Origin of the sequence: Thalassotalea litorea, assembly GCF_043642205.1 — a bacterium.
In the GTDB taxonomy this organism is placed as follows: Bacteria; Pseudomonadota; Gammaproteobacteria; order Enterobacterales; family Alteromonadaceae; genus Thalassotalea_A; species Thalassotalea_A litorea.
On record NZ_JBHZSG010000019.1, the window covers coordinates 1 to 56834 of the forward strand.

General features: G+C 43.0%; 49 protein-coding genes, 1 tRNA gene and 1 pseudogene. 19 read left to right on the forward strand and 32 right to left on the reverse strand.

Annotated elements, in window-relative coordinates; genetic code table 11:
• Window positions 1-110: 110 nt before the first annotated feature.
• A complete protein-coding gene (locus ACHUFQ_RS10030; protein ID WP_394175194.1) occupies window positions 111-584 on the forward strand; it encodes an LEA type 2 family protein in 474 nt (157 codons plus the stop codon).
• 5 nt (window positions 585-589) lie between these two features.
• On the opposite strand, the gene ACHUFQ_RS10035 is transcribed toward ACHUFQ_RS10030, so the two are convergent.
• The gene (locus ACHUFQ_RS10035; protein ID WP_394175195.1) at window positions 590-1474 is read right to left on the reverse strand and encodes an EamA family transporter; all 885 of its coding nucleotides are present in this window, start codon (window positions 1472-1474) and stop codon (window positions 590-592) included.
• A 269-nt stretch (window positions 1475-1743) separates the two neighbouring features.
• On the opposite strand from ACHUFQ_RS10035, the gene ACHUFQ_RS10040 reads away from it, so the two are divergent.
• Window positions 1744-3909 (forward strand): coiled-coil domain-containing protein, encoded by a 2166-nt coding sequence (locus ACHUFQ_RS10040; protein WP_394175197.1) that lies wholly within the window; start codon window positions 1744-1746, stop codon window positions 3907-3909.
• A gap of 88 nt (window positions 3910-3997) precedes the next feature.
• Here ACHUFQ_RS10040 and ACHUFQ_RS10045 read toward each other — a convergent pair whose 3' ends face one another.
• Entirely contained in the window at window positions 3998-4969 is a 972-nt protein-coding gene (locus tag ACHUFQ_RS10045) for a helix-turn-helix transcriptional regulator (RefSeq protein ID WP_394175199.1), read from the reverse strand.
• A 193-nt stretch (window positions 4970-5162) separates the two neighbouring features.
• Between ACHUFQ_RS10045 and ACHUFQ_RS10050 the strand changes: the two genes are divergently transcribed.
• The 6 genes and pseudogenes from ACHUFQ_RS10050 (at window position 5163) to ACHUFQ_RS10075 (ending at window position 10676) form a co-directional block, all read left to right on the forward strand.
• Window positions 5163-5492 (forward strand): hypothetical protein, encoded by a 330-nt coding sequence (locus tag ACHUFQ_RS10050; protein ID WP_394175201.1) that lies wholly within the window; start codon window positions 5163-5165, stop codon window positions 5490-5492.
• A 270-nt stretch (window positions 5493-5762) separates the two neighbouring features.
• Window positions 5763-6347, forward strand: coding sequence for a DUF1269 domain-containing protein (locus ACHUFQ_RS10055; protein ID WP_394175203.1), 585 nt, complete (start codon window positions 5763-5765; stop codon window positions 6345-6347).
• 106 nt (window positions 6348-6453) lie between these two features.
• Window positions 6454-7146: a pirin family protein gene (locus ACHUFQ_RS10060; protein ID WP_394175205.1), complete on the forward strand. Its 693-nt coding sequence runs from the start codon at window positions 6454-6456 to the stop codon at window positions 7144-7146.
• A gap of 3 nt (window positions 7147-7149) precedes the next feature.
• On the forward strand, window positions 7150-7356 hold the full coding sequence (locus ACHUFQ_RS10065) for a hypothetical protein (protein WP_394175207.1): 207 nt from the start codon (window positions 7150-7152) through the stop codon (window positions 7354-7356).
• A 508-nt stretch (window positions 7357-7864) separates the two neighbouring features.
• Window positions 7865-9628: pseudogene (locus tag ACHUFQ_RS10070) on the forward strand (DUF2339 domain-containing protein); the annotation flags it as partial.
• A gap of 685 nt (window positions 9629-10313) precedes the next feature.
• Entirely contained in the window at window positions 10314-10676 is a 363-nt protein-coding gene (locus ACHUFQ_RS10075; protein ID WP_394175209.1) for a hypothetical protein, read from the forward strand.
• A gap of 64 nt (window positions 10677-10740) precedes the next feature.
• Here the strand turns inward: ACHUFQ_RS10075 and ACHUFQ_RS10080 are convergent, their stop codons facing one another.
• On the reverse strand, window positions 10741-11112 hold the full coding sequence (locus tag ACHUFQ_RS10080) for a winged helix-turn-helix transcriptional regulator (RefSeq protein ID WP_394175211.1): 372 nt from the start codon (window positions 11110-11112) through the stop codon (window positions 10741-10743).
• A gap of 129 nt (window positions 11113-11241) precedes the next feature.
• Between ACHUFQ_RS10080 and ACHUFQ_RS10085 the strand changes: the two genes are divergently transcribed.
• Genes ACHUFQ_RS10085 through ACHUFQ_RS10095 form a run of 3 tightly spaced genes read left to right on the forward strand, consistent with a single transcriptional unit; the run spans window position 11242 to window position 13010 of the window.
• Complete coding sequence (locus ACHUFQ_RS10085; RefSeq protein ID WP_394175213.1) at window positions 11242-11823, forward strand: NAD(P)H-dependent oxidoreductase; 582 nt, start codon at window positions 11242-11244, stop codon at window positions 11821-11823.
• A gap of 10 nt (window positions 11824-11833) precedes the next feature.
• A complete protein-coding gene (locus ACHUFQ_RS10090) occupies window positions 11834-12376 on the forward strand; it encodes a redoxin domain-containing protein (protein ID WP_394175214.1) in 543 nt (180 codons plus the stop codon).
• 1 nt (window position 12377) lies between these two features.
• Entirely contained in the window at window positions 12378-13010 is a 633-nt protein-coding gene (locus tag ACHUFQ_RS10095) for a DsbA family oxidoreductase (protein WP_394175216.1), read from the forward strand.
• Between the two features lie 19 nt (window positions 13011-13029).
• Here ACHUFQ_RS10095 and ACHUFQ_RS10100 read toward each other — a convergent pair whose 3' ends face one another.
• The 3 genes from ACHUFQ_RS10100 to ACHUFQ_RS10110 all read right to left on the reverse strand — a co-directional run bounded on the left by ACHUFQ_RS10100 (window position 13030) and on the right by ACHUFQ_RS10110 (window position 15549).
• Window positions 13030-14226 carry a BaiN/RdsA family NAD(P)/FAD-dependent oxidoreductase gene (locus tag ACHUFQ_RS10100; protein WP_394175218.1) on the reverse strand — a complete coding sequence of 399 codons (1197 nt, stop codon included), beginning with the start codon at window positions 14224-14226 and terminating at the stop codon, window positions 13030-13032.
• Between the two features lie 109 nt (window positions 14227-14335).
• On the reverse strand, window positions 14336-14863 hold the full coding sequence (gene ftnA / locus ACHUFQ_RS10105) for a non-heme ferritin (RefSeq protein ID WP_394175220.1): 528 nt from the start codon (window positions 14861-14863) through the stop codon (window positions 14336-14338).
• Window positions 14864-15075: 212 nt separating this feature from the next.
• The gene (locus ACHUFQ_RS10110) at window positions 15076-15549 is read right to left on the reverse strand and encodes a peroxiredoxin (RefSeq protein WP_394175222.1); all 474 of its coding nucleotides are present in this window, start codon (window positions 15547-15549) and stop codon (window positions 15076-15078) included.
• A 353-nt stretch (window positions 15550-15902) separates the two neighbouring features.
• Here ACHUFQ_RS10110 and ACHUFQ_RS10115 point away from each other — a divergent pair, with 353 nt between their 5' ends.
• The gene (locus ACHUFQ_RS10115) at window positions 15903-16400 is read left to right on the forward strand and encodes an NYN domain-containing protein (RefSeq protein WP_394175224.1); all 498 of its coding nucleotides are present in this window, start codon (window positions 15903-15905) and stop codon (window positions 16398-16400) included.
• Window positions 16401-16426: 26 nt separating this feature from the next.
• Here ACHUFQ_RS10115 and ACHUFQ_RS10120 read toward each other — a convergent pair whose 3' ends face one another.
• A complete protein-coding gene (locus ACHUFQ_RS10120; RefSeq protein ID WP_394175226.1) occupies window positions 16427-17620 on the reverse strand; it encodes a carbohydrate porin in 1194 nt (397 codons plus the stop codon).
• Window positions 17607-19073 carry a metal-dependent hydrolase family protein gene (locus tag ACHUFQ_RS10125; protein WP_394175228.1) on the reverse strand — a complete coding sequence of 489 codons (1467 nt, stop codon included), beginning with the start codon at window positions 19071-19073 and terminating at the stop codon, window positions 17607-17609. Before ACHUFQ_RS10125 ends, ACHUFQ_RS10120 begins: the two co-directional genes overlap by 14 nt.
• Window positions 19074-19233: 160 nt before the next feature.
• Between ACHUFQ_RS10125 and ACHUFQ_RS10130 the strand changes: the two genes are divergently transcribed.
• A complete protein-coding gene (locus ACHUFQ_RS10130; RefSeq protein ID WP_394175230.1) occupies window positions 19234-20448 on the forward strand; it encodes a helix-turn-helix transcriptional regulator in 1215 nt (404 codons plus the stop codon).
• A gap of 7 nt (window positions 20449-20455) precedes the next feature.
• Here ACHUFQ_RS10130 and ACHUFQ_RS10135 read toward each other — a convergent pair whose 3' ends face one another.
• The 5 genes from ACHUFQ_RS10135 to prlC form a co-directional block, all read right to left on the reverse strand.
• Complete coding sequence (locus ACHUFQ_RS10135) at window positions 20456-21217, reverse strand: class I SAM-dependent methyltransferase (protein WP_394175283.1); 762 nt, start codon at window positions 21215-21217, stop codon at window positions 20456-20458.
• A 115-nt stretch (window positions 21218-21332) separates the two neighbouring features.
• Window positions 21333-21701: a hypothetical protein gene (locus ACHUFQ_RS10140; RefSeq protein ID WP_394175232.1), complete on the reverse strand. Its 369-nt coding sequence runs from the start codon at window positions 21699-21701 to the stop codon at window positions 21333-21335.
• Between the two features lie 80 nt (window positions 21702-21781).
• Entirely contained in the window at window positions 21782-21979 is a 198-nt protein-coding gene (locus ACHUFQ_RS10145; protein WP_394175234.1) for a hypothetical protein, read from the reverse strand.
• Window positions 21980-22191: 212 nt separating this feature from the next.
• Window positions 22192-22899 (reverse strand): DNA-3-methyladenine glycosylase I, encoded by a 708-nt coding sequence (locus tag ACHUFQ_RS10150; RefSeq protein WP_394175236.1) that lies wholly within the window; start codon window positions 22897-22899, stop codon window positions 22192-22194.
• A gap of 33 nt (window positions 22900-22932) precedes the next feature.
• Entirely contained in the window at window positions 22933-24981 is a 2049-nt protein-coding gene (gene prlC / locus ACHUFQ_RS10155; RefSeq protein WP_394175238.1) for an oligopeptidase A, read from the reverse strand.
• Window positions 24982-25240: 259 nt separating this feature from the next.
• On the opposite strand from prlC, the gene gorA reads away from it, so the two are divergent.
• Together gorA and polA are read left to right on the forward strand one after the other, a co-directional pair.
• Window positions 25241-26590, forward strand: a complete 1350-nt coding sequence (gene gorA / locus ACHUFQ_RS10160; protein ID WP_394175240.1) for a glutathione-disulfide reductase — start codon at window positions 25241-25243, stop codon at window positions 26588-26590.
• A gap of 863 nt (window positions 26591-27453) precedes the next feature.
• Window positions 27454-30210 carry a DNA polymerase I gene (gene polA, locus ACHUFQ_RS10165; RefSeq protein ID WP_394175285.1) on the forward strand — a complete coding sequence of 919 codons (2757 nt, stop codon included), beginning with the start codon at window positions 27454-27456 and terminating at the stop codon, window positions 30208-30210.
• A 687-nt stretch (window positions 30211-30897) separates the two neighbouring features.
• On the opposite strand, the gene ACHUFQ_RS10170 is transcribed toward polA, so the two are convergent.
• The 3 genes from ACHUFQ_RS10170 to yihA form a co-directional block, all read right to left on the reverse strand.
• Window positions 30898-31974 (reverse strand): acyltransferase family protein, encoded by a 1077-nt coding sequence (locus ACHUFQ_RS10170; protein WP_394175242.1) that lies wholly within the window; start codon window positions 31972-31974, stop codon window positions 30898-30900.
• Window positions 31975-32406: 432 nt separating this feature from the next.
• Window positions 32407-32958, reverse strand: coding sequence for a dihydrofolate reductase family protein (locus ACHUFQ_RS10175; protein ID WP_394175244.1), 552 nt, complete (start codon window positions 32956-32958; stop codon window positions 32407-32409).
• A gap of 71 nt (window positions 32959-33029) precedes the next feature.
• Window positions 33030-33680 (reverse strand): ribosome biogenesis GTP-binding protein YihA/YsxC, encoded by a 651-nt coding sequence (gene yihA / locus ACHUFQ_RS10180; RefSeq protein ID WP_394175246.1) that lies wholly within the window; start codon window positions 33678-33680, stop codon window positions 33030-33032.
• 288 nt (window positions 33681-33968) lie between these two features.
• Here yihA and ACHUFQ_RS10185 point away from each other — a divergent pair, with 288 nt between their 5' ends.
• Both ACHUFQ_RS10185 and ACHUFQ_RS10190 read left to right on the forward strand, forming a co-directional pair.
• Window positions 33969-35234 carry a c-type cytochrome gene (locus ACHUFQ_RS10185; RefSeq protein ID WP_394175248.1) on the forward strand — a complete coding sequence of 422 codons (1266 nt, stop codon included), beginning with the start codon at window positions 33969-33971 and terminating at the stop codon, window positions 35232-35234.
• A 210-nt stretch (window positions 35235-35444) separates the two neighbouring features.
• Window positions 35445-36344 carry a phospholipase A gene (locus ACHUFQ_RS10190; protein WP_394175250.1) on the forward strand — a complete coding sequence of 300 codons (900 nt, stop codon included), beginning with the start codon at window positions 35445-35447 and terminating at the stop codon, window positions 36342-36344.
• A gap of 217 nt (window positions 36345-36561) precedes the next feature.
• On the opposite strand, the gene ACHUFQ_RS10195 is transcribed toward ACHUFQ_RS10190, so the two are convergent.
• Window positions 36562-36637, reverse strand: a tRNA-His gene (locus ACHUFQ_RS10195).
• Window positions 36638-37099: 462 nt separating this feature from the next.
• On the opposite strand from ACHUFQ_RS10195, the gene ACHUFQ_RS10200 reads away from it, so the two are divergent.
• Window positions 37100-37654 carry a DUF1285 domain-containing protein gene (locus ACHUFQ_RS10200; RefSeq protein ID WP_394175252.1) on the forward strand — a complete coding sequence of 185 codons (555 nt, stop codon included), beginning with the start codon at window positions 37100-37102 and terminating at the stop codon, window positions 37652-37654.
• Between the two features lie 5 nt (window positions 37655-37659).
• Here the strand turns inward: ACHUFQ_RS10200 and hemN are convergent, their stop codons facing one another.
• From hemN to ACHUFQ_RS10255, 11 genes are all read right to left on the reverse strand, one after another.
• On the reverse strand, window positions 37660-39030 hold the full coding sequence (gene hemN / locus ACHUFQ_RS10205; protein WP_394175254.1) for an oxygen-independent coproporphyrinogen III oxidase: 1371 nt from the start codon (window positions 39028-39030) through the stop codon (window positions 37660-37662).
• Between the two features lie 90 nt (window positions 39031-39120).
• The gene (locus tag ACHUFQ_RS10210) at window positions 39121-39432 is read right to left on the reverse strand and encodes a TraR/DksA family transcriptional regulator (RefSeq protein WP_394175256.1); all 312 of its coding nucleotides are present in this window, start codon (window positions 39430-39432) and stop codon (window positions 39121-39123) included.
• A gap of 16 nt (window positions 39433-39448) precedes the next feature.
• Window positions 39449-39955, reverse strand: coding sequence for a DUF2489 domain-containing protein (locus ACHUFQ_RS10215; protein ID WP_394175258.1), 507 nt, complete (start codon window positions 39953-39955; stop codon window positions 39449-39451).
• 12 nt (window positions 39956-39967) lie between these two features.
• Window positions 39968-40546 (reverse strand): Der GTPase-activating protein YihI, encoded by a 579-nt coding sequence (yihI, locus tag ACHUFQ_RS10220; protein ID WP_394175260.1) that lies wholly within the window; start codon window positions 40544-40546, stop codon window positions 39968-39970.
• A 1011-nt stretch (window positions 40547-41557) separates the two neighbouring features.
• On the reverse strand, window positions 41558-42037 hold the full coding sequence (locus ACHUFQ_RS10225) for a L,D-transpeptidase family protein (RefSeq protein ID WP_394175262.1): 480 nt from the start codon (window positions 42035-42037) through the stop codon (window positions 41558-41560).
• Between the two features lie 114 nt (window positions 42038-42151).
• Entirely contained in the window at window positions 42152-42817 is a 666-nt protein-coding gene (locus tag ACHUFQ_RS10230; protein ID WP_394175264.1) for a helicase HerA-like domain-containing protein, read from the reverse strand.
• A gap of 170 nt (window positions 42818-42987) precedes the next feature.
• Window positions 42988-43119 (reverse strand): hypothetical protein, encoded by a 132-nt coding sequence (locus ACHUFQ_RS10235; RefSeq protein ID WP_394175266.1) that lies wholly within the window; start codon window positions 43117-43119, stop codon window positions 42988-42990.
• A gap of 131 nt (window positions 43120-43250) precedes the next feature.
• Complete coding sequence (locus ACHUFQ_RS10240; RefSeq protein ID WP_394175268.1) at window positions 43251-44189, reverse strand: sugar kinase; 939 nt, start codon at window positions 44187-44189, stop codon at window positions 43251-43253.
• A 97-nt stretch (window positions 44190-44286) separates the two neighbouring features.
• Window positions 44287-46566, reverse strand: a complete 2280-nt coding sequence (locus ACHUFQ_RS10245) for a heparinase II/III domain-containing protein (RefSeq protein ID WP_455342388.1) — start codon at window positions 46564-46566, stop codon at window positions 44287-44289.
• Between the two features lie 12 nt (window positions 46567-46578).
• Entirely contained in the window at window positions 46579-48855 is a 2277-nt protein-coding gene (locus ACHUFQ_RS10250) for a polysaccharide lyase 6 family protein (protein WP_394175270.1), read from the reverse strand.
• 408 nt (window positions 48856-49263) lie between these two features.
• Window positions 49264-52401 (reverse strand): TonB-dependent receptor, encoded by a 3138-nt coding sequence (locus ACHUFQ_RS10255; RefSeq protein WP_394175272.1) that lies wholly within the window; start codon window positions 52399-52401, stop codon window positions 49264-49266.
• Between the two features lie 292 nt (window positions 52402-52693).
• Here ACHUFQ_RS10255 and ACHUFQ_RS10260 point away from each other — a divergent pair, with 292 nt between their 5' ends.
• Window positions 52694-53428: a FadR/GntR family transcriptional regulator gene (locus tag ACHUFQ_RS10260; RefSeq protein WP_394175274.1), complete on the forward strand. Its 735-nt coding sequence runs from the start codon at window positions 52694-52696 to the stop codon at window positions 53426-53428.
• A 36-nt stretch (window positions 53429-53464) separates the two neighbouring features.
• On the opposite strand, the gene fbaA is transcribed toward ACHUFQ_RS10260, so the two are convergent.
• From fbaA to ACHUFQ_RS10280, 4 genes are all read right to left on the reverse strand, one after another.
• Window positions 53465-54544 carry a class II fructose-bisphosphate aldolase gene (gene fbaA / locus ACHUFQ_RS10265; protein ID WP_394175275.1) on the reverse strand — a complete coding sequence of 360 codons (1080 nt, stop codon included), beginning with the start codon at window positions 54542-54544 and terminating at the stop codon, window positions 53465-53467.
• Window positions 54545-54568: 24 nt separating this feature from the next.
• Window positions 54569-55186, reverse strand: coding sequence for a bifunctional 4-hydroxy-2-oxoglutarate aldolase/2-dehydro-3-deoxy-phosphogluconate aldolase (gene eda, locus ACHUFQ_RS10270; RefSeq protein ID WP_394175277.1), 618 nt, complete (start codon window positions 55184-55186; stop codon window positions 54569-54571).
• A 201-nt stretch (window positions 55187-55387) separates the two neighbouring features.
• On the reverse strand, window positions 55388-56134 hold the full coding sequence (locus ACHUFQ_RS10275) for an SDR family NAD(P)-dependent oxidoreductase (RefSeq protein ID WP_394175279.1): 747 nt from the start codon (window positions 56132-56134) through the stop codon (window positions 55388-55390).
• A 362-nt stretch (window positions 56135-56496) separates the two neighbouring features.
• On the reverse strand, window positions 56497-56834 hold a 338-nt coding region (locus ACHUFQ_RS10280), incomplete at its 5' end, for a hypothetical protein (protein WP_394175281.1).

The window sequence follows — 56834 nt, forward strand, 5'->3', positions numbered from 1 at the left end:
TATCAATGAAACCTATGTTGTAACTGAACCTCTGCCCTAACTCTGAGTTGTGCACAAACTTAATGTGATTGGTATAATAGAGCCCAAATATATCCAAGGAGTTGTTTTTGATGTTAAAAAATCCTCTGGCTCGAAAAATTTTGTGGTTACTCTTATGTTGTTCAATGCTGTCCGGATGCGCCAGCTTGGGATTAAACGTTGAGGAACCGGAAATTGAGGTGGTTGGCGTGCGCATGTTGCCCGTAAAAGGGTTCAGCCCCAAGGTTGAAATCACTCTGGAAATATTTAATCCCAATGATTTTGAATTGAATTTTTCGAAAGTCAGCTATGAATTGGTGGTAAATGGCGCTCCGCTGTTTAGAGGAAACCAATACCAAGTTCCACCATTAGAGCCTTTTGCCACTCAGACCATCACCTTGCAAGGGAAAGCTTCGCTGCTCAACGGTTTAAAAGTCATTAAACAACTGGCGGAAAAAACCAGTCCGTCCCTCGATTATGAGTTTAATGCCAGACTCGAATTTGCCAATTTACTACCAGATATCCCAATCAATAAATCTGGCACGTTCGATCCAGCTTCATGGTAATTAACTTAGTCGGTTGAATAAGGGTTCTGACGTTTCGTTAAATACACAGAAAGTATAATACTTGCCACAATACAGCCACCACCTATCAACAACCTCTGCACATTTACCTCTTCGCCAAACAGGGTAAACGCAAAGATTACCGCAAACGGCATGTAAGCATTATTCATGACGGCCAGTGTGGTATTGGATACTTTAGTGGCACCTTTGTTCCAACAATAAAACCCAAGCCCTGAAGAAATCACCCCAAGGTAAAGAATCACCCATAGCTGATCGGTTGCTAACGACATGCGCTGGACGTTGCCAAATAAGATGGTGTATAGAGCGGCGAGCATCGCCGCTCCCAGATACATCCACATTAAGTTAACGCCATCACTTTTTGTCGCAGTATTGTTCGTGCCCGGCACCGGCATGCAATATCGGACATATAACACCTGACCGCAGCCAAACGCAAGATTTGCAACCTGCAACAATAAAAAGCCAATCAAAAAATCATCGCCTTCGACCGATTGCGCCACCATGATAGCGGCACCGATGATCGACAGCAGAACAACCAGCGCATGGGGATAGTGAAAACGCTTTTCTAAAATTGCATTTAAGGTAAATACATAGATAGGGGTGAAAATGGTGAATACGGCAACCAAATACCCTGGTAGGTATTGGTAAGATTGTATGTATGCGATATACATAACCCCAAATTGTAAAGCGCCCAGCGCCATCAGTTTTACCGGAGAACGATCTCCTTTAAACCAAAACAATAAAGGCAAAAACGTGACAAAGCACAGACTCAAACGAAGCGTTGCAACATAACCAGGATCGATGCCGGCAAGCTGCCCTTTAATTAGCCCAAATGAAAATGCCCAAAGCAGAGAAACAAAAACCAAATAGCCCATATCGATTAAGATTTAATTTAGTGATAACAAATAAGATTGCTATTAGATGGAAACAGACTTAAAAAAGCAACTTAATTACAGCGAATCATGCTTAATCTTCACCGAAAAGCCCCATAAAAACGGTTAAAAAACACACGGATAAATACACGCACAAGCCTTATACCTTCAGTACACAGACCAGTTCTGACCAATAAAACCTTTTCACGTTTCCATAAAGATGGTTAAATAACTCCATGGTTTTCAAACGAAAACAATAATAAGGCCTATTTATGAGTACTAAGTCAGAATCTAAGCCAGAATCAAAGCCAGATTTAAAACCTGAAATAAACCAAGAGATAGACGAACAACTGCAGTTGCTCGCCGGTGATATATTTATTCAGCTTGAAGATAAGTTTTCCCACCTTGTAGAAAAACTCAATGCCAAAGCTGAAGAACAAAAAAACCAAGCGCTGCAAAATCAGAAAAAAGCGCTTGAAGAAAAGTTCACGGCGGTTCATGAGAAGTTGAGCCGTTCTAAGCATGATTCGGTTAATCTGAAGTTCAGTGAAATTGAACAGCTCAAGCATAAAATTGATCAATATGATGCGAAATATGCACAGCTGAAAGATCGTACTCAAAAAGCCGAAAACCAATTAAAAGCGAAATCCAGCAGCGAAGAAAAACTGCAAAAAGAGCTGCGTTTAATTCAGGAAAATCGCGAGTTATTGCAGAGCCAACTCGACCCGCTAAGTAAAGAAAAGAATGGCCTGAGTAAAGAGAATGTCAAACTGCAAACCCAGTTAGACAAAACCTCTTCACAACTTAAAGACCTCAAATCAGCCCATATTGTTGAAATTAAAAACCTGCAAGCGGAATTAAAATCACTAAAAGGTAATGAGAGTAAAAAGCTTACACAGCAAAAGGCTCTGAATGACGAATTAAAAGAGCTCAAATCGGCACTGGATGCTGCAGAAGAGCACAGTCATAAAGCCCAATCAGAATTAAACCGCTTAAGCGTCAACCACCAGAAAAAAGTGGATGACCTAATTAAGACTCACGAACAGCAATTGAGCGAGTTACACAGCTCAACGTCTGGCAAAATCGAACAGGTTGATTCGTTACAGGCGCAATTAAAAGCTCTACAAGCGAAAAATGCCGGCTTGGATAGTGATGTGAACAAGCTTAAACTCGAGCTTGAGAACAGTCAGGCGGCAGTGAAAAAACAACAAGCGACCATCGAAAAAGCAGAAAAATCTCAGGCCAAAGCGGTTGAGCAAGCGCAAAAGTCCTTATCAACAGAAGTTGCGCAATTGCAAAAGCAGTTAAACGCTAGTGAAGTCGCCTTGCAAAAAGCCAAGCTTTCGCAAGACAAAGAAAGTGCCAAGGTTGAACAGCAAAAACAACAAACTTCCGAACTTAAATCCGAGCTAGACAATGCTCAAAAAGAGTTTGCTAAGGTTTCAAAAGAGCTGCAAAAACAGCAGCAGATCCATGAAATTGCAATCGCTAATCAGAAAAAATCTTATGATGAACAAATGATTAGCATCAAAGCAGATAATGAAAACCTGGCCCAACAGCTTAAAGGTAACTTATCTTCTGAATCTAAACATATGAATATCATTGCCGATTTAGAAAAACAGTTACGTCAGCAAGAGAATAATTTTGAATCACAGATAAAGAAAAACAGCGTCGATTTAATCAAACAGCGTGAAGGTTACGAAGAGAATATCGCTTCCCTGCAAGCGGAACTCAATCAAAACAAATCGAAACTGGCGGATTTACAAGATTTAGAGCTGGCGCTTAAGCAAAACGAGCAAGAGAAGAAAAGCCTCTGGGTTCAAACCAGCACGTTAAAAGATAAAGTCAGCCAGAAAGAAGAAAAAATTACTGAACTGGAGTCAGAGTTCCGCAAGGTTAACGCCCAGCTTATGGCGGTTAAGCAAAAATCTGAAACCCAGTTAACACAGACAAAATCTGACCAACAGCAAATAATAGCTAACTTAAAATCAGAAACAGAAGCGTTGCTTACTGACAAAGTCAATGAAGTGCGTGAATTGCAGCTGCAATTGGAGAAAATCCAATCCGCCAATGACAAGAAACAAGAAAATACCGACGCCATTATCAACCAACTTAATCAAGATAAAAACGTCCTTGAAACTCGTTTGTTAGAAGCGCGCAATGAGAAGTCATCTGAAACCCAACAGCTTGAAACTCTGAAACAGCAACTTGCGGAAGAAAGAGAAAAGATTTCCGATTTCGTTCAGAAAAATGCGGAGATTAAAAACCGTCAGGAAGATAGTAATGCACAGATCCGCGAAACACTTAAACAGTTACGCGATGAAAATGCAGAGCTGCAGGCACGATTATCGGAAGACGTTACCCGTCTTGAAAATCAAGTCACCGAATACCGTTTGAAGTTTGAGTACGCACAAAAACAATTAGCTGTGACTAGTTAAATTTAATAAGACTGTGCGGCAAGGCTCTCACCTTGCCGCTGCAATCGACGTTATAGCCTTATTGGGCACATCATAGCAGACCGCTGGCTTATCGGTTAATAACCTCGGTGATCAGTGACTCCTGCTCATCAAAATCGTCCGCACTAATACCTAACTTGTTACAAATCGCCGGCATGATTTTTAAAATCGCTCGCTGGTTGTGTAGCATTTCGTTCATGTAAACATCCGGATGCAAGCGATAACGGTTTGCGCCCGTATTCTCTTCTTTCGCGGCATAGCCAATGTTTTCATGATTGTCGTAAATCAGGTTCAATAACTCAGCACGGAGCGGCACGCTGCGCTCAAACGCTCGCTTTTTAACCAGCTCCAGCCATTGCCGGTATTCATTTATTGTCTTGTGTTTAAAGTCATTAAACTCTGGCAACAAATGGGACTGGCGTGCACTTTTACTAAATGCTAAATCCAACAGACATGGTTCAATATTGCAGGCCTCTGTATCCATCAGGTCGAGATCCCAGTTCTCCAGGATTTCACTAATATAAGCGCTGTAAAAACCATAAAGATGGATAAGAGCTTTGAAGCTTTCAAAAATCAGCGAAACAATAGGATGAGAAGAAAACTCAAGAGGTAATTGCGTACCCTTTTGAGTAAAGTGCGAATAATTAATAGTCAGCGCCAAGGGGAATTCCTGAGGTAATTCCACCCCCATCTCCAGTAGGGTATGCAACACTTTCCAACAGAGGAAATCATCTTCAACCAGCGTCAATGGCTCAATGTAGTACCCCGTATCATTGTACTGAAGAGACAAAGATGCAAGAAACCGAACCATCTGATCCCACTGATCAGCTTGCTCCTTTCCGCCTGTCCAGACCACGATATCCGGATCTCGATGGCCAATTCCAGACAAGGATACTAAAAGCCTCTCCATTTCTTCGGAAAGATATTCACCATTTTTCCATTTGCTGATTTGTGCGCCCGACACGCCAATTTGTTTTGCCAGCTCTTTTTGGGTACAGCCTAAATTTGCCGTGACCAACTTTATTAGATTGCCGCCATTCATTTAACTACCTCTAAATACAATTAAGTAATGACTTGTAAAATTTCACTTAATTAATCACATTAGAAAAGTTAAGTAAACCGACAGATTAAAATCACTTAACATTCAAGTGATTTAGGTAGGAATTATCCATAAACTTTACCATTAAAGTTTGCTAAATTAATAAAATTCCCAACGTAAACAGCGGTTTTGTATTTTGGAATTTTTAAAAAAAGGTCTGGCAGCGCTGCGCACGGTAGCGGACAAAGCCACTGATGAAATCGCCGCCGGGCTTTCTTTGGTTCAGGAAAAAGTAAATGGCCTGCCAGTTTTTGTTTCTGCGGAAAAATCCGAAAATTATGGCGATCAGCAATTTGATGAAAAACATTATTTCGTGGTTCCGTTTAAACCTTCGGAATATCAATTTGCCCTGCACACCATGCGCTGTTTACCAAACGGCGTGCCAGAAATAAATAACCTGCCCAAACGCCGAGTATTTCATTTTCCCGATGAGCACGCTGAGGTTATGTCATACCAATCCCACTAAGTTTGTGCACAACTCAGAGTTAGGGCCGAGGTTCAGTTGCAACATAGATTTTATTGATATAGTCATTCTATATTAATGAAATATAGGGCAGTAAATGGGCCTCTCACTAACTCCCTACGGGTGAGTTTTAAAGGCGTTTGTGCTGCATTACTGATTTTGGCTAATTTTGAGATAATGGAACAACCATTCTCTGCAATCAAAGCCTTGTCTAAAAGCCTTTAAATTCTCACTGAGTGAGCAATAATTTAATGGGATTGATATTAAACCTATATGGCTCAATCGGCACAAGAGATAGTCAGTGCCCGAAACGCGAATGAGGCAAATAGTCTGGAAGCTCTGGCCGATGAAATTGATGCTTTAGATAAAAAACTCACCTACGGCATGTTGCTCGTTGGCGGCCTCGCAGCCATATTCAATCCACTGATTGGCGCCGGCATTGCAGCTAAAGCGCTGTTACCTGGCATAGGAACATTACTTAATAAATATGGGCTGCGGGCAACCGGAGAAAAGCTCAATGAATATCAATTAAAGCAAAAAATTAAAGAAGCTCAGGATAATGTCGTTCAAGAATTTTCTGATGCTAACACCTTGAAGATCATCAACCCTATTCTCGCGCAATTAGCGCGAGCAATTCGCGCTGATGAAGGGGAATATGATCCCCTATTGGAAGCGGATTTAATCGATAGTCAGATAAAAGACTTAAAAGGCGAACGCTGGCGCGAGCTAACCCAAACCGCTATTTGCCATGTTTATAAAGAGGTTTATGAAAAACCCTCGCTGCACAAACAGGCGGGCCTGGGCCCTGAAGACATTCGCTGGCTGAAAGTCTTATTCGATGCCAAGCCTGACACCTAAGAATTGCCAACAATTAATCGCGTTCATAATGACATTCGTAAACACTTTTCTAGTTTGGATTCCAGTTAAGCGACATACTTACCTTGCCCTTTGAGAGATTGTAACAATGAAAACTTTAAATTATTCGGATTTACCTTTAGGCGGATTTGCCGGGCTTAAAGAAAAACGCATGGTAACCGATGAACGAATCTTTGGCCCACATAAGCATCCAAAAGCATTTAATGGACTAGGTAATTTCGTTTATCTGGCCGATGCTAATTTTCTACCTCATGGTGAAACCGGTATGCATCCACACCGGGAAATTGATGTCATTTCAGTGATGGTTGAAGGTCGTATCTCCCATGCGGGTTCATTGGAGCATGGACAGAGCATTGAAACTGGCTATTCTCAGGTGCAAAGAGCCGGTGGCGAAGGTTTTGCCCACAATGAAATCAACCCGGATAGCAGCGAAAACCAGATGATTCAGCTTTGGGTATTGCCGGACAACCCAGGTGAGCCTGCAGGTTATCAGGTGTTTGAACCTGAAACAGGTAAGTTGCAACACATCTATGGTGGTTCAGTATCTCAAACTGAGCGCTTTTACAGTAAAACATCAATCGCAGTTGCTAACCTGCAAGCAGATCAGTCGATTTCTCATCCGGGTGAAGCTATGGCCTATTTAAGTAAAGGCTATGGCACCTTAAATGGTGAAAGTGTCGAACGTCGCACTCTGTTTCGCGTTGACAATGCCATTGAATTTACCGCCAGCGAAGATGCGCAGTTAATCGTTATCTATCCAACTCAAATAGCTGGCGAATAACCATTGTGTACATCAAAGCCCAGATCAAAACTCGCATCAGCAAAGCAACCGGTAAATAACAGGCATATGATTGCCCTGCTTACCTTTATCGGCTTATTGCCTTTGGTTTATTACATTCCACCATTTATCGCTGACAATATCACCGGCAACCACTTGCTAGTGACCGTGTTGGCGGTGGCCATCATAGTACCGATTATCAGCTATGTCTGATTGCCGCTGGTAATACGTTGCATCATCACAAATCGATAACCTAACCAGTTACTTACATGCTTTTGGCCTGCCGAATCGAACCAATAGCATTCACGGATTAATTCCCGTAAGCTAGGTGAATAACAATAATTACAGGATGTAATTGATGAGCAACGAAATATCAGCGCTAAAAGGCGAATTATTGTTGATTCGAGAGCAATTGAATCAACAACTCGATAGCATTGAAAGTCGCCTCGATAGCCTGACAAATAAGAGTCAAGAGGACGTTACGCCCAAGGAGGAGAAGCCTCAGCCTACTCCGGTGAAACCTGAACTCACGCCATCACAAACTACAACCAATTTCACCGTTGCTGCGGATAAATTAGAACAGCCAAACATTCAACAAACCATTAAACCTGTGCCTGCAGCACCTTCTTTTTTTGCCACAATATTACAAAGCTTACTTTCGGTTTTGTTTGACTGGTTTGCACCTGTGCGCAATATATATCGCTCCTATCAGCAACGGGGAATGTTAGGGATTTTCATCCTGACAGTACTTGGTATTGTATTGACGCTATCCGGTTTTGGTTATCTGATGCAATTGGTAATCGACCAAATGGGGGCAGGCACAAAATCCTTGTTGATGGCGTCAGCCGCCGCTGGGGTAATCGCTATAGGTATCGGATTAAAACGCAAAACGTCTTTCGATGAATTCGCCTCAGCGATTATCGCCTTGGGTGTTCTTCTTTGTTACAGCACCGTTTATTTTGCCGGCAGTGTTTACGAGTTGCTCCCTCAGTTTACCGTGTTGATGTTATATCTTGGGGTAGCCTTGTTATGTCATTTTCTGGCTTACCTATTTGATACCAAAATTGTCGCCGCTATGGGAATTATCGGCATCGCCACCATGCCGATTCTGTCTAACAGTGTGCAAATGGATAGCAGCTACTATTTTGCCTCATTGATGTTTATCAGCATTAGTAGTCTGGTTTTAGCTTACCGAATCGTCGGCCAATGGCTGGCTCACCTGACGCTGGCATTTGTGGTCGCCTCTGTCGAGTGGTTAATAGGCCTGGAGTCATTATCCATATCCGTATGGTTTATCAGTATTTTCTATCTGATGTTTTATGCCTATACCTTTCTCAGCCTATTAAAAGATAAGGCATCACCACGGAAAAATCTCACGTTTTTAGCGGCGGTATTTGGTTCCACCATATTGCTGTTCTTACAAACTACAGATATTTCATCCTGGCAGGTTACGGCATTGTTTATTATCAATGGCCTGATTGCCCTTTGCTCAAGTGTGCTGTTTTATAAAGTATATCGAACCATCGCGCCTTTTTATGGGCTGCTTGCCGCCGCGTGGACTGTATTTGCCATCATCAGCATGTTTAGTCAGGCCTACTGGGGAATTGGCTGGGCTGTGGAAGGTTTGTTATTGCTATATCTTGGGCGCAGATACCAGCTGCCAGCGACATGCCATCAAGGCCAGGTTTTAACCGCTGTTTCCATTTTATTCTGTGGAGCTGCCATTGCCCCTTATTTCCCTATCCCTGCTTTAGAAACGATTGATGGTTGGAGTCTATCTTTGGTGATGCTTTTAGCGCTCAGTGGCTGGAGACTTTTACTAAAAACTAACGAGAATTTTGGGAAACTAACCAAAGAATATGTCCAGCCGATGGTGCAATTGTTTGAGATGATCTGGTTGTCTGTTTTAGCAATTAGCACATCGCATTTGGTAATCGCAAGCTGGACCGGGGCGGTTGTTCTGGTTTTACAATTAGCGCTGCTATTCAGAGCCAGACGCATCAACCATCATGGTATCGAATTGTTTGCTGCAGCACTGATCCTTGTGCCGCTGTATTACGCTTATCAGGGAAGCTTGCTAGTAGATAGTTTTCGCTTCACGATGCTGCCTTGGTTCGCAAAGATATCGCTTATTTCCGTATTCATTCAACTCTGGCTGTGGTCTGCCTTCTATCGAAAATTTCAGCCAGAGAGTAGCTGCAGAGAACTTGCTGAACAAGCAAGAATTCTGTTCTATTTACTGATCCCGGTATGTTGGTTAGGTACGGCAATTCGTCGTTTGGAATTTGACGTTCTCACGGTCATTTGGCTCTCGCCATTGATTGCGTATTTTATTTGTAAGTACGTTAAACATGACTTGATAATCAAAGAAACAAAGATTCTAACGGTTGCAGCAAGCCTTGCTCTCGCCGTGGGAATTGGCTTTATGAATCCGCTATTAAGCCCAATTGCACTGCTCGGTTTCATCGGCTTTTGTAGTTTAGCCTGGTACTTCAACCAGCGAGCTTCATCGAATCTAAATGGATTCATTTTGCTCAGCGGCATTATTTCGATGGGATTCGCATTACCTAATCTCATTGCATCAGTAACCGATAATTCATTAACGGCCATTATTTCAGCAGCGATATACTGGGCGGTTTGCTTAAACTTAAGTCAAAAATCCGAATACCTTCGCTCTATCAACAAATTAACTTTGGCAATCAATTTAGCGTTAATGGTTTATGCCTGGACATTAATTGACTCAAATCCGTTGTACGCAATCGTACCTGCATTGCTCTTAACCAGTATCCTGTATCGCCGGACAGACCGATTTGATGCATCCGACATCGGTAGTTATTTGAAAGGCAGGTTAACAGTTCCACTTCACTTGATAACCGTCATCACTTACGTTTTAGTGTTATCAGCGATTACCGAATTTCGCGCTGATTTACTCATCGCACCGGCAATGGCTATCCATGGAGCAGCTATATTGTTTTTGCAAGCCCGAACACCCTCGACGATAAAATACAGTTTCCTTCTGATATTTTTGGGGATTGCAAAACTGTCTTTAATTGACGCGGCCAACGCCCTGCTCTGGCAAAAAGTCATTCTGTTTATGGGTGTCGGCATCTTCATTCTTGCAGCCTCTTTCTGGTACCAAAAAACAATAAGAACAATAAGGAGTACTTAGCATGTTACACGCCGCATTAGCCGGATTTATTCTGATATTTATCTATAAATTTCTGGACAAAAAACATCTTCAATCGGAAGAGCTTCATGTGGAAGTAGACTGGTGGCTGGCATTTGCAGTTATCTTCGCATCATCCATGGCGATCGCCGTCTTTAACATCGGAATCACCTCAATGCAGTTACCAGAAATCACTGCATTTGCAGGATATATTCTGTATCTGGTTATCCCATTCGCCATTTTAAAGCTAATGCTAGATTACGGCGCGAAAAAGGCGATAACCTACGCCATTTGGGTGCCTTTTGTTGCAATTGTTGCCGAAATTCCATTTGCAATCATTCAGGTTACTACCACTTCGGCTACATAATCTTTCAGAAATGATATTTTGAGTTAACCGCGAAAAACCCTTTCGCGGTTAATATTCGAATACATTAATTTTTATTCAGCTGGATTTGATGGGATTCGGACCAGACTCTAAGCTGTTCCAGAATATCTAACGCAGAACGACCAAATTCGGTTAATTCATAAGTAACCGCGATCGGCCTTTCACTGAGCACCTTACGAACAATCATGCCTTCTTGTTCCAGCTCTTTTAATCGCTGATCGACCATTTTCTTGCTGGCACCACCTAGCATCCTGGCCAAATCATTGAAACGCACCGGCTCATCCTTAAGGTGATAAATAATTGAGCCCTTCCATTTACCGCCAATTAAGCGCATACCCTTTTCAATCGCACATGGCTCAAGACACGCATTCTTGACGGTTTTCTGCCCTTTGCTGTTGGTCTCTACTACACTTTGCAATGAATTTTCCTCGCTCGTAAAACCTTAAAAATACCAGGTTACTAAAAGTTAACTGGTTGATATGTGCGATAAGGTTACTAAAATAAACCATGATTTGAAAGCAATTATTATTATCGAGGAAGAATATCCATGAGTAATGTTTTGATCATTAACGGACATCAATACTATCCATTTGCCGAAGGTCGGTTAAATGCAACCTTGGTCGATAAAGCCGTGGAGGTATTAACCAGTAAAGGACATGACACCCGCGTTGTCACCATGTCAGAAGACGTTGATGTTGAAAAGGAGTTGGAAAACCATCAATGGGCAGACGCTATTCTGTTTCAAACGCCGGTTAACTGGATGCACGTAACCTGGTCATTTAAAAAATATATGGATCTTGTTTACACCGCGGGTATGGGCGGCGCACTTTGTAACGGCGATGGCCGTACATCCGATGCACCCAAAAAGAACTATGGCAAAGGCGGCACCATGACCGGCAAGCAATACATGATTTCGTTGACGTTCAATGCACCTGAAGAAGCCTTCAATGATGAAAACGACTTTTTTGAAGGTAAATCAATCGACGATTTAATGTTTCCAATGCATATGAATTTTAAGTTTTTCGATATGACGCCATTACCATCTTTCGCCGCATACGATGTGATGAAAAATGCCGATGTAGAAAATGATCTGAAACGCTTTGAAGCCCATATTAATGCTAACTTCTGAGGAAAAGACTATGGCATCTGAATATACCCAAAAGTTACACCCTGGTAGCACCTTTCCCGAGATCACCGTATCTATTCGTGGCGGTGGTTCTAAAACTCTAGGCAAACCTGAAAACGGTCACGACTGGCAACTTGTCGTGGTTTATCGCGGCAGGCATTGTCCGTTATGTACCAAATATCTTAATCAGTTACAGACCTTTAAAGAGGATTTGGCGAAAACCGGTGTTGATTTAATTGCCGTTTCGGGTGACAGCGAAGCGCAACTTCGTGAACATATGTCGCGACTGGAAGTAGACTTTCCACTGGGCTTCGGTCTGAGTATCGAGCAGATGAAAACTCTGGGCACCTACATCTCCGATCCCCGCTCCGAGCAAGAGACTGACCACCCATTTGCAGAGCCCGCACTTTATGTTGTTAATGAAGAAGGCACAATTCAGGTAATCGATATTTCCAACAACCCGTTCGTGCGTCCTGAACTTCAGGCTCTGGTTAATGGCCTTGCCTGGATCCGTAATCCAGACAACAACTACCCGATTCGAGGTATGCATAAATAATATGGCGACACTACAAATCGATATCATTTCCGATGTGGTATGCCCCTGGTGCGTGATTGGCTACGGTAGATTGAAGCGAGCGATTGCCGAACTTCAACCTGCGGTAGACCTATCCGTTACCTGGCACCCGTTCGAATTAAACCCGGATATGCCAGAGACAGGTGAAAACCTGCGCGAGCATGTAGCGAAAAAATATGGCGCAAAACTTGAGGATAGTATTAAAGCCAGAGCGATGTTAACCGAGCACGGCAAAGACGTGGGATTCAATTTCAACTATTTTGATGAGATGAAGATGCTCAACACGTTTAACTGCCATCAATTATTACATTGGGCAAAAGATTCTGGACTTCAGAACGCGCTCTCGGAAGCCTTATTTGAACATTTCTTTTCCAATCGAGGTGACTTTTCCCACGGCGCTCTGCTTGAGGTTGTTAAATCGGTCGGTTTAGATATAGAAGAAGCGAAATCCGTTCTTGAAACGAACCGCTTCGAGGCAGATATTAGAGCCATCGAACAACAGTGGCATCAACAAGGTATTCACAGCGTGCCTTTATTTATTTTCAATAATAAAAAAGCCCTGTCCGGTGCTCATGAGATAGATACGTTTAAACAATTATTGTCTGAACTAATCTAAGCACTATCGGCATTCGCGACTATGCAACCTGTCCGGCGGCCCAACCGCTGGCCCACGCCCATTGGAAGTTATAGCCTCCCAACCAACCGGTGACTTCGGTAACTTCACCGATAAAATAAAGCCCTGGTGCTTTTTTCGCTTCCAGGGTTTTCGACGATAATTCGTCACTGTCCACGCCACCTAAAGTGACTTCGGCCGTACGATAGCCTTCGGTGCCATTGGGTTTGATTTGCCACTGGTGGAAATAATTATGGATATCCTGATATTCCTGATGGGTCAATTGGTTGAGGTTTTTCTGTGGGATCTCGCTAGCAGCATCTAATTTTTCAATCAAACGCTTAGGCAACAATTGTATCAGGGCATTTTTTAAACTGCGTTGGGGGTGCTTTTCTCGGATCGCCTGCAGCGTTTCCTGTAACGACATGTCCGGCAATAAATTAATGCTAACCCATTGCCCTGCCTGCCAATAAGAGGAGATCTGTAATATCGCTGGTCCCGATAAGCCGCGATGCGTAAACAGGATATTTTCCCGAAACATCTGGCCAGACTCACTGCTCACTTCACAATCCACACTAATCCCGGACAAACCATCAAATCGGGATTTATCCTGATCATGCAGGGTAAATGGCACTAGAGCGGCGCAGGTTGGCAATACCCGGAGCCCAAATTGCTCAGCAATTTTATAACCGATAGGACTGGCACCCAGTTTTGGCATGGTTAAACCGCCAGAGGCAATCACTAAAGACTCACATTGGTAGTCATCACCTGAAGTTGTTACCTGATAGCCTTTGCCCTCCTGTAGCGCTTCGACTTTCAGCACTTCCGATTGCATTTGGATGGTGACGCCGGCCCAATCGCACTCGGTTTTCAGCATATCGACAATATCGTGAGCAGAGTTATCGCAAAATAACTGTCCAAGGGTTTTATGGTGGTACTCAATACCATGACGTTCCACCATATCGATGAAATCGTATTGGGTATAGCGGCTCAGTGCCGATTTTACAAAGTGCGGATTATGACAAAGGAAGTTTTCCGGGCTAGCATTTTGATTGGTGAAATTACAGCGACCGCCACCGGAGATGATGATCTTGCGGCCGGGCTTTTTGCCCATATCAACCACGGTAACGCTGCGACCCCGATAGCCAGCATTTAATGCGCACATTAATCCTGCGGCACCAGCGCCGATCACTAATACATCAACCTTTTGCGTGGTCAAACTAACCTCGTAACTTTACTCAGACGGATACAAAACAAAGCCCTGCAAGCAGGGCTTTGAACATCGTAATTTTGCCAAACTCAATTAAGCTTAGCCTAGATATGATTGATTACGCTTCTGCAGGAGGCGTAACCGATGTTGGGCCATTTTTAGCAAGTTCCGCTAAATCTTTATCAACAAAGAACAAGGCATGACCATCATCACCAACCAATTGGATCTTGTCGATAATAGACTTGAATAAGGTTTCTTCTTCATGTTGCTCGGCCACATACCATTGCAGGAAGTTAAAGGTTGAATAGTCCTGGTTGGTAAAGGCAAAGTGTGCAAGCTCGTTAATTTTCTGAGTCACAAGACATTCATGTTCAAACGTCGCTTTGAACACTTCCACTAAAGATTCAAACTCATGTGGCGGCGCATCGATGGTACCAAGGATAGGCAAGGCACCGGTTTCACTGACGTAATTGAACAGACGATTCATGTGCTGCATTTCTTCGATAGCATGCTTGCGCATGAAAGCCGCGGCACCTTCAAAGCCTTTGTCTTCGCACCAGGCACTCATTTGCAGGTACAAGTTCGAGGAGTAAAATTCTAGATTGATTTGAGCATTTAACTGCTCAACCATTTGCGCTTTTAACATAGCTTTCTCTGCTCTTTATCGTGGGTGACAACAGGGAAGTATCATACCAACTCTTATCCAGCGATGATCATTAATCGAACATTTAGGTCATCATTAACAACCATTATGCTGTTCTATTCGCATCGGTTTAAGGCTTGGCAAAAAATCGCCCTATCCATGAGATAGAGCGATCTTAACGCATTGGTATTTAAAACGGAATTGCTTTCATGATTCTATAAAACGGCGAGTATACTTTCGGCGTCACTGACGTCGAATTTACCGGGCTGTTCAACATTAAGATGAGTGACCACACCATGGTCTACTACCATGGCATAGCGTTGTGAACGCACGCCACCAAAACTGGCGGTATCCATATCAAGCCCCAGCGATTTGGTAAAGGTTGCATCGCCATCGCCAAGCATCAGGATATTCTCGGCGTTCTGGCTTTTGCCCCAGGCACTCATAACAAACGCATCATTCACTGAAACGCAAATCACCCGGTCGACACCTTTAGCTTTAAATTTATCAAAATTGACCACATAGCCGGGTAAGTGAGCTTCAGAGCAAGTCGGGGTAAACGCACCGGGCACGGCAAAAATCACCACCTTTTTGTCTGTAAATAGATAGTCTGTCGACAGGTTGTTCATGCCATCACTGGTGAGTTGCTGCAATTCTCCTGCAGGGATTTTGTCATTGACCTTGATCATAGATACCTCATACGGTTATTGGTGCGCGAAATTTGTTAAGCAAATGTAAAACAGTTAATACCAATTAATATATAGTGGCTATATAAATAAAATCTATGTTGTAACTGAACCTCTACCCTAACTCTGAGTTGTGCACAAACTTAGTGTGATTGGTATAGGAGTATAGAAAAACTAATGGGCAGAGGCGAATCAATTTCGCCATCAATAAGAGTGATAATACAGCCATCCACGTTATCTCGTTCTTATTCAGGTTGTTGGCAATAGCTTAGCAATGACATATTAAAGCTGTGTTAGACTCCTTCTAGAACGCTAGCATCATAATTGCCATCGAATAGTTAGGCAGAGGGAAATCCATGAAAGACATGACATCCGAAAAACGCATCGCGGTGCTAGTGGACGTGCAGAATATCTATTACACCTGCCAACAGGCCTTTAAGCGTAATTTTAATTACAATGCATTGTGGGCCTTAATTTCTGCAAAAGGAGACATCGTCCATGCCAGTGCCTACGCTATCGATACCGGGGATGAAAAACAACGGCAGTTTCAACGAATATTGCAAGCCATCGGCTTTGAGGTAAAACTCAAACCTTATATTCAACGTCGCGACGGTTCGGCGAAAGGCGACTGGGATGTAGGCATCACGCTTGATGCTTTAGATTATGGTGAAGACTGTGACAGCATTGTTCTTCTCAGTGGCGACGGTGACTTCGATTTGTTGGTACAAAAGCTACAAATAAAATACCAGTGCCGGGTGGAGGTCATTGGCGTAGAAATGCTAACCGCCAACGCTTTATTGCAAAGCTGCGACCGTTTTACCGCGATTAATGACACCTTGCTAATGCCAGGTTAAAGTTTTCCGTCCCAGGATCCACAGCGTTACCAAAACACCCGCGCCCTTAACCCGTAAATCATTGCCAGGTTTTCATCAGGGTTGTTCGCAGGGTTTTTAATGAGTTGAATATCCGGTGACAATTCAACCGAGCCAAATAGTTTAAGCAAGTAAAAAAGTTCGAACGTATATTGATCTTCGGTTGCAGTATCCGCCCAGTTTACGGCTGCCCCAAGCGTATTACCTTCACCACCAAGGCCATAATAGGCAAACCCCGTACTTAATGATTTATCAATGCCTAAAGTGCTGCCATTTTCAGCCCAGCTAACACGAACAAAAGGTAACCAGGCACCAATCATTTTCGAAGCGGAAATATTAACCCCGGAGTCCTCGGCCTGATTCATAAAAAGGCTTTCGTCGGCATCCCAAAAGGTCACATGAACATTATCGAGAAAAATCTGCTCTTGAGAGGAAGTCCATCCAAACTCAATACTCTTAAAGTAATGACTTTCACTGAGTAGATCCGAAAATGGACTGGTAGGATCGGATTCCATATCGGTGATGCCGGCAATGACAAAAAAGCTATCACTAAGCATGGTCGCACCAGCAATTCCGAGTGCTGCATCACCGGGTAATGCTATGGTGCTATTACCTGTACTGAAAGCAAAATTTACAAAACCCGTCCAAGGGCTGGCGACCGCATACACGTCAAGGTAGTCGGTCGCGTCGAGAAAACCCGCAACAACTGTTGATTTACCATGGTTTAATTGTTGCTTCCAATACAAGTTGGTAACGCGGCCTTTTTGATCGGAAAATGGCGGCGCCTGCAAACCAATGCCACCGACATTGAACTCTAAAAAACGTGGCTCTGCATCGCTGTAACTATGACGGTGCTCAATTTTCCAGACAAAGCTGCCGGCGTTACCAGAATCATCACCGGTAAGATCCCAACTGCCGTAAAAACGCGCCATGCCGCCAGACGCATTATCTGCCGTTCCCGGTAAATTATCCGCCGTGCCCAGTGTAATCATTGAATAATCCAGTGCCAGATTAATGCCTTGAGCAGAGAGTTGTTCTTTTATTGGCAAATTACGATTTTGTTTATCTGCGGTTATGCGATTATCAACCGCATCCGGACTACCAAATTTAGCCGTTTTCTGAGACGCAACGCTGTTGCCAGATAAACACATGCCCAACAACGAACCGAAAATTATTAGGCAGGTTAAGTCATTGACTTTCATTACGATTCCTCAACGCATTTTTGATGACCTTGCCATCCTTTATAATGACTTTTATCGTCTCAACCGGCTGCGGTGCCTCTGCCTTAATCCATGCCTTATTAGCGCCGAGCAAGGAAATATCTGCCAAAGGATTACCCGCAACTATCAGTAAATCGGCATAGGCCCCCTCTTCAACAACACCAAGCTTGCCTAGTTTATAGGGGTTTCTTCGGTTGGTAAGCCGCATCAGCTCGCCCGCCACCGACGTAGCGCTTTTTAAGGTTTCAAAATTTCCGAAGACCCTTGCGCGCTCATAGAGCTCAAATCTCCTTTGCTTGGTTTGCGTATCCCTATCTCCAAGGGCATCGGTAGCAAATACCATTTTTGGTTTGTATTTTTTAACCAATGCCACAAAATTACTGGCGTCTTTTTGGATTGCAACAATGCCTGCTTTGGCATACGGCGGATTAAAAGGGCTATCTTTTAGTTCTTTGGAAAGGCCGTTCATTTGCATCGAAAGAAAAACGCCTTTTGTCACAACTTTTTTCATGGTTGCTTCATCTATCGCAGGCGCATGCTCAATACTCATGCCACCTGCGTCAATAAAGCGGTTTATCTGATCCGGATAAAACACATGGGCAGCCACATAGGTATCCCAGTCTTTGGCTGCATTGACAATGGCACGTATCTCTTCAGGTCGAAACTGTAAACTGTCTATCGGATCAAATTCAGAGCCATTACCGCCGCCCGCCATAATTTTAATTTGCGTCGCACCGTTACGAAGGTTGGCACGCGTTGCGGCAAGTACCTGAGGTATACCATCGGCAATGTAGTAGTAACCAAGGCGCTGCAAGTGTTCATCCTGAACTCGATCAATGCTGGGGTGCCGGTCACTACGTTCTCGGATATCACCATGCCCGGAGGTTTGCGATATAAAAGCACCGGAGGGATAAATTCGGGGGCCCTGGACAATACCCGCATCAATACTGCGTTTCAATCCCATGGTCGGTCCGCCAACATCTCTGACCGTTGTAAAGCCATCGAGTAACCAGGATTTGGCCATGGCCGCCTGACGAACACCTATATCCACCCAGTCATAGTGATGCTTCAAGTTGTTAAGTGTATCGACCATCGACAGATGGCCATGGGATTCAATAAGACCCGGCATTAACGTATAGCCCGTAGCATCAATGCGCACGACATCACCTTGGTAAGGTATTGCTTTATCAGAAATTTTCTCAATTTGTTGATTAACGAGCAGGACATGACGATTGGCTTTGATCGCATCTTTTTTACCGTCAAATATATTCACATTTTCGATAAGGATTGCTGATAGTTGAGCTTCACCTTGTTGCCCTTGAACGGCAACAGAGATTAAGGCTGAAGAAAAAATAACAATAAAAATCATATGGTTGGCGTAAGGCGAAAACGTGTCCCTCATCCAATCGATACCACTTAAAAGTTTTTTAATCATAAATAACAACACCAGAGAACCGGACATTGTGGCGCCTAAAGAGATAATGCCAACTCATTAAGATTAGTAAAAATTAACATTTAATGGAGATAAAATTTGAAAAGCGACCAGCTTATGCCAAAATTTTAGTATCTATTTCATTCACTTAACCAGGTGCCGAGTGCTTAAATTCGCGACGACCAGCGCCGAGCAGTTATGGGCCTTTACAAGATACATGTACTTGTCGGGTATTGATGTGAGTCATTACTTACATCAATGTGAGCTACCTGACAGCCTTCTTTACAAAGGCAACATCAAGATCTCTACGCATCTGGTATATCAATTTATCGATACGGTCGCACGCGCTGAAAATATACCCAACATGGGTTGGAAAGCCGGATTGAAAAGTGGCCATGTGGGCCTAAGAGGGTTAGCCGCTCAGGCTGTAAAGGAGCCAACTCTGAAACAGTGCCTACGGCTCATTCCCCGGTTGACCTATACGGGAGCCTCTCACGCTGACTTTTTTATGCTAACTCGCAACAACCTTGTTGAATTCTGCCATATCGGTGGTGTCGTCAGAGATTATCCGGGTTACTATCATGTTGAGGCTTACTTAGTCATGGTGCTAATGGATATCATTGATCACTTTGTACCGACCAATTTTGTTCCAACTAAAATCCGCTTAAGGAGCCCAAAGCCTGATGATTGGGACGCGCAGCTCTCAGATCTCATCAAATTGTCAGATTCAAATTCAATCGCGCACAAGTTTAGCCTGCAGGATAACTTAATCTCATTTGATGACACCCATACGGCGATAGAATTTGCTAGCCGATATTTAACTTGTGAGCGCAAAAACTGGCGTCAAGCCAGCGTTCTAAATAACGCGAAAAATAAAACGGCCGCGACTTTAGAGGCGAGTGATGTAGGTGGCGCTATTGGCAACACAGAAAAGAATGTAGAGAACGAGCAGGGTAAAACGCCATCGTTAGTTTTACCACTAGAAGCGCCAATTTGTCGAAAATCTTACCCTGCCCTGACGAACCTGATTGATATCCTGCTGCCCTATTTTGGTCAACAGATGCCAAGCTTGAATAGTGTGGCCATTATGGGACATACCAGCCCCAGGAATTTACAGCGAGCACTTAAACGACAGGGCTTAACATTAACCCTGTTGATTCAGCAATTACGTCAGGAATTAGCGGTTAAACTGTTGATGCAGGGGGATTCTGTGCAAGATATTGCCCGCCAACTTGGCTACCAACACAGTACGCACTTTATTCGCACATTCAAGCAGCTTTCAGGCATCACGCCTAAGCAGTTCCAAAAAAATCCTCAACACCCACTTCCGGTTATCACTCAAGTGACCCAATCGATCATGGCCTATAATCGACTTTAAATCCGCATCAATCCTTTGGAATGCCCTTGTTTACGTAGACATCAAAACGATTTTTCTTCATGTTGATGCTGGTAGAAGGTTTTTTCCCAGCCAAAGGTTCAGCATAACTAGGCCGCTTTACAACGACGCGATATTCAGCAATTGCTAACGCTTTATCGAGCAACTCATCGGCATCTGGATCTTCCCCCACCAACGATTGAAATACTCGCATTTCTTTTTTCACCTGAGCGGATTTTTCCCGGTGTGGATACATAGGATCGAGATAAACCACATCAATATTTTTTAGAGCCTCAGGTAATGACTCTTCATCCATGGCATCTAAAGACGATGCATGAATCATCGTCATCCGTTCAGCCACCCAAGGACCAATTTCAGCATCGAGTTTGGCACGCTTTAGACCATCATCAAGTAATGCAGCAACCGGGGTTTGTCGCTCAATCATAACCAGCTTACAACCCAGGCTGGCAAGTAAGAACGCATCGCGACCCAGGCCCGCGGTTGCGTCGAGCACATTGGGAGAAAAGCCATGTTTTAAACCCATTGCTTTAGCAATATCCTGACCTCGACCGCCACCAAATTTACGCCGATGCCCTACCGCACCACTGACAAAATCGACAACGATGCCGCCCAATTTAGGTTCATCGGTTTTGTGTAATTCCAGCTGAGCATCCGTTACCAGAAGATAAAACGGCGATTTGACTTTGCGAATATCTTTTAATTCGCCACCAAAGGGTAGCCCCCAGGTTTCACTGACCTGTTCCGCTTGCATAATGTTACCAAAGCTTTCAGCGAAAATTATGCATTGCAGTATTTCTTCGTCAACCACTATTTTATCTCTTCGAAACCAAGTCTTCGGGCATTATAAAGTATGTTATTTGATAGCTCTAAAGTTTTCTCTCAGAGTCGTCATTTCTGAAATTCAAATTAGACTGTTCTAATTTTCTCTTAGTTTGCCACCAGAACTCGAACACCTTAGATAACCAGAAAACAAAGGTAAAACCTATAATGGTTCCTAGGATATCGACCCAGTCAAATATCCGCCAATCAATCCAAATCTGTAGGATTTCATAACCAATAATTCCAATACTAAAACCTATAAGATATTTGTAATATTGTTCGGCTCCACGAGCAATAAACAATGCAACGGCGCTATATGCTACAACAGCAACAAAATTCGGTATGCTACCTAATAAAGCTACGTAATAAGACGAGCTAAAGGATGGACTTTGCCTTTCTCCTTCAACAAATGACACAAGTATATACGTGAATATCGCGATTAGGATTGCTAATTTTTTCATCTAAAAAGGGAAGCGAATGCTTCCCTCTCCTATAGTTAAAACAGTGAAACTACAGGATCATTTTCCCAGGCTTCTACGAGATAGTCACCTACAGCCGAAAATCCAGCATCTATGCCGGCTTTACCACCAACTGATTCATAAACGTAGTTTGCTACCATACCAATACCAACACCTACCAAATAAGGGTTGCCACCACTGACGTGTTCCACTTCCGTTATTGTTAGTTTGTTCATTTCCTTTCCTTGTGAATTAATTAAAAAATGTTGATCGCTTAACGATCGAATTTATCGATACGACATAAAGAGCAAAACTTCATATTGCATCGATAATTCATCTTGGATTGGGGCCGTGAAAATCGCCAGCGCTTAACTTAATAAACAACTAAACCCCACCAATTACAATGCATTAGAGGGGTTTTCATGGTTGAAATATTTTTGATCCGGAGTCAAACCTGAATGGAGTTATCACCGCTACTGTAAGAAATGAGTCGACTTAGGGCCTGCATACTAAGGCCAGATTCTTGCTGCCATTCGTTAAAACAACGCTGAATGGTATTAAGGCTGGATTTGGTTGTCAGGCCGCCATCGATTAACTGATGTTCACGAAAATAGCTCTCAACGTCGCGGCTTAACAAAAAGGTATCTTTACCTAAAGCTCGCAATGCGTAAGGGCCGGTATTGCCACCCAAACGCTGACCATGTTTTTTCAAATAAGCCCACAGGCCGATGATGTCTTCTTCAGGCCAGGCGGCTATAAACTCAGCAAAGCTCGCATACCCGTTATCTTCCACCTGTATGTCATAAATCATTTGCGCGTTGGCTTTAATGGTCTGGACCTTCTTGAAGTTGCGAATGATTTTCGGATCCTGAGCTTTATTCTCCAACATTTCTTCACTCATCATCATGATTTTGAAAATATCAAAATTGAAAAAATGCTCTTCAAAATCCGGCCATTTTTGCTCAACCACTCGCCAGACAAAGCCCGACTGAAATACTTTCTTGGTGAAATGGGCTAAAAACCTGTCGTCGCCAAGCTGGGCCAATTCCTGATTGTTTGTGGCCTCGGTATGATACGGTGTAAGGAGAAGTGATAGGTTAGCTTCCCCTCCTTTACGATCTGCCGCCCGTTGATAAATACTGCTTAATTTTTCCATATCGGTTCCGGTTTGGTGAAAATCAGATCAGCGTTACGCACCAATACCCGAATGACGCAACAGTGCATCAACCTGAGGTTCGCGGCCGCGGAAGGCTTTAAACAAGTCCATAGGCTCAGCACTGCCGCCTTTCTCCAGAATACAGGATAAAAACTCAAGACCAGTTTCACGATTAAACACCCCGTCCTCTTCAAATCGAGAATACGCATCGCTGGATAAGACTTCCGCCCATTTGTAGGAGTAATATCCGGCCGCATAACCACCAGCAAATATGTGACCAAAACTATGCTGGAATCGATTAAACTCTGGCGCTGCGACAACCGCATATTGTTCACGCACCTGATTTAAAACATCTTGTATTTGATCCCCTTGTTCTGGGTTATATTGGGCATGGATTTTAAAATCAAACAGGCTAAATTCCAGCTGTCTTAACATTTGCATCGCCGATTGAAAATTCTTCGCCGCCAGCATTTTGTCGAGCATTTCCTGTGGCAGAGGTTCACCCGTTTCATGGTGTGACGACAAAAAAGCCAAAGCTTCGGGTTCCCAACACCAATTTTCCAGAAACTGACTAGGAAGTTCTACCGCATCCCAAGGCACACCGTTAATGCCAGCCACGCCGGATGCATTGATCTGGGTTAGCATATGATGCAAACCGTGACCAAATTCATGGAATAAGGTAACCACTTCATCGTGGGTAAATAAAGCAGGTTTATCGCCAACTGGCTTGGTAAAATTACAGGTTAAAAACGCCACAGGAAGCTGAACTGAACCATCCTTCAACTCACGTCGCCCGACACAATCAGCCATCCAGGCACCGCCACGCTTCTTCTCACGGGCATACAAGTCCAGATAAAAGCTACCGCGTAAATTTCCGTCTTTATCGAAAACATCATAAAAGCTGACATCTTTGTGCCAGACATCAACATCGTCTCGCTCGGTCACGGTTAATCCGTACAAGCGGCTCACCACCTCAAACAAACCACTAACAACCTTGTCTTCCGGAAAATAAGGGCGCAAGTCTTCGTCTGAAATCGCATACTTTTGTTGTTTCAACTTTTCCGAATAATAGGCTAAATCCCAGGGTTGCAACGACTCTTTACCATAATGTTGTTTCGCAAAGTCCTGAAGTTGTGATAAATCATTACTGCCTTGCTCTTTCGAACGGACGGCTAAATCTTCAAGAAATGACAACACCTGTTCATTGGATTCCGCCATTTTCGTCGCTAACGATTTTTCTGCATAGTTTGCAAAGCCTAAAAGCTGCGCGACTTCATGACGTAGTTTTAAGGTTTCAGCCATAATCGCTGAGTTATCGAACTCACCAGCGTTTGGTCCTAATTCCGAAGCTCGGGTGACATAAGCGCGATATAACTGCTCACGCAATGCCTGATTATCGGCATACATCATCACGGGTAAGTAGCTTGGAATATCTAAGGTAAACACCCAACCAGATTTTTCCTGACTTTTTGCCAGTTCAGCGGCGCCATCTTTCGCATTTTGTGGCAAGCCAACCAATTCGCTCTCGTCGGTAACATGAATCGAAAATGCCTGGGTAGCATCTAACAAGTGATTGCTAAATTGTGAAGATAGTTCGGAGAGGCGGGTCTGAATTTCGCCGTAACGTTTTTGTTGATCCGCCGGCAACCCAATACCAGACAATTTAAAATCTCGAAGGGCGTTATTCACCACTTTTTGCTGCGCAGTATTAAGGGTTTTAAATTCATCGCTTTTTGCAAAGGTTTCGTACGCCTGATACAGCCCAAGGTGCTGACCAACCCAAGTGCCATACTCTGACAACATAGGTAAACAGGCATCATGAGCCTCGCGGATCGCATCGGTACTAGCTACGGAGTTAATATGCGATACACCAGACCAGATTTTTTCCAGAATATCATCCACCGCTTCGATATCGGCAATCAGGGATTGCCAGGTATAAGGGCCATTGGAAGCGACAACTGCATCGATTGCCTGTTTAGAATCGGCAATCGCCTTTTCTACCGCTGGTTTGATGTGCTCAGGCTTTATTAATGAAAATGCCGGTAGATCGTGATTTGCCAATAATGGGTTTGCCGTAGTCATAGTTGCTCTTATTTGCTCTTGAATGCGTGTTATTGCCAGAAAAATGACAAAGTGATAGCTAATTAATATGTGCTTAACGACAGATATTCAAGACTATCTACCGGATAATTTGCTGACCATGAATACCTTAAGCAAAGATTATCACCTGGATTTTACGTTATTAGTTCACAGCGCTACGCCAAGATATCCGACAAATAAAGTTGAAAACCAGAGCATTAGACACAATCATTAACACACTTATAAAATTCGGAGTTTGCCAATGAGTAAGCATTTTGACTACATCGCCATCGGCGCAGGAAGCGGCGGTATCGCCTCGGTAAACAGAGCGGCCATGTATGGCAAAAAATGTGCGTTAATCGAAGCAAACGCTCTTGGTGGCACCTGCGTTAATGTTGGTTGTGTACCAAAGAAAGTGATGTGGTATGCAGGACAAATCGCCGATGCCGTGCACTTAAGCGAGGATTACGGTTTCAATTTATCCGCAGGAGCTCTGGATTGGGGCAAACTGGTTGAAAGCCGCGAAGCCTATATTTCACGCATCCATAATTCTTACGATACGGTTTTAGGCAGAAATAATGTTGAGGTGATCAAAGGGTTTGGTCAATTTATCGATAAAAATACCATCGTAGTCGATGGTGAGCACTATACGGCCGATCATATCCTTATCGCCACTGGTGGCCGCCCATCAGTGCCCGATATCCCGGGAGCCGAATATGGGATCACATCCGATGGTTTTTTTGCGTTGACAGAACAACCCAAAAGAGTCGCTGTGGTAGGTGCAGGATATATCGCGGTAGAAATTGCCGGAGTACTTAATGCACTGGGCAGTGAAACCCATTTACTGGTTCGAAAACACAAGCCGCTTCGTGACTTTGATGATTTGGTGAGTGATACGCTGGTGGAAATTATGGCGCAGGAAGGGCCAACCTTAGAGACTGGAGCCACGCCTAAATCGGTCTTAAAAAATGACGATGGTTCACTGACTCTACAACTAGAAAATGGCAAGGAATTTATCGTCGACAGTGTCATATGGGCAATCGGGCGAGAACCGGCAACGGACAATATAGGTCTTGTTCAGGCAGGCATAAACGTTGATGATAAAGGCTACATTCCGACAGATAAATATCAAAACACCAACGTCGAGAATGTGTATGCGGTAGGGGATAATACCGGCCGGGCACAACTAACCCCGGTAGCCGTTGCCGCAGGTCGTCGTTTATCCGAGCGTCTATTTAACAATAAATCCGATGAACATCTGGACTACAATTTGATCCCTACCGTTGTTTTCAGCCACCCTACCATTGGTACGATTGGCATCACAGAAAAACAGGCTAAAGAACAATTCGGGGAAGATAACATTAAGGTTTATACATCCCAGTTTACCTCCATGTACACCGCGGTCACTCGTCATCGCCAGCCGTGTCGAATGAAACTGGTTTGTCAGGGCAGCAATGAAAAGATTGTTGGTATGCACTGTATTGGTCTTGGTAGTGACGAAATGCTTCAAGGTTTTGCGGTTGCCGTGAAGATGGGCGCAACCAAAGCAGATTTTGACAACACCGTTGCCATCCACCCAACAGCTGCTGAAGAGTTCGTTACCATGCGTTAACCGCGATTCACGTAAAGGGCATGGATTCGCATAAAATACGCAAACAGAGGGCTAACAAAAACTCAAGTCTTCTGTCTTCTGTTTGCTATTTACATTGCTGTATCGACATCAATATTATCAATCGCACTAGCAAAACAACACAAACGTCATTCATAACTCATTCCATACTAAAACCAATGATTTAGCGGGCTTCAGAGATAATAAAAATAAGCGCTAAAACTTTCTTTAAAAAAATGTAAAAAAGACATTTTGTTTTTAAAATCTTTCTGATAATATCTTTGTCGGTTGTACAAAAATGCGTCACCCTGCCGTACCTAGTGATGCCTAAAAAGCGAGCGAATTAGATTTTTTATCCACATCTATTTGACCAATAATAATAAATAGAAACGGTTCCACACTTCTTTTGCCGCCCAATAAAATCAATACTCTCAGCATAATGACACTAATTCATTAACTTTTTGAATTGGTGGTTTAGTTAATTGCTCAACAGACTTATCCACAGTTTACCTTGCCCAAAGTTAGTGCAAACGGCATTGATTTTCCGGCAAAAAATCTCTGCCAATGGAAATATGCACATCGATTCTCGCCGTTGACGTCAACCCCATAACTACATGCATCGCCGTGGCGGTGCTCCAGAAAAATTACAGACCAGTTTCAGGAAAGCTAATCAAGTATCAAATTACCACACTTAAGTAACGCCACAATTTATTAATGGCTCTACGATTTTTTGCTTTAGTGCTTTACAAAAACACTCTGGAATATATGGATAAGGGATCTTATGTGATTAATTCAAACACCTTTATCGGTGGTCTAAATAGCAAGCTTGTGGCATGCTTACATTCATAAATTTCGTATTGCACTAGATACCCATGACACAATCATCTCCTTTTATTTTAGTGGACGGCTCGTCCTATTTATTCCGTGCCTATCACGTCCCTTATTTACAAGCATTGTCCACGGCCGATGGCCACCCGACCGGCGCCATCACCGGTGTGCTCAATATGCTTAACAGTCTGAAAAAAGACTACCCAGACGGTAAGGTGATTGTAGTTTTTGATGCTAAAGGAAAAACCTTCCGCAACGATCTATATCCGGAATACAAAGCAAATCGCCCACCAATGCCAGATGACTTGCGCTGTCAAATCGCCCCCTTGCACAATATTATCCGCGCCATGGGATACCCTATGCTGGTTATTGAAGGTGTAGAGGCTGATGATGTGATTGGTACACTAGCTGAGCAAGCGAGCGCGCAAGGATTAGAAACGGTTATTTCCACCGGTGACAAAGATATGGCGCAATTAGTAACCGACCATGTCACGTTGATCAACACCATGACTAATGTCACCATGGACGTTGACGGTGTGATTGAAAAATTTGGGGTTCGACCAGATCAGATTATCGATTATCTGGCGCTCATGGGCGACAAGGTAGATAACATACCTGGCGTAACCAAATGCGGGCCAAAAACGGCGGTAAAATGGCTTAGCGAATATGAAACCTTAGACGGAGTGATTGCCAACGCTGACAAGGTGAAAGGCAAAATTGGTGAAAACCTGCGTGCTGCGATTGAACAGTTACCCTTGTCTTACGAGCTGGCAACGATTAAAACCGATGTAGCATTAGAGCAGAACCTTGCCGATATAAAGGCAACGGAACCCGAAGTTGAAACGTTGCGTTCTTTATATGAAGAATTTGAGTTAAAGCGTTTACTTGCTGATTTAAATCGTGGCTCCACCCCTGCAGAAAATAACAATACTGCGCCAACGGAAAGTTCAGAAGACGAATTGACCCCGCTAAGTCAGGATATTCCAAGTAATTATCAAATCATACTTACCGAAGATGAGCTGGATATCTGGATTAAAAAGCTCACTGAGAGCGGTTGTTTTGCTTTTGATACGGAAACCACATCTTTAAACTACATGCAGGCAGAATTAGTCGGATTATCTTTTGCGATAGAACCCGGCGAAGCAGCATATCTGCCAATTGGTCATGATTACGATGGCGCTCCTGAGCAGTTGAGTATGGAATTGGTGCTGAGTAAGTTTAAACCCCTACTTGAAGACACAACGCTCCTGAAGATCGGCCAAAATCTAAAATATGATGCTAATGTGCTCAATAACTACGATATCACGTTAGCAGGTATCGGCTTCGATACTATGCTCGAATCCTATTGTTACAACAGTGTTGCCACGCGCCACAATATGGATGCGCTGGCAGAAAAATATCTGGATTATAAAACCGTTCACTTTGAAGATATTGCTGGTAAAGGCGCGAAGCAACTAACCTTTAACCAAATCGATATTGATAAGGCAGGTCATTATGCCGCTGAAGACGCCGACATAACCCTTAGATTACATCTGGCATTATGGCCAAAACTGGAAAAGAATGAAAAGCAGTGTTCAGTTTTCACAGACATTGAGTTACCTCTTTTACCGGTTCTCGCCCGTATGGAACAACACGGTGTTTTAATTGATGCTGACCTGCTAAATGAGCAAAGTCAGTATCTGGCAACTCGCCTCGATGAAATCGAAGTGGCAGCGCACAATATTGCGGGGAAAAGCTTTAACCTGAGCTCACCAAAGCAATTACAAACCATTCTGTTTGAAGAACAGCAAATTCCGGTCATCAAAAAGACCCCTAAAGGTGCACCTTCGACGGCCGAAGAAGTTTTACAGGAGCTCGCTCTGGATTACCCTCTGCCTAAATTAATCTTAGAGCATAGAGGACTGGCTAAATTAAAATCAACCTACACTGATAAATTACCATTGATGATAGACAGTCATTCTGGTCGAGTGCATACGTCTTATCATCAGGCAGTCACCGCAACGGGGCGCTTATCGTCTACGGATCCTAACCTGCAAAATATTCCGATTCGTTCGGAGGAAGGCAAAAAGATTCGCCAGGCGTTTATCGCGCCAGCAAATCACAAAATTGTCGCGATAGATTACTCGCAAATAGAATTGCGCATTATGGCGCATCTTTCAGATGATCCTGGGTTGTTAAAAGCATTTGCCCAGGGTCGAGATATTCACCAGGCGACCGCTGCTGAGATTTTCGGAATCGCACTTGATGAAGTCACCAGTGATCACCGTCGCAGTGCCAAAGCCATTAACTTTGGTTTGATTTATGGTATGTCGGCCTTTGGATTAGCCAAACAACTTGGCATCCCTCGCGGTAGAGCACAAGATTACATGGATACCTATTTTGAGCGTTACCCGGGCGTACTCACTTATATGGAAGACACTCGACAATTAGCGAATGAGCAAGGCTATGTTGAAACGCTGTTCGGGCGCCGCCTATTCTTGCCGGAAATAAAATCTCGCAACGGTGCACGTAAAAAAGCAGCAGAACGCGCAGCCATTAATGCTCCCATGCAAGGTACGGCTGCAGACATTATTAAGAAGGCTATGCTGGCGGTAGATGACTGGCTTATCGCTCAAAACGACCCACGAATCAAAATGACAATGCAGGTTCACGATGAATTAATTTTCGAAATTCACGAAGATATTGTTGAAGAAACTACCGAAAAGCTGGTTCAGATTATGAATGATGCGGTGGAATTGAGCGTACCATTAATTGCTGAATCCGGAATCGGCGATAATTGGCAACAAGCTCACTAATACCAAGCCATATTAATTAGTGATTATTTGCAAATGTTCAAAGGGGTATATTTCACAACTTCGTTCACCGAATATTATTGAGATACCTCAAAGAAATGAAAAATTAGATCAAAAGTGAAATAAAATTACATGAATATGTGGTTTTTAATGGTTAAATAACAAACAAACACGAATTAACCTACAAAAATTACATAAAATTACGAAAAAATGTAATTTATTTTAGAGTAAAGACTTTACAAAGTAGAGCCGCTACTCTAAACTACAATCATTCCTAACGGAATTCTTGTTGTAATAACTTTTGTTTTCTAGCTTCCCCATAAGCTTATAACCGATGCCAATGGCATCGGTTTTTTTTTGTGTATGGAAAGCACTTATCCTTACGAGCCATGGATGGTCTAGTAAGGATTTGCCTACACGGAAGTAGGTAGTTCGAATTTGTCTGTCGTTATATGGACGTAATTTATTAGAGCAATGCAGGAGCAATTGCCGAGAACATACAATCGATTCAATTGCCGAGAACTGAAATTCGACTGTGCATGGGCGTTATAGAAGTAGGCCGTCACAGTTCAACGATTTCCCTGCTCCCCCGGTTCTAATCCAAACCTTCAATTCAGCCAATGCTCCTTAGAACATATTCCTTATAAGCACGGAATTCAAAACTAAAATGAAACGTTGGATACTAATGGCTTAACTACCAACTAACATTCTCGATCGTCTACCGAACATCTTACGCAGCAGCCAAACCACTATCATGCTCATGGCTAACGAAAAAACAAAATTGGCAACGCCGAAAAAATACATTGTCCAGGGTTGGTAATCAGTGATGTGCTGAAAATCCCAGAAGTGCATACCTAGCAGGGAAATGAAAAAAGCATGCAGAAAATAAATCGAGAACGCCTCATTGGCGAAGATCTTCAACCAGTACGGTTGTTTTTCTCCCCTATTTCGCAGCCACAGCAATACCAATGTCGCCATGCTTAGTTTTTGCAAATAAAACAGTGATTCTTGGAGTGAAAAATAGCCAAAGCGATTGATTTCATTATACATCAACCAGGCAATAGCGGCTGAACTGACAATAACCGTCATTATCAAATAGAATCGAAATCTAGCGAGTTTATTGAGTAGATTTTCAAGATCATTGCCGAGAAAAATCCCTACCGTATAGGCTCCGCTGAAGTAGATCACGGCACCCGCGTTAATTTGAGAGGTTTCTGGAGAAAATTCAGGTCTTGAAAAGATCAGAGGCAACAACATGACCAACCACACCCACGCCGCAGAATAAGAACGAAGTAATGTGAGTTTATTCAGCAATGGTGTAAGGATAAACAAGATTAACAGTAGCGGTATATACCAGAAGGTAAACTGGGCTTCACCTTTGATAAGGTTTGGCAAAATTGCTGTGAAATAATCGGCTGCATCATCAGGAAGCGTCAGTCCCGTATTCGATGCATTCCAACGCATCATTGTGAATACCAGCGTGCAAAAAATATAAGGCAGTAACACATTGATTACTTTGCTTTTATAAAAGCTCGGATATCCTCGTGCGCGCAGAATTGATGAAAACAGAAGACCAGATATCAAAGCAAAAAACAGCGTTGCATCATGAAACAACAGTTCGTTGAGCATTACCATAGGGTTTGTTGTGTCTAATTGCCAATCCATTGGGATAAGTAATGCGAAAGCGATAGCATGAATGGCAACAACGTTAAGAATTGCAAACCCTCTAAAACTGTGGACATAACCGAGGTAATTTTCCTGGCTCATTTTCTTGTGCCTTATTTAGATAGATGGTGCAATACTCAATGATATTCCTATCGTTATACCAATCACATTAAGTTTGTGCACAACTCAGAGTTAGGGCAGAGGTTCAGTTACAACATAGATTTTATTGATATAGTCATTCTATATTAATGAAATATAGGGCCGTAAATGGACCTCTGATAAACTCCCTACGGGTGAGCAATAATTTAATGTGATTGGTATTATCTTCATTGGTTTAGCATGGGGACGCATGGCAAAACACAGCCATAAGAACAAGTAATATATTTAAGCTAAGCTAACCAACATAAGCAATCTAGTGATGGGTAAACACAAACCGATTCACCACAACGGTTTTATAACCAAAATCGGGTAGTTCGGTGTAAATCTGTGCCGTTTCTGAGCCCTGAAGACTACCATCTACTCACTTTTGCGATATCAATTGCCGTACTCTAACCCATACTTAAGTTGAACAAAGCCAAAATCATAGACTTTCGTATCGAGTAGGGTGAATTTTTGCTCTTGCGCCAGGCCAGACAATAATGACACGCCCTTGCCTATTGCTGTCGGGATCAGGGTAATTTCTATGTCCGTTAACAACTTAGCTTCGATAAACCGCCGAATGGTAAAGCCACCATCGATATACACGCGTTTAGCCCCCTGAAGCATGAGTTTTTCACAAAGCTCATGAATGGGTTGTGAACTTGCCGATACTTTATCTTTTAAATGCTCAGGGATAGCCAGATATCTGGAACTTAAAACAATGACGGGTTTGTTGTACACCCAGTCACCGCCGAAAGAGAGTACCTTTTCATAGGTATTGCGGCCCATCACCAAATAATCAATGCTATCCATAAATGCGGAAAAGCCACAATATTCGCCTTCAGGCATTAACGCGTTGGCAGCGTCTAACCAAGACAAGTCACCAGATTCTCCAGCAATAAATCCGTCAAGCGAAGTGGCGATATAAGCCGTACATTGTAATGTCATGACATATCTTATGAATTGTTCTGAACAGATTAATCATAGTACGGATCGCCACATTGTGATTCGCATATATATTATTCAGCCTCAGATATGTCATCGATGTCCAGTGCTTGTTCTTCAAGGTAAGCAAACCAATCACAAATAACCTGATTGGCGGTTTCCAGACCGAGTCGATTTAGGGAAGAAAATGCCTGAACTTTAATATTGTCGTGCAATTGTTCACAGCCTTTACGTATCTTCAAAACTTCAGCACTGCGTTTGCCAGATTTATATTTATCGGCTTTAGTTAAAAGAGCCAAAACGGGTAACTGACAATCGTTTGCCCACTCTATTAAATCAGCATCCAGGTCTTTTAAAGGATGACGGATATCCATTAACACCACCAAGCCTTTTAAACTCTGGCGTTTTTCCAGATATTCAGCGAGAGACTTTTGCCATTTCTTTTTCATTTCCAATGGCACTTTAGCAAACCCATAACCCGGCAAATCAATCAATCGACGATTGTCGCCAATATCAAAAACGTTAATAAGTTGAGTACGGCCAGGCGTTTTACTGGTTCTGGCGAGACTCTTTTGGTTTGTTAAGGTGTTGAGTGCACTAGATTTTCCGGCATTTGATCGTCCTGCGAATGCCACCTCAATACCTGAATCTTCAGGCAAACGACGGATATCGGGCGCACTTAACGTGAACTTAGCTTTATGAAGATTAATTACCGGTACAGTCAAAATAGTTTCCAACAATGAAATATAATTGCGCTAAATTATATCCTTTTTTAAAGAGCCTGTTGACCTTTGTCGGTCAGCTTTTGTGTAAATAGCGCAATAAAGTTCGCCAGGTTACGCCATTTAGCGAATTGAATAATATAAAAATAACCGCAAGTTCTGAGTGAGATTTTTGATCTTAGCCATTACAGAACTGTATCTTTTCGTGTAAAATGTCGGAAATTTTTTATAAACCCGTTATAAATTGTAATGCATGAATGCATTATGGTTTGAAATACAGGCAGAAACTCTATGAAAAAAATCATTCTCTCAGTAATCCTGGGTTACGGTTTGATGGGTAATGTAATGGCTCAAGGTGATGCAGAAGCTGGTAAAAGCAAAGCTGCTGTATGTGCCGCTTGTCATGGCGCTAATGGTATTGGTACCACTGACGCCTATCCTAACCTGGCTGGGCAACACGCCGATTATATCGCCAAGCAATTAAAAGCGTTTAAAGACGGTTCTCGTGTCGACCCGGTAATGGCGCCTATGGCGGCAAACCTGTCGGATCAGGATATGGCCGATTTAGGTGCATACTTTGAGAGTGTTGGTAGCAGCACTGGCTCTGATAGCGCCGGCACCGATTCTGGCACCGCGCCAGCAGCACCTGCAGCTCCGGCAATTGTAGCGGATGCTGCTATGGGTAAAACCTTATACGAAAAAGGCGATGAAAGCCGCGGCATTACCGCTTGTATTACCTGTCACGGTAAAGATGGTGACAGCGACGTCTTAATTAACCCAAATCTGTCTAATCAACATCCTGAATATATTGTTAAGCAATTGAACAATTTTAAAGAGCATGCAACAACTGACGGCGAATCGGGTCGAGTTAATGCAGCGATGAATCAGGTTGCCGCCAATCTGACGGAACAGGATATCGCAGATATTGGTGAATTCTTAAAAGCGCCTGCGGATGTTAAAGAAGCCGCTAAAGCCAAGAAAACCGTCACCTTGAAGCACGTTGGTGATGTGGCCCTGGGTAAAGAAAAATCGGGTACCTGTGTTGCCTGTCACAATGCTGACGGTAACAGTGCCCTGCCTATGTATCCTAAACTAGCGGGTCAAAGCGAACAGTACCTATTCAAACAGTTAATGGACTTCAAAAAAGCCGCTGATAGTAACAACGAAGAAGGCCGTGTTGATCCAGTAATGGCTGGTATGGTTGCGCCACTATCTGAAGAAGATATGCAGAACCTTGCGGCTTACTTTGCCAGTCAAAAAGTATCGCCAAGCGCAGCACAAGCCAATGAGCGCGGAAAAGACATTTATGTAAGTGGCGACCCACAACGCGGTATCACTGCATGTATTGCCTGTCACGGTGTTGACGGTCAGGGTATGGCACTTGCCGGCTTCCCAGTCGTAGGCCAACAACATGTTGATTATTTAAAAGCTCAACTTGGCAAATTCCGTGATGGCTCTCGTGGTAACGACATGAACAGCATGATGCGCAATATTGCTGAAAAACTGACTGATGAAGATATGGATGCGGTTGCACAATACATGTCTTCTTTGAAATAAGCTTCAATTACAATACCAAAAAGCCAGGTTTTACCTGGCTTTTTTTTGCCCGATATTTGTTCAGGGAAACAGATTACTCAAAGAACTTGCAACGCCCTGCTCAAAGCAGATGTTGGCACCGAGAAGTTGTTTAATAAATTTAATGGGGTTTAGGATATAATCAGCAATCAAGGAACGCCATAGAATTAACAACAATAGATGGACAACACAGTGCGAACTCTACTTTTTATCATTAGTGCTTATTTATGCCTGTACAGCACAACCGCCATTGCGACTGATGAAACACCAAACGCAAAAGAAGAACAGCCCGAGGAAGCGCAACCAGAATCGCGCTATGACACTCGTTACTTCATTCTTAAACCTCACAAACGTAACTATGTTTTGCCGATTACAGCAACGGATGACTTCCATCACGAGGCCTATGACAACGTACCAACGTTTGCGGATAATTTTGAGGACATCGAAGCCAAATATCAAATCAGTCTGATGTTTCCACTCTTGAATGAAGGCTTCATTTTCGAACAAGACAGTTTGCACTTTGGGATTACCTTACAGTCCTGGTGGCAGATTTATGCCGATAATATTTCCAAGCCCTTTAGAGAAACTAATTATCAACCAGAAGTATTCTACCGGGTAAAAACCCCCTGGAAAGTCCTGGACGGAAACATAACCTTAGGCGTTGGTTTGGAGCATCAGTCTAATGGTCGATCACAGCTACTTAGCCGCAGTTGGAACCGTATGTACGGCGAAGTGATTTTTCAAAAAACCGATTTCAAAGCCACATTCAAACCTTGGTATCGGCTGCCCGAGAATGAAAAAACCAGCCCAGACGATCCTGAGGGTGATGATAACCCGGATATTCGCGATTACATGGGCAATTACCAGTTAGAGTTTGAGTATCTATGGGGAGATGTGGGCATGGATATTATGCTCAGAGAAAATTTTTCCACCCACAAGGGGGCATTTGAACTGGGTTTGACTTTTCCAATCTGGAGTGGTCTGAGAGGGTATTTGCAATACTTTAATGGCTATGGCGAAAGCTTAATCGATTACAACCACAATCAGCAAAAAATCGGCTTAGGTATTATGCTCGATACCTATTTCGACTAATCTCAAAATCAACTTCGGTGGGTCAAATCACGGGTGATTTCGCATCGTGGGCTACTCGCGATTTCTTAGTGTATTCTAGGGATGTTTGGGAATAAAATGGGGTGGCTGATGGGGCTTGAACCCACGCCAATCTGTATTTGCGGAATCACGAGTGATTTCGCATCGTGGTTTACAGACACTTAACCTGAGAATATAGACTTACTTAGAAATTTTAAAATGGGGTGGCTGATGGGACTTGAACCCACGACAACCGGAATCACAATCCGGGGCTCTACCAACTGAGCTACAGCCACCACTGAAGGTGTGTTTAGGCCAAGGAAGACAGCCTGAAACAGTGCGCGGATTGTATATTATCCTGACCGACAAATACAAGCACCAAACACAAAAAGTTTACCTTTTTAGCAAAATTATCATTATTGCAGGTAGTTGCTAATCAAAGTCTTTGACCACATCCATTATACTTATACCAATCACATTAAGTTTGTGCACAGCTCAGAGTTAGGGCGGAGGTTAAGTTACAACATAGATTTCATTGATATAGTCATTCTATATATATGAAATATAAGGACGTAAATGGGCCTCTGGTAAACTCCCTACGGGTGAGTTTTAAAGGCGTTTGGACTATGTTACTGATTTTGGCTGTTTTTGAGAGCGGAATAACCATTCTCTGCAATCAAAGCCTTGTCTAAAAGCCTTTAAATTCTCACTGAGAGAGCAATAATTTAATGTGATTGGTATTACCTAGAAAACGTTTAATGTTAAGCTCCTATATGTCATTAGAAAAACTCGTTAACGCTCTAAATACCGCGTCTGGTGAAGGTCCACCGATTGAAAAGTGGAATCCGCCATTTTGTGGTGACATTGCAATTAACATAGATCGCCAAGGAAAATGGTTTTATCAAAATAGTGAGATTGGACGCGCGCCCATGGTACAACTATTTGCAACCGTTCTATGGTTTGAAGATAGTGAATATTTTCTGGTTACGCCGGTTGAAAAAGTTCGCATCACCGTCGATGATTTACCGCTTATAATCACTCAGTGGCAACACATCAATGACACGTCAACACCCTTGATTCAAGTTAGCACCAGCGTTGGCGATTCGGTCATCATATCCGAACAACACCCGATCGAAATTGACGAACAGGGTTTGAAAGTCCGAATTCGGCGAAATCTCTATGCCAGAGTACATCGAAATGTCTATTATCAGTGGGCTGAAATGGCCGACATTAAAACTGACAACGACGCTGCACATCAACAAAAAGCCGTGATTTGCAGCGCTGGTAAAGAGTATTCCATCGGCAATCTATAGATCTTTTAGACGATGCTTGAATAGCGATTGTTTGCCAGTTTAGGCTTAATATATTGGTCAAAAGACATACAAATATTGCGGACAAACAAACGTCCGATTTCACAAACTTGAATTTGCTGTTTGTCTTCGACAAGTAAGCCATCGCTTTGTAACGGTTTGAGTGACTGGATGTCATCAAAAAAATGCTGATCAAAAATGATTTGAAACTTCTCTTCAATGTATGTTTTATCGAGTCGGAAGTTACACATCAATTGTTTGATGATTTCTGAGCGTAATTCATCTTCAGCGGTCAGAGTCAGACCTCGCGCCAATGCATGTTCATTTTCTTCGATAGCCTGATAGTAATCGGTCAGCGCCTTATGATTCTGCGCCAGACTTCGCCCTACCGCACTGATAGCAGACACCCCTAACCCCAACAAGTCACAATTTCCAAGAGTCGTATAACCCTGGAAATTTCGATGTAAGCGCCCTTCTCTTTGGGCTACAGCTAATTCATCATCCGGCTTGGCAAAATGATCCATACCGATGGCCTGATAACCATGTTCAATAAAGGCGGTAATAGCTTGTTCCATCAGTCGTAGTTTATCGGTGGCGTTAGGCAACCACGCGTCCTTTATCTTCTTTTGCGACGCAAATCGTTGCGGTAAGTGAGCATAACTAAACAGTGAAATTCGATCTGGGTCCATGGTTTTTACTGCGTCAATGGTCTGTAGCATCGTCTCAGTATTTTGATGGGGAAGTCCATAAATCAGATCAAGGTTAACCGACGTAAATCCCAGCGTTTTCGCCTGCTCAACTAAGGCTTTGATATGCTCGGTAGACTGCCTTCTGTTTATGGCATCCTGAACCTCTTCATTGACATCCTGAACACCAATGCTCAACCGGTTAAAACCGATATTGTACAAGTGAGTAATGCGCTCCTTGGTCATTTCCCGAGGGTCTATCTCTATCCCCATTTCAACGTTATCGGCAAACGAAAATTGCTGGTGCAAATAAGCCGTCAACTGTTCAAGTTGTTGATCATCTAAAAATGTCGGCGTGCCACCACCAAGATGGATCTGAGCCACTTTGTGTGCAGAAAAAAGTTTTGCCTGTTGGTTGATTTCTCGCTTCAAAAAGCTCAGATACTGCTGGGCTTTATGCTTATGTCTGGTGACAATTTTATTGCAGCCACAGTAATAACAGAGCTTGTGACAAAAAGGGATATGAATGTATAAAGACAAATCCCGACTCTGGCTAGAGTCAATGGCATCGATAAATGCCTGGCGATCGAATGTTTCAGTAAATTCCAGTGCTGTAGGGTATGACGTATAACGAGGCCCTTGTAGATTGTATTTTGCGACAAGCGGGTTTTGAGCAAAGGATACTGCAGACATAAAATCAGACCTGACGTTAAAAAACGCCAGTCTAATTTACATTCACTATTAAAACGTTGATCTGGGACAAAAGCCGTGGTGAAAAACGCCCTATTCGGCGCAACGGATGCATTTTGTGGCCGCAGGCTGCACCTTCAGGCGCTCCCGGGCAATATCTTCTCCACAGCCCTGGCAGATACCGTAAGAACCGTTCTCGATCCGAGTGATCGCATTGGAGAGTTGCTGAATCTCAATTTTAGCTTCAACTTCAAGGGCATTTAACACTTCGTCATTTTCTCGTTCACCAGCCTGTTCGGACCAATCAGCGTTTCGGCCTTCGGCAAAATCCTGGTGAATCGAACTCACCCTTGACTGTAATTCGACTATCCGTTTTGTAAATTCCACCTTGAGAATTTCTGACATATACTCAGCCTCTTTATTATTTGCTTTGTGTCAGATCTCGCAATGCTTGTTGGTAGCTAGTGGCTTCAGGTATCAAGCTTTCAATATCGGCAAAAACTTGTGCCTCCAGTTCTTCCTCGTAACCCATACGCTCCAGATCCAACGCCAACTTTTCTTTCTTGGAAAGTTTCTTTCTTTCCTCAAGAATCGGCATATGCGAAATCTTGTTGTATAAGCTAAATATAGCAGGGAATTGTTCAGTTGGAGATTTAAGAGGCTCATCTAAAGATTCCATCAACACCGAAAGGCGCCAGCAACCTTCTGATAACTCACATTGTTTTTCCTGCATTGCTCGACAGATGATAAGAATGCTGGAAATAACTTTCAGATCTTTTTCCGCACGATTGCGCTGCTGCTCTAGTGCCGCCTGACGATGCATTTTGTTTTGATGTCTGAGCTTAAAAAGCAGGTAACTGGCATAAGCTGCCAGTAAAAAAATAATGAAAGCGGCTGCAATCAATAGCCCTATTGTTAAATTTGACACAAAGTTACTGCCTTATTCGTCTTTATCTTCTTTGTATTCACTAAAGTCATAATCATCAAGCTTATCCCAAAGCGTATCTTCACTTATTTGCGAGCTCTCTTCAGTCGATATATCTTCTTCCTGCTCTAATCCTAATAAAGACAAAAGCTCCTGATAACGCGCCATACTTGTCTGCAATTCTGATTGTTCCTCGGGCGATAAATCTTCACCGGCCTCATCTCGGGCCGCCAACAATTGCAACACTTCGTTGTTTTCCAAGGCCAGCAATTCCTGCTCCAATACCTCACTGTTATCGACAACCCGGATCGGGGCAATCGGTTGCTCCTTGCTAGCGGGTTTATCATGCGATTTCGACGGTGTGGATTTTGTCACACCTAAGGCAATTGGCTTTTTGCTGCCAAGGCGTGGATCTTTATTTTCTGAAGATGAGCCATGCTTGGTTGATTGGTTCATATCGGCATCCTGGCGAGAACCGGGCTTATTGCCAGTTTTTTTGCGAATACGTTTTTCCTTTTCAAGTTTCGGAGTACGTTTTGGCAAAATCGCCTTCATTAAGGCGCCTTCTTTTCTGGATTTCTTTGAACGGGACATTAGGAGTCTGTAAATAATGGATAATACTGTTATTTTACTGCATAGCGCGGTAAAACCCCAGACTTCACGAAATTAGTTGTCACTAATCAATAGACGAAAAAAAAGCGATAGGGTTACTATCGCTTTTCCAAAGCTCTTAACAAGCTCTTTTTCTTGTTGGCACTCCAGCCAGAATATATCCTTATCAACTATCCATATATTCGTTCGTTTCCATACATTATTTTTTCTTTTCGGTCGTCCTGACGCCTTATAGGCTATCCATAACCTCAAAGAGGTATAATTGCTATTCCTAAGCAAGTAAGCCATCCGTGCTTAAAAGGGTAATCCTTACCAGAATGTCCATCCAGCATCCTTACTGAAATTCCATTATTTGATTTCTAATTTCGCTACTCCTTGTAGCTGTTATTAAGTGTACTCGGGTTACACTTGGTTACAATCCAAAAATCAGCCTTTACCTTAAGACCTATATCGAGCACCACCGCAAACCCATGTTTTATATGGGATTCATCAAATTATTAGGGTAAATTATCCGTTTTAACCCCTAGCTACAATGGTCAATGTCTTACACAGGAGGAGAAATATTCAACGATTCCTTCGATTACATTCTCCTCGATAGTAATCCCTGGGTTCATTTATTGAACTAAGATTGCAAGCTAAATAAGCATTGGCTGAACAAGCGCAGCAAGAGATAATTTTCAAACGTCAGGACTGCAGAGAGGTTTACAACCGTTAAGATTATACCAATCCCATTAAGTTTGTGCACAACTCAGAGTTATGGCAGAGGTTCAGTTACAACATAGATTTCGTTGATATAGTCATTCTATATTAATGAAATATAGGGCAGTAAATGGGCCTCTCACTAACTCCCAACGGGTGAGTTTTAAAGGCATTTATCCTGCGTTACTGATTTTGGCTGATTTTGAGAGCGGAATAACCATTCTCTGCAATCAAAGCCGTGTCTAAAAGCCTTTAAATTCTCACTGAGTGAGCAATAATTTAATGGGATTGGTATTACCACTCAATTTCTATCGGAGTACCAACATCAACAAGTGCCATAAATTCGTCCATTTCGTCGTTAGTTAACGCAATACAGCCATCGGTCCAATTGTATTGTTGCGTAATTGGCGCCAGTTTTTCCATACCATTTTTTTGGCCGTGGATCATAATTAAGCCGCCTGCAGAAACTTGATTTTCTCTGGCATTAGCCAAATCCTCTGCATTCGGGTAACTAATATGCATCGCCCGGTAAAACGATGAATCTTCCTTTTTATAATCCAATAAGTATCTCCCTTCTGGGGTTCTCTCATCCCCTTCTTGTTGTTTATGGCCTTTAGGGTTTTCCCCTAGAGCAATGTGATATTGACGCACAATTTCCCCTTGCCAGAGCAAGTACATCCTGTTTTCTGATTTATCGACCTTAACCAAATCAATTTGTGCAAAAGTTAAAGAGGGAAACAACAACAACAACAACAAATAAAAAAAGCGCGGCATACCGGCTTCTCCTTTGATAGTTATTGGTATTCAAAAACAACAAGAAACCAGTAGGGATTAGAATAAGAACAGTCTCGTATTAAGAGTAGTAAAAAGTAAGATTTTTGCCTGTGATTACTTACTTAACATTTTGTTTAATAGACCGAATACGCCTCGAACAAACGTTGCACTGGTAAGCATTTTCACAATCGCCGATGTTGATGATGACGATTTCCGCTTTGCGGTAGATTTGTCGCCTTTATGTTGTTCCGCAGCGATCGCGGCTTTAGCAAGTTTTTCATTGAGGATTTCATAGGCGCTTTCGCGGTTGATTTTCTCATTATACTTATCGCTGATTGGCGACTGGGAAAGCAAAGTGCTTACCTCGCTATCGGTAAGTACTCCCATTCTGCTTTGGGGAGCACGAAGCAACGCGGTAACCAAAGGTGTGGGCACACTTTTTTTACCCAATCCGGTAACGATGGCCTCGCCAACTCCGAGGTTGGTTAAAGCATCCGTTGCATCATAAAACTCTGAATCCGGGAGGTTTTCTACTGACTGCTTTAAGGCTTTTCTATCTTTGGCGGTAAAGGCTCGCACCGCATGCTGAATCTTCAAGCCTAGCTGCGACAATACGCCCGGAGAAATATCGGTAGCGTTCTGGGTAACAAAAAATAAGCCAACCCCTTTTGAGCGAATCAGTTTCACCATGGACTCTAACTGGCTTGCCAACTCAGTTGACTGGCCAGAAAAAATCAGATGGGCTTCATCAATAATACCAATCCCATTAAGTTTGTGCACAACTCAGAGTTAGGGCAGTAAATGGGCCTCTCACTAACTCCCTACGGGTGAGTTTTAAAGGCATTTGGACTACGTTACTGATTTTGGCTGATTTTGAGAGCGGAGTGACCATTCTCTGCAATCAAAGCCTTGTCTAAAAGCCTTTAAACTCTCACTGAGTGAGCAATAATTTAATGCGATTGGTATAATTCCGCGAACACCTGCTCGGCAAGCTTTGCCGCACCAATAGTCATTAAAGGCCCGTCAGCGCTGTAGCCTTCAATAATCAGTTGCTTAAATTTATCCAGGTTCACTTCTGCCATTCATGCTCTCAATAGGTATTGAGATAAGCTTTGCACAGAAATAGAAAATTGGTACTTAGAAACGTAAAAACCGCTATACGACTAAGCGATAGCGGTTTGGGGAAAGTTAAATGTCTTTAGGTTAAAAACAATTAAAAGCTTTTAAAGGCATCTTTCGGAACAATAGCACCTGGATGCTGAATCACTTCACCGGCGACGGTTGCTGCCAGACGAGTTGCTTCGAGCATCGATTTTCCGGCGATACGAGCACCTAAATAAGCGCCATTGAAAGAATCGCCTGCAGAGGTCGTATCGACAACATTCGTCACCCGAGTCACATCCACCTCATCACGAGAATCAGGTGTCATCACAATCACATTTTTTTCGCCGTTCTTGATAATCAATTCAGAAAAATCAAATTCCTGGAAAAATGCAACGATTGTTTCCACGGTTTCGGTGCCGGCATTGCATAACGTTGGATACATTTGTTCAAAATCATCAACCCCAGGGATCAAAATGTCGGACACCGCATATGCATTGGCAAATTGCTGTTGTGCATCTTCAAGAGTGCTCCACAGACGCGCCCGATAATTCAGGTCAAAGGCGATTTTTACACCTTGCTGCTTTAACCCGCTGACCAAATCCCAGAACTTTTCGCGATGAGATTTATCTAGTATTGCCAAAGAAATCCCGGTAAAGAAAAACACATCGCCAGCATCTAACTGTAAGGTGTCAGGTACTTCGATAAACTGCATAACCTGACGAGCTGCCGCACTTTCTCGCCAATACAGAAAAGAACGTTCACCTTGGTCATCGGTTTGCACCAAATAGATACCCGGCAAACGCTCGTTATCGCGAAAGACCAATTGATTGTTAAGATCCTCACTGGCAAAGGTCGTTAACATGGCATCGCTCATACTGTCAGTACCAATAGCTGTTAACAACTTGGTATCAATCCCTGGAAACAAGCGCTTTAAATAAACGGCAGAATTATAGACATCACCAGCAAACGACTGGCCTGCTATTTGACCTGACAGCTTATTTTGCAGCAACTCAATCATACATTCGCCCATTAATACAATCTTGTTCATTTGGGGTGATTTTCCTTTCAGTTTTAATTACAAAAATTGGCTTTATCGACTCGAATGAGCGGATAAAGCCAATAGAATACTACGTTGATGTTAAAATTTACTGTTCTGTCGTCAATAAATATTGGCCAGTAAACTGATAGCTATTACCTTTATGAGTAAACGTATAACGTTTATCCGATGCCCCTTCAGGCACCAAGGCAAGCAACATGGGGTTTGCACCAGCCAATTTGAAACTTACAACCTGCACATCACCGTGTACAGTAAAATCCAGATTTTCTAATTGAGAATGCGCATCCAATGTATATTCTTTACTTGGATTGTATTCTCCATGCAGTTCCAACAAACTAACAAAATCGACATTTTTCGATTTTTCTAATCGATAGATAAACGCCTTGTCTTCGCGCAGGTTAAAGTCAGGATCATTGGCACCTGTACGGGTGAACAATAACGTCATGTCTTTTGTGGTTTTGGTCGTCATGGTATAAAAGCGATCGTCATTCAACCAGGTAACCTTGCTTAAAGGCTGCTTAAGGCTTGCCTCAGATGTCAACCATAGGTGCTCATAACCATCTTTTTTACCTAACGGCGCCAATGCGGTTTTATTGGTATTCAATGTCGCAGAGGTATCCATTAAGTGACCATTAAAGTGCAATGGTAAATCGTATGTATGATTTTTATCACTGGTAACATTAAACACATCAATAACAATTGGTAGCGCGCGATTTTCAAGATTAATCAACGCCTGGGTACGACGCATATCCACACCTTGATAAGCGGTATCAATATGAGCAGAAGACACAGACATATCATCGTCGGTGGCGAACAACGTTACCTTGGGGGCGTGTTGATTACCACGTTTGGTATTACCTTTAAAATGGCTGCGCTTATCAACGACTAACGTATTGTGGGCTATCGTTTGCTTGGCGTAGCTCTTATTCTCTTTAAGATAATGACCGCCATATTTGGCTTCAACGTTTAAGAATCGTGCTGCGCCATAGTCACTGACAACTTCATGGCCATTATCGTAGAAAATCCAGCTCAATTTATCAAAATGACCATGTCCCATACCCTGAGCGGTGGCTTTAAAGACTAGCGCCTGATGTTTTTCTGGAATATCCGCGTCATCTTGATTAGCCCGAAGCACGACAAGCGCTCCTTGCTTTCCATCCTGACCATCACCGAACGCCTTGTTGGCAAAATGATAAGGTTCAGCCTTACCGGAATCAATGCCTTGCGCTACACTCAGACCATCCCCTGTCAATAACACCTGTTGTTGCTGTTTAGCAACGTCCAGTAATTGTGGATCGCCGGTTAAACCATAAGCTATGGTTACCCCGTAAACCAACTCAACCGTATCAATACCTTTGTCTTTTATGGCATCGTTAATTGGGAAGAACAATTGGTTGTAACTTAATTGAATAGTGGTATCGATAGCCTTGAGCAAGATATTGTCACGATACTCAAATATTTTACGTTCGGGTTGGTTTACCTCAACCGACTTGGCAAATAACACGAATGGCATTAACGCATAACGCTGATAATAAGGGCCTTCCGTGTAATAACCCTGTGGCGAGAAAAGTTCATCCAACTGACGCATAAAGCCACCAGTACCGGATTTATCCAAACCATAGAGAGCTTGCTCTACCCACTCAGATTCGTTAAGTACCAAACCAGTCATGCCAACCGCGGCGGTAGCCCAGGTTCCATGATTATGAATTTTGTCGAAGGTTTGTGGAGACTCCGACGATAAGAAACTAGCGATTGGACGAAACAATCCTGACTCAATCTTCTGACGCTGCGCTTCGCTGGCAACATCATAGACAAAGTCATAACCCTGGATGGTATAAACCAAAAATACCGCTTCATTAAGGCTTTGCCAGAATAAACGCCCTGGCGCCTGTTCTTTTTGCATCGGATGCAATGGTAAGTCTTTGTACATTTTGGCATAACCCAGCAACATCTCAATAGCATGGTCGGCGTACTTTTGCTCCTGACTTAACTGATACAAAATACCGGCGTCGTGCATGAGACGATAGTTTCGTTTATGTTGCTCATGGGTAAAACCGCCACCTGCATCCTTTGGTAAAGGTATATTGATGGCTTGAGTTAACTGCTTATCCACCTGTGCTTTTAGCGCTTGATAAGCATCCTGAAAACTACCTTGCTGCTGAATTGCCTGCTGCATCGCAGGAACATCACTGGCGCTCACAACAAGTCTGGGGTGAGCCCCGTTACTAGAGGCATCAGCATGAGCAGCCATCGCAAAGGTTAGACTGACAGCAACCACTGCAGATTGGATCACAGCTACAGATTTCGACAACCCTTTTACAAGGCGTGTTGTTTGCCTGATACGCATAACAATATGGGAATATAACACGTTCATTATTCCTTATTTTTTAGCCGCAGCCTGATAGTTGTTATCAATCAATGTGGCGGTAATTTCACCTGGGAAATTTAGCTCTTTGACAACAATTTTCGGCGTTGCGATAAAGTTATTTGATTTAACTAGAGTCTGCGGTTCACCAACCGTGTGTTCAACGACAAGACCCGCGCTATCCAGGAATTCATTCTCTTGTACATCACTCACCTGAACACCGTGCAAATATAAGGATGCTTTATACTTATTGCGCTTACCTTTGCCCGTCGAAATCACCTGGTTATTGTTAAAACTAAAGTGAGGTCCAAAGGTACTTTCATCTGTACCACCTCGGTAAAGCTTCACAAGCGCACCCTGAACAGACTCAAATACATTGTCATTCAATGTAATATATTCACCATTATATATCCCTAGATCGTCCATCTCTTTGTCAAGACGAAGAATATCTCCGGTAATTTTTCTAAATGAACTGTTGGTAATACGGATGTCATTAGCGAATGAACGATTGCCAGCATCAAAGAAATGAAACGAGTGATTAATATCTAAACCAGATACCTGGACCTGATCGGCGATAAATCGATAGTTTGCCAACATTGGGATCTTGGATGTACGGATTATTGCATTACCAGCACTGTCAGGCGCATATTCACCATCGATGCTTAGATTTTGTAGTTTTAAATTGCCGCCATCGTGAATATCGAAGGTCGTTGAGCGAGATACTTTTAAACTTGCCTGAGCATCTTTGCTTGCCGATTTAAAAGTCAGGGTTTTCGAAAGAGGGATAATTTTATCGAGAATATACTCGCCCGCTTCCAGCGCAATGACATCAGAGGATTGTGCCTGTTCAATTGCATCATACAACTCTGAGGCATTTTTCACCGTATGAGTGCTACCCTGATCAAAATCTAATTCGCGACCCGGTTTAGCATACCAGGAAACGCCGGTCTGCTCTTTATCTAACACCTTAAGATCTTTGCTTACGCCAACCGATTGCGGAGCATTTTTAGCATACATCAAGCCATTATCTGCTTCAGACAGTTCAATAGACTGTTGCTCAAAACCTTTGGTCAGCGCCGGATTATCAACGTTAGAGCGGATATTGTTATTAAATTCAATGCCAGAAACATCATCAAATACGCTGAAATTGTCTTTATCGGTTTCATTAACGATTAAATTATTGGCGAACACGGAATCAACTGGAACCGCCTGGCGTTCTTTGTCGCTGCCCGCTGCCAAATGAATATGATCGACATTGATCATGGTATTGTTTTCAATGCGTGCATTTTCAACCTGATGATAACGATTAATTGGCGAGTCAATCACCCCGTTCATCACTGTAAAGCCACTACCGAAACGGTAACCCGTTAAACCTTGCAGGTAGTTATTACGGATAGTTTGATCACCGTTTATAACGCGGATACCACCGGTATGGTCAACGCCGTTGCCAAAAAAGATATTATCTTCAACTAAGTTACCACTGCCATGACGCAAGGTAAGCGTACCGCGAGATTCGAAGAAGACATTTCCGCGGAATTCATTTTTACCAGATTTATTGGAGATGATTTCAACTTCGCCGTTACAACGGTCGAAATAATTGTTCTCAACAATGGTGAATGAATCAGTTAAAGAGTAGTGACTGGTACCAATTCGAAGGGTTTCGCCACCATTGGAGCCTAAAATTGGACGTGGGCCAAAATAGTTATGATCAATGCGATGGTGGTTTTGCTGACTGTCTTCCGTATTTAAACGAACCGCCATGGTGACACCCGCATTGCTTTTACCGACTAAATGAGAATGGTCAAAACGGTTATGTTTACCATACATCACCACCCACTTATCGGATTCAAATTTGTCTGGGTTACTGTAATGATCGATAACCACTTCAGTAACGCGGCTGTGGTTAGCCAGATCATCTTTATTGCGACGAAATGAGATGACTTCTCCGGTAGGCGAGTAACCATCTTTGAAAACCAATCCTTTGACAATTAGGTGTTCACCGGCGAGGCGTAAATTGGAATTACCCGTTAAGATAGCTTTGCCTGATGTCTCAGCGGTTAAGGTAATTGGCTTAGCTTTTGTACCTTTGGCTTTAAAAACAATTTCAAAATCTTTCCAGACTTTGTCGGCCAGGACAATCGTGTCACCGGGCTCAACTTGTTTAAGGGTTTTGGAATATTGTTCCTGTGAAGAGACTTTAAACTGCTTGGCAGCAACCATATTACTCATTAACGGTAAGCTTATCGCTACCAGAGGGAGAAACGCTTTGACCAGTTTTGACATATGACCCATGTTGTTACTCAATTATTGATTGTCTAATACTAACTACGAATACAATTCGCCCATGCAACGAAAATTCAAAATAGTTCAGCCAAGGTGTTCGAATAAAAGAATAGGCATCTATTTCAAATTCGAATAACTCGCGCATCCGTGTTTTTAAAACTCGCCCGTAAGGGAATGCTCGAAACTCATTTATGCGGTATTTTTCGTTATTTGAGATGGAGTACCATATCCAAATACCGAGTTATTGTATACACGCTTACGTTCCTTTAGAACGCAGGATAAATGCATCCGTGCAATAAAAGCCTGGATTGGCTTCCTGAATTGTGCACATATTTATCGCAATTAGAAAAAGGGTGAAGCTCTCTAATATGTGCAGTAAAAGAGAGCTTCGAGTAATCCTAATGTTTGGGAGTTACATTAGAATTTAGCTTTCACGCCTAAGTAGAACTTAGCACCCGAGCGAGAGTAGTCTGCAATGGTAGTATCATTACCACGCGTCATTACCTGCGGCTCGTTTAACAAGTTCAGCGCTTTAAGCGATACCGATACGTTCTTAGCGATCTTGTATCTAGCAGAGAAATCTACGTAGTCCTGATCTTGTACGTAACGATGTGAACGTGTTGGGAACGGTAAGTTATTCGGTTGGAAATACTTCGAGCGATATTTATAAAGTACTCGCATCGAGAACTTATCCATTTCCCAGTAAACAGATGCAGAACCTACGTTGTTAGAGAAACCAAACAAGTTTGCATCAGGCACAAGACCTGGACTTGCGATTTCTTCGGTAACAAAATCAGAATCTGCATAGTTATAAGCAAGGCTAGCACCTAAACCATTGAACGGGTAAGGCAACATTGAGAAATGCTGGTTAGCCGTGAATTCAATACCGGTGATGGTTGATTCATCATCTGCCGTATCAACCGCACTGTGCGAAACGTTTGGATAGATGCTATCAACGCCATCAAGATTTACCGTGATATCACGAATATCCTGAACATTCTCATAACCACCATTGAACGCTTTGTAATATGCAGCAAGGGTTAATGCAGAATCTTCACTTGGGTAGTATTCCAAAGATAAGTCATAGTTGGTAGACATATATGGATTCATATGGTTACCGTTTGCACGGCCACTTTGAACTACCTGAGTATAATCTGTATTGGTGTTTTCATCACATTGATCTTCATCACCAACATCTTCACAACGCTCATAACTTACACCAGCCGACATAGCATTCATCTGGAAACGTGACATCGCTCGATATGCGGCGGCACGAAGATAAAGCTCATTACCTAAGTCAAAACGTAGGTTTAAGCTAGGTAGATATTTGGTATAGCTGGAATCAAGCGTTACGCGCTCAATTTCACCCGTTGGGTTGATTTCCGCACTAAAGGTACCGTCTTCATTTGAGGTGATATAAACCTTATCACCCCAACCACGAGAATGAGTGTCCGTTTTCACAGCACGAAGACCAACATTACCAGTAACCGGCAAGCCTGCAATTTCGGTATCTATGTTCGCCATTACATAGGCAGCAAAGATATCTTCTTCTACATCACGGTCAGCACCATCACGACCGTCCATACGCTCACCGATATCATAGAAATCGGTATTGCCGTTATTGCCAGCAATTTGACCTTGCATTTGACCAATGAAACACTTGGAGTCATATGTAACGAATTGGCCAGACCCGCCGCCTTCTTCATTAAACAAGTTACCGTTATAGTGACCATTTTGGCAGTTATCAATAATGCCTTGGGTCAACGCCATATGCGCTTCAGGGTTATTATCATCCCAGTCAAAATCTGCGGTATCTGTAGCGGTTGTTCTTTCTTCACCAGCAAACGTAATCGATACATCGTTGGTCTGATAATCAAGTAGGTGTTCCATTGAATAGCGAACACCAGCTTTAATCGAGCTGATATAGGCATTATCTAATACGTATTCTGCGTCGAGTTTCAGAGCCCAGATATCATCTTCACGTTCTTCATGGGAGCGGCGATATTCTGCATAGGCAACACCATCATGGACAAAAGAATTGATGTCGGTTGCATCAAAAGCTTGTGCTGCATTAAAACCTGCATCACTTGGGCCATTGCGTTCATCATCTAACCAGGTAAGGGTCGGAACATTATTGCCACGATAGTCTAACTCATACTGGTAACGATCATCGCTACGGAACTTAGAACGATGACGCAAACGATAACGATATGAACGAGAATAAGAAAGGTCTGTAGCGATGGTAAGGTCATCGTTTGGCGTAAATTCAAGATTTAAACCAAAACCGTCATAATCATCGACTTGATTACGGTCTTCACCTAACAATTGCGGACGCGCTTCACCTTTTGCATAAAGTAAGGTGTAATCATCACCAATAATATGGTCAGACAAGGCACGACGACGAGTATCCAGACCTAATTCCATACGCTTTTCAGTGTATTCCAGGCGAGAATATTCATAGTCGAAGTTAAAGTTTAATAGATCGTTAGGGATCCACTGCATAGTACCAACGATGCTGGTTCTGGTGTCTTCATCTTCACCGGTACGCCAGTATGCATCATTGGGTACGTAGAAAATTGACGATGGGTCATAATCTGAAATTAATCGATAATCATCACGGTCAGCGCCTTCTGGTAGGTTTGCCCAGTCATCAATTGGTGTAGGATTACGGCCTTCACGACCTGCACTGACCGCCTGCGCGCCAGATGTACAATCAGAACCATTGTCAGACAATGGCGTACCATCGGCTAAACGAGTCGCACAGATACCCATCTGTGAGCTACCACCGTAGTTCTCTTCTGGGTTTGAGTCATCAGAATGAACAAGACCTAAAGTGAAACCAAAATCACCCATGCTGTCGGTTTCGAAATTTTGTACCGTTGAAGCGGTGATTTTTGCACCCCAAGGGTTCGCATCTTCACCATCTACGTCACTATAATAATCGTTGTAGATACCGGTTACTTCGATTCTGGATTCATCCTTGCCGTAATCTACCGCGCGTAGCGAAGATACTTCGATCGTACCCGAGGTACCACCTTCTACAAGGTCTGCAGATTGTGATTTATAAATGAAAACGCCATCAACTAGCTCTGAAGGGAATTTTTTAAAGTTAACGGCACGACCAGGACCGGCATTGGTAATCGTACGCCCGTTAAATGTCGCGTAGCCCCAGTATGAACCTAGACCACGGATAGAAATTTCGTTTTGGCTACCTTTTAAACGGTGACCAGATGCTCCGGACACGTTTTCGATAACATCTGATAAAGAGAGACCAGGTAATTCACCAAAGTCTGCCGCAGAGATACCATCGCCGATTACGGTAGCCGTTTTTTTAATATCAAGGGACTTAGTCATTGTCCGGCGATTTGTGCCGGTGACTTCAATAACTTCTACGTCTTGCTGCGCTACTTGAGCTTGAGCCTCTTCTTCCGCTAACGCGGGTACAGAAAGTAATCCCATAAAAGCTGATGCACAGACCAGCGAAGAAGTACGTTTGGCTTTTTTAGAGTCAAGAAGTGCCAACGCAATCTTATTGAGCTTTATTGTTGTGAACATTATTGTTTTCTCAGTTGGTTTTATTATTTTGTTGCAATGCATAAAAATAAATCATGTACAGACAATTTAATGTAACCAATACGGCTCCTCATTGTCAAACATTTGATGACCAAAAAAGATTATTTGTTATTACCAATTGTAAGACAATATTTTCTGTAGATCTGACCAATTTGACAGCTTGATTCTGATTGAGATAGAATGAATTTTGGTCTCATTTTAATGAATACCTTTACATACAAGAGGTCTGGCCTCACCGTTAAGAATTAACTTTGTGTTATATAGGAAATACGACATGAAAAATCGTCGATTGTTTTGGCAAATCGTAGATCAAATCGAAGAACAGATTGATGCTGGAGCCTACCCTGTAGGTAGCCGTTTACCACCAGAGCGTGTTCTTGCTGAAACTTTTAGCGTTAGCCGTCCAACCATCCGGGAAGCAATCATTGCCTTGGAAGTTCGTGGTCGCGTAGAAGTCAAAACCAGTTCAGGTGTTTATGTCCTAGAAAGTAAGAAAGATTTGCAAGATGGCCCAAGTATCAGTGCATTTGAGCTGACTCAGGCACGTGCACTTGTTGAAGGCGAAGCTGCTGCACTGGCCGCATCAATCATTACCGATGAAGAGCTGGCACGTTTAAATAACACATTGATTGAAATGGATTCAGGGACAAATCCGGAACTTGCGGATAAAGAATTTCATCAAATCATCTCCAGTGCAACGCGAAATAATGCTTTGCAACTCACCATCGCTGGCTTATGGGCTCAAAGAGAGTCGAACACTGATATTCAAGCGGCGTATAAAGGCGTTTGTAGTCAAAGTGATGCTGAACGTTTACGGGAGCACACCAGCATTTACCAAGCGTTGAAAAACCGTGATTCGCAAGGCGCAAGAGCAGCGATGCATGAACATTTTAATCGTTTGATCAACTCTTTGTTTGAAGCAAGTGAAGCTAAGGCGTTGGAAGAAGTGCGTCGTAAGACTAGTGAAACCCGGGATTTATATTCATTAAATCATTTAGTGAAGAGTTAATCTGGAAGCTAACCAGATTAACTCTCTGCATAAAGATCAAACGTAACGGTTAATACATTTTAAATCTGCAAACGCTTGCTCTAAGCGTGCAACCATCGACGTTTCACCTTCCCTCAACCAAACTCGCGGATCATAATACTTTTTATTTGGCTTGTCGCTGCCATCAGGGTTACCGATCTGTGCCTGTAAATAGTCTTTATTACCTTGCTGATAACGGTTCACACCGTCCCACATTGCCCACTGAGTATCCGTATCGATATTCATTTTAACCGCTCCGTAGTCAATGGCTTCATGAATATCAGCTAGTTCAGAGCCTGAGCCACCATGAAATACGAAATTGACGGGTTTTTGAGGTAGGCTAAATTGTGCCGCAACGTGCTCCTGAGAGCGCTTTAAAATCTCTGGCGTTAGCTGAACATTACCCGGTTTATATACACCGTGAACATTGCCAAACGAAGCCGCTATTGTAAATCGAGGACTAATTGCCGATAAGCGCTGCCAGGCAAACGCTACATCTTCAGGTTGTGTGTACAACATGCTGTTATCAAGGTGAGAATTATCGATACCGTCTTCTTCACCACCAGTACATCCCAATTCGATTTCCAACGTCATATCCATTGCCGACATAGATGCCATGTACTGGCAGCAAATATCAATATTTTGCTCTAACGTCTCAGCCGACAAATCAATCATATGTGAGCTGAACAGAGGCTTCCCGGTTGCCTGAAATTGTTTTTGTGACGCTTTAAGTAATCCATCAATCCAAGGCAACAAACCAAGGTTTGCGTGATCAGTGTGCAGGATAACCGGCACTTGATAAAACTCAGCGACCTGATTGACGTAAACCGCACCAGCCAAAGCTCCCTGAATCGACTTATCCATATTATCCAGCGGTGCTCCTTTGCCAATGAAAAAACCGGCGCCCCCATGAGAAAGCTGAATAATTACCGGGGAATTCACTTTATGAGCCGCTTCTAATGCCGCGTTTACCGATTGGGTTCCCGTAACATTAATCGCGGGAATGGCATAGCCATTTAGTCTTGCATGATCCAATAGCGCTGAAACCTGGTCGCCAAATACAACGCCAGGCTTAATCGATTGCTTTAATCCAGTCATGATATGTCTCGTCAAAAAATTGCTTTATGAATTGGCTTCAATACAAGCATCGGTCACTTTTTGCCACTCGCCATTTTTAATCCATTCGGCTTTCGCCATCCAGGTACCGCCGACAGCAAAGACGTTCGGTAAAGCCAGATAGTCACCCTTGTTGCCAGCGTGAATACCACCAGTAGGACAGAATTTGATACCAGAAAAAACCGAAGAAATCGATTTAATAAATGGCGCGCCACCTTTTTGTTCGGCTGGGAAAAACTTGAGTTCACTAAATCCAAACTCACGAGCCATTAGTACTTCAGAAGCCGAAGCTACACCAGGTAAAGCAGGAATACTGCAATCAGCTAAGGCTTTTAACAACGTAGGTGTGCTAGCAGGTGTAACGATAAAATCGGCGCCGGCTGCAATAACCGCATCAATCATCGCCTGATCTAATACGGTACCCGCACCGACTTTAAGATCAGGTAACTGTTCTTTAATAGCAGTAATGGTGGCTAGAGCTTGTTCTGTGCGCAATACCACTTCAACAGCCGTTAGATTAGCTGCTTGCATAGCTCTTGCGATTTCAACACCCTCTTGAGGTGTGTTTGCCTGGACGATAGGTAATATGGTTTGACTACCCATCATAGAAGAAAAAGTTGGCATCATAGGCCCCTTGTTGTTTGTCCTACAGACTTAGTTTGATTCCTGAACGACAGTAAAAGTTAATATCCATTCAGCGAGCGGGTAAATATTACCAAAAAAGCCAAATTTGTAAACCAATTATATTTATTTTGGTATTACCACCTTAGGCCATTTATAAAAAAACCACTCAAAGAGTGGTTTTTTTCACTGCAGCAAAAAGCTTTATGAGAAAAGCAGTCCGCCATTAATATCAATATTATTACCGGTCATGTACGAAGACGCATCACTCGCCAGAAAAGTGACTAAGCTGGCAACTTCATCGGCTTGCCCTTCCCGCTTTATACAGGTTGCAGCGGCAACATTCTTTCGCACCTGATCGGCGGTAAACGTGTCATGGAACCCTGTCGAAATCATTCCTGGGCAGACACTATTTACGCGAATATCCGGACCTAATTCTTTCGCTAGGCCTCTGGTAAAGGTCATAACCGCGCCTTTTGATGTTGCGTAAGCAACCGCTCCAGGTCCTCCGCCATCGCGACCAGCCTGAGAAGCAAATGTAACGATCGTGCTACCTGCTGCCATATGCGGAATAACCGCCTGACACATCATAAACAAAGACGTGAGATTTACATCCATCACTTTATGCCAATGACTCATCGTCATGTCCGCTATTTTCACACGATCGACTAAACCACCAGATACATGTACCAAGCTATCAATTTTGCCCATTGTCTCCAGTGTTTTACTAACAACTAAGGCTACTTCGTCCTGATTCGTTAAATCGGCTTGCAATGCAATTGCCTTGACACCAAGTGCTTCAATTTCCGTTACAGCACTTTGTGCGGTTTCTGCGCTTGAATGATAGGTAAGAACAATATTTGCGCCTTGTTTAGCTAAGTCAATCGCACAAGCCCGGCCGATATCCCGACCACCTCCAGCAACAATCACTACCTTATTATTCATGGTCATATTCAACTCCAACAAATTAATTTTAATGAATTTTTTGCCCAGTTCCGCACAACCGAACGACGTAAACTACTTTATCAAACTAACGGAGCAATCAAACATTGTCAAACAAGGATACTTACCAAATCATAAAATTCGGTAACCTCCCTTAAATCCGACAACAAGCCAATAATAGAGCGGTACTATATTTGAGAAAACCGTATTTATTCGTTATCAAAAGCCTGCAAAGTTAAAATCCGTTAATTGCTATTTGGTAAAAGCCTTTGGCATCCTAAAATAATACCAATCACACAAACAATATAGTTATTAAATGGAAATTTATTAAAAAACAAGCCAAGCCTTGAACCAGAATAAGGTGGCTACGATTATGTCAGGGGATATACAGTAGGTAGGACTCGCCGGTTAGGAATATGAAACTCACTCTCTGTAGGAAACAAAAAAGCCTGCACGGTGCAGGCTTTGGTAATAATGGTGGAGGGAGGTGGATGATAAAATACTTCCCTGTATTTATACCCTAAAGGGACGCTGGAGCGTTCAAAATAGTTCCTGACTATTTTGTCGAACCACGGTTCTCTTCCACTCCCTGTAGAAAACAAAAAAGCCTGCACAGTGCAGGCTTTGGTAATAATGGTGGAGGGAGGTGGATTCGAACCACCGAAGGCTGAGCCGTCAGATTTACAGTCTGATCCCTTTGGCCACTCGG

Excerpts from the sequence above, each read along its gene's own strand:
- ACHUFQ_RS10135 (WP_394175283.1), bottom strand. The coding sequence starts at position 21,217 with ATGCAAGCGGAACAGGTCAGTGAAACCTGGGGGCTACCCTTTGGTGGC.
- ACHUFQ_RS10120 (WP_394175226.1), bottom strand. The coding sequence starts at position 17,620 with ATGAAAGTCAATGACTTAACCTGCCTAATAATTTTCGGTTCGTTGTTG.
- hemN (WP_394175254.1), bottom strand. The coding sequence starts at position 39,030 with ATGTCTGCAGTATCCTTTGCTCAAAACCCGCTTGTCGCAAAATACAAT.
- prlC (WP_394175238.1), bottom strand. The coding sequence starts at position 24,981 with ATGACTACGGCAAACCCATTATTGGCAAATCACGATCTACCGGCATTT.
- ACHUFQ_RS10040 (WP_394175197.1), top strand. The coding sequence starts at position 1,744 with ATGAGTACTAAGTCAGAATCTAAGCCAGAATCAAAGCCAGATTTAAAA.
- ACHUFQ_RS10255 (WP_394175272.1), bottom strand. The coding sequence starts at position 52,401 with ATGTTCACAACAATAAAGCTCAATAAGATTGCGTTGGCACTTCTTGAC.
- ACHUFQ_RS10150 (WP_394175236.1), bottom strand. The coding sequence starts at position 22,899 with ATGGAAAAATTAAGCAGTATTTATCAACGGGCGGCAGATCGTAAAGGA.
- ACHUFQ_RS10035 (WP_394175195.1), bottom strand. The coding sequence starts at position 1,474 with ATGGGCTATTTGGTTTTTGTTTCTCTGCTTTGGGCATTTTCATTTGGG.
- ACHUFQ_RS10260 (WP_394175274.1), top strand. The coding sequence starts at position 52,694 with ATGAAAAATCGTCGATTGTTTTGGCAAATCGTAGATCAAATCGAAGAA.
- ACHUFQ_RS10145 (WP_394175234.1), bottom strand. The coding sequence starts at position 21,979 with ATGAACAAACTAACAATAACGGAAGTGGAACACGTCAGTGGTGGCAAC.
- ACHUFQ_RS10275 (WP_394175279.1), bottom strand. The coding sequence starts at position 56,134 with ATGACCATGAATAATAAGGTAGTGATTGTTGCTGGAGGTGGTCGGGAT.
- ACHUFQ_RS10095 (WP_394175216.1), top strand. The coding sequence starts at position 12,378 with ATGGCGACACTACAAATCGATATCATTTCCGATGTGGTATGCCCCTGG.
- yihI (WP_394175260.1), bottom strand. The coding sequence starts at position 40,546 with ATGTCCCGTTCAAAGAAATCCAGAAAAGAAGGCGCCTTAATGAAGGCG.
- ACHUFQ_RS10185 (WP_394175248.1), top strand. The coding sequence starts at position 33,969 with ATGAAAAAAATCATTCTCTCAGTAATCCTGGGTTACGGTTTGATGGGT.
- ACHUFQ_RS10210 (WP_394175256.1), bottom strand. The coding sequence starts at position 39,432 with ATGTCAGAAATTCTCAAGGTGGAATTTACAAAACGGATAGTCGAATTA.
- fbaA (WP_394175275.1), bottom strand. The coding sequence starts at position 54,544 with ATGACTGGATTAAAGCAATCGATTAAGCCTGGCGTTGTATTTGGCGAC.
- ACHUFQ_RS10250 (WP_394175270.1), bottom strand. The coding sequence starts at position 48,855 with ATGGGTCATATGTCAAAACTGGTCAAAGCGTTTCTCCCTCTGGTAGCG.
- ACHUFQ_RS10045 (WP_394175199.1), bottom strand. The coding sequence starts at position 4,969 with ATGAATGGCGGCAATCTAATAAAGTTGGTCACGGCAAATTTAGGCTGT.
- ACHUFQ_RS10125 (WP_394175228.1), bottom strand. The coding sequence starts at position 19,073 with ATGATTAAAAAACTTTTAAGTGGTATCGATTGGATGAGGGACACGTTT.
- ACHUFQ_RS10115 (WP_394175224.1), top strand. The coding sequence starts at position 15,903 with ATGAAAGACATGACATCCGAAAAACGCATCGCGGTGCTAGTGGACGTG.
- ACHUFQ_RS10030 (WP_394175194.1), top strand. The coding sequence starts at position 111 with ATGTTAAAAAATCCTCTGGCTCGAAAAATTTTGTGGTTACTCTTATGT.
- ACHUFQ_RS10235 (WP_394175266.1), bottom strand. The coding sequence starts at position 43,119 with ATGGCAGAAGTGAACCTGGATAAATTTAAGCAACTGATTATTGAAGGC.
- ftnA (WP_394175220.1), bottom strand. The coding sequence starts at position 14,863 with ATGTTAAAAGCGCAAATGGTTGAGCAGTTAAATGCTCAAATCAATCTA.
- ACHUFQ_RS10090 (WP_394175214.1), top strand. The coding sequence starts at position 11,834 with ATGGCATCTGAATATACCCAAAAGTTACACCCTGGTAGCACCTTTCCC.
- ACHUFQ_RS10175 (WP_394175244.1), bottom strand. The coding sequence starts at position 32,958 with ATGACATTACAATGTACGGCTTATATCGCCACTTCGCTTGACGGATTT.
- ACHUFQ_RS10075 (WP_394175209.1), top strand. The coding sequence starts at position 10,314 with ATGTTACACGCCGCATTAGCCGGATTTATTCTGATATTTATCTATAAA.
- ACHUFQ_RS10200 (WP_394175252.1), top strand. The coding sequence starts at position 37,100 with ATGTTAAGCTCCTATATGTCATTAGAAAAACTCGTTAACGCTCTAAAT.
- ACHUFQ_RS10170 (WP_394175242.1), bottom strand. The coding sequence starts at position 31,974 with ATGAGCCAGGAAAATTACCTCGGTTATGTCCACAGTTTTAGAGGGTTT.
- ACHUFQ_RS10060 (WP_394175205.1), top strand. The coding sequence starts at position 6,454 with ATGAAAACTTTAAATTATTCGGATTTACCTTTAGGCGGATTTGCCGGG.
- eda (WP_394175277.1), bottom strand. The coding sequence starts at position 55,186 with ATGCCAACTTTTTCTTCTATGATGGGTAGTCAAACCATATTACCTATC.
- ACHUFQ_RS10055 (WP_394175203.1), top strand. The coding sequence starts at position 5,763 with ATGGCTCAATCGGCACAAGAGATAGTCAGTGCCCGAAACGCGAATGAG.
- ACHUFQ_RS10110 (WP_394175222.1), bottom strand. The coding sequence starts at position 15,549 with ATGATCAAGGTCAATGACAAAATCCCTGCAGGAGAATTGCAGCAACTC.
- ACHUFQ_RS10085 (WP_394175213.1), top strand. The coding sequence starts at position 11,242 with ATGAGTAATGTTTTGATCATTAACGGACATCAATACTATCCATTTGCC.
- gorA (WP_394175240.1), top strand. The coding sequence starts at position 25,241 with ATGAGTAAGCATTTTGACTACATCGCCATCGGCGCAGGAAGCGGCGGT.
- ACHUFQ_RS10240 (WP_394175268.1), bottom strand. The coding sequence starts at position 44,189 with ATGAACAAGATTGTATTAATGGGCGAATGTATGATTGAGTTGCTGCAA.
- ACHUFQ_RS10225 (WP_394175262.1), bottom strand. The coding sequence starts at position 42,037 with ATGCCGCGCTTTTTTTATTTGTTGTTGTTGTTGTTGTTTCCCTCTTTA.